The organism is Undibacterium sp. GrIS 1.2 (assembly GCF_040544435.1).
Lineage (GTDB): Bacteria > Pseudomonadota > Gammaproteobacteria > Burkholderiales > Burkholderiaceae_D > Undibacterium.
Genome location: NZ_JBEONP010000027.1, coordinates 1 through 57671, shown reverse-complemented (window position 1 = coordinate 57671; position 57671 = coordinate 1). Strand labels below are relative to the sequence as shown.

The 57671-nt window shown below is 46.6% G+C and carries 57 protein-coding genes (1 of these 57 running past the window's edge); 34 read left to right on the top strand and 23 right to left on the bottom strand.

Annotated elements, in window-relative coordinates:
* From kdsA to ftsB, 3 genes are all read left to right on the top strand, one after another.
* A protein-coding gene (gene kdsA, locus AAKU61_RS13105; protein ID WP_354332871.1) for a 3-deoxy-8-phosphooctulonate synthase crosses the window boundary here: on the top strand, positions 1–366 show its 3' end. The gene continues 489 nt to the left of window position 1, outside the view; only the last 366 of its 855 coding nucleotides appear in the window; its start codon lies beyond the left edge, outside the window; the stop codon is at positions 364–366.
* Positions 367–515: 149 nt separating this feature from the next.
* Positions 516–1799, top strand: a complete 1284-nt coding sequence (gene eno, locus AAKU61_RS13100; RefSeq protein ID WP_354332869.1) for a phosphopyruvate hydratase — start codon at positions 516–518, stop codon at positions 1797–1799.
* A 98-nt stretch (positions 1800–1897) separates the two neighbouring features.
* The gene (gene ftsB, locus AAKU61_RS13095) at positions 1898–2245 is read left to right on the top strand and encodes a cell division protein FtsB (RefSeq protein WP_354332867.1); all 348 of its coding nucleotides are present in this window, start codon (positions 1898–1900) and stop codon (positions 2243–2245) included.
* Between the two features lie 238 nt (positions 2246–2483).
* Here the strand turns inward: ftsB and hslO are convergent, their stop codons facing one another.
* Positions 2484–3410 (bottom strand): Hsp33 family molecular chaperone HslO, encoded by a 927-nt coding sequence (hslO, locus tag AAKU61_RS13090; RefSeq protein ID WP_354332865.1) that lies wholly within the window; start codon positions 3408–3410, stop codon positions 2484–2486.
* A 59-nt stretch (positions 3411–3469) separates the two neighbouring features.
* Positions 3470–3994: a gamma carbonic anhydrase family protein gene (locus tag AAKU61_RS13085; protein ID WP_354332863.1), complete on the bottom strand. Its 525-nt coding sequence runs from the start codon at positions 3992–3994 to the stop codon at positions 3470–3472.
* A gap of 163 nt (positions 3995–4157) precedes the next feature.
* On the opposite strand from AAKU61_RS13085, the gene AAKU61_RS13080 reads away from it, so the two are divergent.
* From AAKU61_RS13080 to AAKU61_RS13065, 4 genes are all read left to right on the top strand, one after another.
* Positions 4158–5057 (top strand): ferritin-like domain-containing protein, encoded by a 900-nt coding sequence (locus AAKU61_RS13080; RefSeq protein WP_354332862.1) that lies wholly within the window; start codon positions 4158–4160, stop codon positions 5055–5057.
* A 69-nt stretch (positions 5058–5126) separates the two neighbouring features.
* The gene (locus AAKU61_RS13075) at positions 5127–5891 is read left to right on the top strand and encodes a flagella assembly protein FlgT middle domain-containing protein (RefSeq protein ID WP_354332860.1); all 765 of its coding nucleotides are present in this window, start codon (positions 5127–5129) and stop codon (positions 5889–5891) included.
* 240 nt (positions 5892–6131) lie between these two features.
* The gene (locus tag AAKU61_RS13070; protein ID WP_354332858.1) at positions 6132–6641 is read left to right on the top strand and encodes a YcxB family protein; all 510 of its coding nucleotides are present in this window, start codon (positions 6132–6134) and stop codon (positions 6639–6641) included.
* 142 nt (positions 6642–6783) lie between these two features.
* The gene (locus AAKU61_RS13065; RefSeq protein ID WP_354332856.1) at positions 6784–7281 is read left to right on the top strand and encodes a DUF3617 domain-containing protein; all 498 of its coding nucleotides are present in this window, start codon (positions 6784–6786) and stop codon (positions 7279–7281) included.
* Positions 7282–7381: 100 nt separating this feature from the next.
* Here the strand turns inward: AAKU61_RS13065 and AAKU61_RS13060 are convergent, their stop codons facing one another.
* Entirely contained in the window at positions 7382–9064 is a 1683-nt protein-coding gene (locus tag AAKU61_RS13060; protein ID WP_354332854.1) for an acetate--CoA ligase, read from the bottom strand.
* A 128-nt stretch (positions 9065–9192) separates the two neighbouring features.
* Between AAKU61_RS13060 and AAKU61_RS13055 the strand changes: the two genes are divergently transcribed.
* The 9 genes from AAKU61_RS13055 (at position 9193) to AAKU61_RS13015 (ending at position 17955) form a co-directional block, all read left to right on the top strand.
* Complete coding sequence (locus AAKU61_RS13055; protein ID WP_354332853.1) at positions 9193–10074, top strand: alpha/beta fold hydrolase; 882 nt, start codon at positions 9193–9195, stop codon at positions 10072–10074.
* A gap of 62 nt (positions 10075–10136) precedes the next feature.
* The gene (locus AAKU61_RS13050; RefSeq protein WP_354332851.1) at positions 10137–10571 is read left to right on the top strand and encodes a hypothetical protein; all 435 of its coding nucleotides are present in this window, start codon (positions 10137–10139) and stop codon (positions 10569–10571) included.
* A 49-nt stretch (positions 10572–10620) separates the two neighbouring features.
* Positions 10621–11178: a hypothetical protein gene (locus AAKU61_RS13045; protein WP_354332849.1), complete on the top strand. Its 558-nt coding sequence runs from the start codon at positions 10621–10623 to the stop codon at positions 11176–11178.
* Between the two features lie 239 nt (positions 11179–11417).
* Complete coding sequence (locus tag AAKU61_RS13040; protein WP_354332847.1) at positions 11418–12659, top strand: cystathionine gamma-synthase family protein; 1242 nt, start codon at positions 11418–11420, stop codon at positions 12657–12659.
* Positions 12660–12810: 151 nt separating this feature from the next.
* Positions 12811–15306, top strand: coding sequence for an ABC transporter permease (locus AAKU61_RS13035; RefSeq protein WP_354332845.1), 2496 nt, complete (start codon positions 12811–12813; stop codon positions 15304–15306).
* A gap of 58 nt (positions 15307–15364) precedes the next feature.
* Complete coding sequence (locus AAKU61_RS13030; RefSeq protein ID WP_354332844.1) at positions 15365–15796, top strand: group II truncated hemoglobin; 432 nt, start codon at positions 15365–15367, stop codon at positions 15794–15796.
* A 112-nt stretch (positions 15797–15908) separates the two neighbouring features.
* Positions 15909–16217, top strand: a complete 309-nt coding sequence (locus AAKU61_RS13025; RefSeq protein WP_354332842.1) for a hypothetical protein — start codon at positions 15909–15911, stop codon at positions 16215–16217.
* 40 nt (positions 16218–16257) lie between these two features.
* Complete coding sequence (locus AAKU61_RS13020; RefSeq protein WP_354332840.1) at positions 16258–17754, top strand: DNA recombination protein RmuC; 1497 nt, start codon at positions 16258–16260, stop codon at positions 17752–17754.
* 66 nt (positions 17755–17820) lie between these two features.
* Positions 17821–17955, top strand: coding sequence for a hypothetical protein (locus AAKU61_RS13015; RefSeq protein WP_354332838.1), 135 nt, complete (start codon positions 17821–17823; stop codon positions 17953–17955).
* Positions 17956–18164: 209 nt separating this feature from the next.
* Here AAKU61_RS13015 and AAKU61_RS13010 read toward each other — a convergent pair whose 3' ends face one another.
* From AAKU61_RS13010 to fdxA, 6 genes are all read right to left on the bottom strand, one after another.
* Positions 18165–19769, bottom strand: coding sequence for a diguanylate cyclase domain-containing protein (locus AAKU61_RS13010; protein ID WP_354332836.1), 1605 nt, complete (start codon positions 19767–19769; stop codon positions 18165–18167).
* Positions 19770–19921: 152 nt separating this feature from the next.
* Entirely contained in the window at positions 19922–20371 is a 450-nt protein-coding gene (locus AAKU61_RS13005) for a hypothetical protein (protein WP_354332834.1), read from the bottom strand.
* Positions 20372–20380: 9 nt separating this feature from the next.
* Complete coding sequence (locus AAKU61_RS13000; protein ID WP_354332832.1) at positions 20381–21637, bottom strand: porin; 1257 nt, start codon at positions 21635–21637, stop codon at positions 20381–20383.
* A gap of 236 nt (positions 21638–21873) precedes the next feature.
* Positions 21874–23109, bottom strand: a complete 1236-nt coding sequence (locus tag AAKU61_RS12995) for a polyhydroxyalkanoate depolymerase (RefSeq protein WP_354332830.1) — start codon at positions 23107–23109, stop codon at positions 21874–21876.
* A 278-nt stretch (positions 23110–23387) separates the two neighbouring features.
* Positions 23388–24458 (bottom strand): NAD(P)/FAD-dependent oxidoreductase, encoded by a 1071-nt coding sequence (locus tag AAKU61_RS12990; RefSeq protein WP_354332829.1) that lies wholly within the window; start codon positions 24456–24458, stop codon positions 23388–23390.
* 100 nt (positions 24459–24558) lie between these two features.
* Positions 24559–24882, bottom strand: a complete 324-nt coding sequence (gene fdxA / locus AAKU61_RS12985) for a ferredoxin FdxA (RefSeq protein ID WP_322118824.1) — start codon at positions 24880–24882, stop codon at positions 24559–24561.
* A gap of 504 nt (positions 24883–25386) precedes the next feature.
* Here fdxA and AAKU61_RS12980 point away from each other — a divergent pair.
* Complete coding sequence (locus AAKU61_RS12980) at positions 25387–26376, top strand: 2-hydroxyacid dehydrogenase (protein ID WP_354332827.1); 990 nt, start codon at positions 25387–25389, stop codon at positions 26374–26376.
* A gap of 92 nt (positions 26377–26468) precedes the next feature.
* Here AAKU61_RS12980 and AAKU61_RS12975 read toward each other — a convergent pair whose 3' ends face one another.
* From AAKU61_RS12975 to AAKU61_RS12965, 3 genes are all read right to left on the bottom strand, one after another.
* Positions 26469–26900, bottom strand: a complete 432-nt coding sequence (locus AAKU61_RS12975; protein WP_354332825.1) for a GNAT family N-acetyltransferase — start codon at positions 26898–26900, stop codon at positions 26469–26471.
* 98 nt (positions 26901–26998) lie between these two features.
* A complete protein-coding gene (locus tag AAKU61_RS12970) occupies positions 26999–27253 on the bottom strand; it encodes an acyl-CoA-binding protein (RefSeq protein WP_354332824.1) in 255 nt (84 codons plus the stop codon).
* A gap of 123 nt (positions 27254–27376) precedes the next feature.
* Positions 27377–28075 (bottom strand): UPF0149 family protein, encoded by a 699-nt coding sequence (locus AAKU61_RS12965; RefSeq protein ID WP_354332822.1) that lies wholly within the window; start codon positions 28073–28075, stop codon positions 27377–27379.
* A gap of 48 nt (positions 28076–28123) precedes the next feature.
* On the opposite strand from AAKU61_RS12965, the gene AAKU61_RS12960 reads away from it, so the two are divergent.
* Positions 28124–29260 carry a serine/threonine protein kinase gene (locus AAKU61_RS12960; protein WP_354332820.1) on the top strand — a complete coding sequence of 379 codons (1137 nt, stop codon included), beginning with the start codon at positions 28124–28126 and terminating at the stop codon, positions 29258–29260.
* Between the two features lie 193 nt (positions 29261–29453).
* Positions 29454–30125 carry a ribose-5-phosphate isomerase RpiA gene (gene rpiA / locus AAKU61_RS12955; protein WP_354332818.1) on the top strand — a complete coding sequence of 224 codons (672 nt, stop codon included), beginning with the start codon at positions 29454–29456 and terminating at the stop codon, positions 30123–30125.
* A gap of 249 nt (positions 30126–30374) precedes the next feature.
* Here the strand turns inward: rpiA and cspE are convergent, their stop codons facing one another.
* A complete protein-coding gene (cspE, locus tag AAKU61_RS12950) occupies positions 30375–30578 on the bottom strand; it encodes a transcription antiterminator/RNA stability regulator CspE (RefSeq protein WP_126129050.1) in 204 nt (67 codons plus the stop codon).
* Positions 30579–31132: 554 nt separating this feature from the next.
* Here cspE and clpS point away from each other — a divergent pair.
* The 3 genes from clpS to AAKU61_RS12935 all read left to right on the top strand — a co-directional run bounded on the left by clpS (position 31133) and on the right by AAKU61_RS12935 (position 34147).
* A complete protein-coding gene (clpS, locus tag AAKU61_RS12945; protein ID WP_322118977.1) occupies positions 31133–31441 on the top strand; it encodes an ATP-dependent Clp protease adapter ClpS in 309 nt (102 codons plus the stop codon).
* Positions 31438–33738, top strand: coding sequence for an ATP-dependent Clp protease ATP-binding subunit ClpA (gene clpA, locus AAKU61_RS12940; RefSeq protein ID WP_354332815.1), 2301 nt, complete (start codon positions 31438–31440; stop codon positions 33736–33738). Before clpS ends, clpA begins: the two co-directional genes overlap by 4 nt.
* Before the next feature lie 130 nt (positions 33739–33868).
* Positions 33869–34147 carry a hypothetical protein gene (locus AAKU61_RS12935; protein WP_354332813.1) on the top strand — a complete coding sequence of 93 codons (279 nt, stop codon included), beginning with the start codon at positions 33869–33871 and terminating at the stop codon, positions 34145–34147.
* Positions 34148–34264: 117 nt separating this feature from the next.
* On the opposite strand, the gene AAKU61_RS12930 is transcribed toward AAKU61_RS12935, so the two are convergent.
* The 6 genes from AAKU61_RS12930 to AAKU61_RS12905 all read right to left on the bottom strand — a co-directional run bounded on the left by AAKU61_RS12930 (position 34265) and on the right by AAKU61_RS12905 (position 41021).
* Positions 34265–34627: a GFA family protein gene (locus tag AAKU61_RS12930; protein ID WP_354332812.1), complete on the bottom strand. Its 363-nt coding sequence runs from the start codon at positions 34625–34627 to the stop codon at positions 34265–34267.
* A gap of 12 nt (positions 34628–34639) precedes the next feature.
* A complete protein-coding gene (gene dut, locus AAKU61_RS12925; RefSeq protein ID WP_354332810.1) occupies positions 34640–35089 on the bottom strand; it encodes a dUTP diphosphatase in 450 nt (149 codons plus the stop codon).
* Between the two features lie 67 nt (positions 35090–35156).
* A complete protein-coding gene (coaBC, locus tag AAKU61_RS12920; protein WP_354332808.1) occupies positions 35157–36368 on the bottom strand; it encodes a bifunctional phosphopantothenoylcysteine decarboxylase/phosphopantothenate--cysteine ligase CoaBC in 1212 nt (403 codons plus the stop codon).
* A gap of 9 nt (positions 36369–36377) precedes the next feature.
* A complete protein-coding gene (gene lspA / locus AAKU61_RS12915; protein WP_354332806.1) occupies positions 36378–36896 on the bottom strand; it encodes a signal peptidase II in 519 nt (172 codons plus the stop codon).
* A 173-nt stretch (positions 36897–37069) separates the two neighbouring features.
* Complete coding sequence (ileS, locus tag AAKU61_RS12910; protein WP_354332804.1) at positions 37070–39934, bottom strand: isoleucine--tRNA ligase; 2865 nt, start codon at positions 39932–39934, stop codon at positions 37070–37072.
* Between the two features lie 109 nt (positions 39935–40043).
* The gene (locus tag AAKU61_RS12905; protein ID WP_354332802.1) at positions 40044–41021 is read right to left on the bottom strand and encodes a bifunctional riboflavin kinase/FAD synthetase; all 978 of its coding nucleotides are present in this window, start codon (positions 41019–41021) and stop codon (positions 40044–40046) included.
* A 700-nt stretch (positions 41022–41721) separates the two neighbouring features.
* On the opposite strand from AAKU61_RS12905, the gene AAKU61_RS12900 reads away from it, so the two are divergent.
* Positions 41722–41889, top strand: a complete 168-nt coding sequence (locus tag AAKU61_RS12900; protein WP_354332800.1) for a hypothetical protein — start codon at positions 41722–41724, stop codon at positions 41887–41889.
* 51 nt (positions 41890–41940) lie between these two features.
* Here the strand turns inward: AAKU61_RS12900 and AAKU61_RS12895 are convergent, their stop codons facing one another.
* On the bottom strand, positions 41941–42540 hold the full coding sequence (locus tag AAKU61_RS12895) for a YceI family protein (RefSeq protein WP_354332798.1): 600 nt from the start codon (positions 42538–42540) through the stop codon (positions 41941–41943).
* 191 nt (positions 42541–42731) lie between these two features.
* Between AAKU61_RS12895 and AAKU61_RS12890 the strand changes: the two genes are divergently transcribed.
* The gene (locus tag AAKU61_RS12890; protein ID WP_354332796.1) at positions 42732–43124 is read left to right on the top strand and encodes a GNAT family N-acetyltransferase; all 393 of its coding nucleotides are present in this window, start codon (positions 42732–42734) and stop codon (positions 43122–43124) included.
* A 100-nt stretch (positions 43125–43224) separates the two neighbouring features.
* On the opposite strand, the gene AAKU61_RS12885 is transcribed toward AAKU61_RS12890, so the two are convergent.
* Positions 43225–44373 carry a methyltransferase gene (locus AAKU61_RS12885; RefSeq protein ID WP_354332794.1) on the bottom strand — a complete coding sequence of 383 codons (1149 nt, stop codon included), beginning with the start codon at positions 44371–44373 and terminating at the stop codon, positions 43225–43227.
* A 666-nt stretch (positions 44374–45039) separates the two neighbouring features.
* On the opposite strand from AAKU61_RS12885, the gene AAKU61_RS12880 reads away from it, so the two are divergent.
* Positions 45040–45684: a 2OG-Fe(II) oxygenase gene (locus AAKU61_RS12880; protein WP_354332792.1), complete on the top strand. Its 645-nt coding sequence runs from the start codon at positions 45040–45042 to the stop codon at positions 45682–45684.
* Between the two features lie 137 nt (positions 45685–45821).
* Here the strand turns inward: AAKU61_RS12880 and AAKU61_RS12875 are convergent, their stop codons facing one another.
* Positions 45822–46286: a YidB family protein gene (locus tag AAKU61_RS12875; protein ID WP_354332791.1), complete on the bottom strand. Its 465-nt coding sequence runs from the start codon at positions 46284–46286 to the stop codon at positions 45822–45824.
* Between the two features lie 200 nt (positions 46287–46486).
* Between AAKU61_RS12875 and AAKU61_RS12870 the strand changes: the two genes are divergently transcribed.
* The gene (locus tag AAKU61_RS12870) at positions 46487–47191 is read left to right on the top strand and encodes a DUF3592 domain-containing protein (RefSeq protein ID WP_354332789.1); all 705 of its coding nucleotides are present in this window, start codon (positions 46487–46489) and stop codon (positions 47189–47191) included.
* A complete protein-coding gene (locus AAKU61_RS12865; RefSeq protein ID WP_354332787.1) occupies positions 47079–48485 on the top strand; it encodes an ankyrin repeat domain-containing protein in 1407 nt (468 codons plus the stop codon). The genes AAKU61_RS12870 and AAKU61_RS12865 overlap by 113 nt, the downstream gene beginning before the upstream one ends.
* Before the next feature lie 74 nt (positions 48486–48559).
* Here the strand turns inward: AAKU61_RS12865 and AAKU61_RS12860 are convergent, their stop codons facing one another.
* Positions 48560–49285, bottom strand: coding sequence for a 16S rRNA (uracil(1498)-N(3))-methyltransferase (locus AAKU61_RS12860; protein ID WP_354332785.1), 726 nt, complete (start codon positions 49283–49285; stop codon positions 48560–48562).
* Positions 49286–49917: 632 nt separating this feature from the next.
* Here AAKU61_RS12860 and flhB point away from each other — a divergent pair.
* Genes flhB through motD form a run of 7 tightly spaced genes read left to right on the top strand, consistent with a single transcriptional unit; the run spans position 49918 to position 57543 of the window.
* Positions 49918–51087: a flagellar biosynthesis protein FlhB gene (gene flhB, locus AAKU61_RS12855; protein ID WP_354332783.1), complete on the top strand. Its 1170-nt coding sequence runs from the start codon at positions 49918–49920 to the stop codon at positions 51085–51087.
* The gene (flhA, locus tag AAKU61_RS12850) at positions 51084–53168 is read left to right on the top strand and encodes a flagellar biosynthesis protein FlhA (protein ID WP_354332781.1); all 2085 of its coding nucleotides are present in this window, start codon (positions 51084–51086) and stop codon (positions 53166–53168) included. Before flhB ends, flhA begins: the two co-directional genes overlap by 4 nt.
* Complete coding sequence (gene flhF / locus AAKU61_RS12845; protein WP_354332780.1) at positions 53165–54442, top strand: flagellar biosynthesis GTPase FlhF; 1278 nt, start codon at positions 53165–53167, stop codon at positions 54440–54442. Before flhA ends, flhF begins: the two co-directional genes overlap by 4 nt.
* On the top strand, positions 54435–55289 hold the full coding sequence (locus tag AAKU61_RS12840) for a MinD/ParA family ATP-binding protein (protein WP_322119044.1): 855 nt from the start codon (positions 54435–54437) through the stop codon (positions 55287–55289). The genes flhF and AAKU61_RS12840 overlap by 8 nt, the downstream gene beginning before the upstream one ends.
* Positions 55290–55295: 6 nt before the next feature.
* Positions 55296–56027, top strand: coding sequence for an RNA polymerase sigma factor FliA (locus AAKU61_RS12835; protein WP_322119043.1), 732 nt, complete (start codon positions 55296–55298; stop codon positions 56025–56027).
* Positions 56009–56749, top strand: coding sequence for a flagellar motor protein (locus AAKU61_RS12830; RefSeq protein WP_354332778.1), 741 nt, complete (start codon positions 56009–56011; stop codon positions 56747–56749). Before AAKU61_RS12835 ends, AAKU61_RS12830 begins: the two co-directional genes overlap by 19 nt.
* A gap of 8 nt (positions 56750–56757) precedes the next feature.
* Positions 56758–57543 carry a flagellar motor protein MotD gene (gene motD, locus AAKU61_RS12825; RefSeq protein ID WP_354332776.1) on the top strand — a complete coding sequence of 262 codons (786 nt, stop codon included), beginning with the start codon at positions 56758–56760 and terminating at the stop codon, positions 57541–57543.
* The last annotated feature ends 128 nt before the right edge of the window (positions 57544–57671 follow it).

Genomic DNA, 57671 nt, shown 5'->3' with positions numbered 1-57671 from the left:
TTTATGGCGTGCGAGCGCGGTGTCTCATTCGGCTACAACAATCTTGTGTCTGATATGCGCTCCCTAGCAATCATGCGTGAGACCAATTGTCCGGTGGTATTTGATGCGACGCATTCTGTACAATTGCCAGGTGGTCAGGGTACGACCTCAGGTGGTCAGCGTGAATTTGTGCCAGTACTAGCGCGTTCTGCGGTGGCGGTGGGTATTTCTGGTTTGTTTATGGAAACTCATCCAGATCCGTCCAAAGCAATGTCAGATGGCCCAAATGCGGTACCGCTAGGTCGTATGAAAGAATTGCTGTCTACATTGATCGAGTTAGATCGCGTCGTTAAAAAGAATGGATTCCTTGAGTCTAGTTTTGCTTAGTCCAGACGCTTACTAGCGTATTGGCAAATATTTTTTAACAGGACTTATGCAAAATTATCCCAGCTAGGAGCTACAACGCAGCTAGGGCGGTTTTGCGTAAGTCCGATTTAAATAGTTTGTTCACTATATTGCATGTTTAGGAGAAATGAATGAGTGCTATCGTTGATATTATCGGTCGTGAAATTATTGATTCACGCGGCAATCCAACAGTCGAGTGTGACGTATTGCTGGAATCCGGCGTCATGGGGCGTGCGTCTGTACCGTCCGGCGCATCGACGGGTTCTCGTGAAGCGATAGAGCTGCGTGATGGCGATAAATCTCGTTACCTCGGCAAAGGCGTTTTAAAAGCCTGCGAACATATCAATACCGAAATCGCCGAAGCGATCATGGGTCTGGATGCGAACGAACAAGCCTTCCTTGACCGTACTCTGATTGATCTGGATGGCACAGAAAACAAAGCGCGTTTAGGTGCAAATGCCATGTTGGCAGTTTCAATGGCGGTTGCCAAAGCAGCTGCAGAAGAAGCGGGCCTGCCGCTGTATCGTTACTTCGGCGGTTCTGGCGCAATGCAGTTGCCCGTCCCAATGATGAACGTCATCAATGGCGGTGCGCATGCCGACAACAACCTGGACATCCAGGAATTCATGATTATTCCAATTGGCGCGCCATCCTTCCGCGAAGCGGTGCGTTACGGTGCTGAAGTTTTTCATGCACTGAAAAAAATCTTGCACGACAAAGGTTTGACCACGGCTGTGGGCGACGAAGGTGGTTTTGCACCTTCCGTCGATAACCACGAAGAAGCAATCAAGATGATTATCCAAGCGATTGAGGCGGCTGGCTACGAGCCAGGTACGCAAATCGCGTTGGGTCTGGATTGTGCCGCAAGTGAGTTCTACAAAGATGGTAAATATCATCTTGAAGGCGAAGGTCTGACGTTGTCATCAACTGATTTCACTAATTTACTCGCTACCTGGGTTGATAAATATCCTATCATCTCGATTGAAGACGGTATGGCAGAGGGCGATTGGCACGGTTGGAAGATTCTGACTGAACGCCTGGGCAAAAAAGTACAAATCGTTGGCGATGATTTATTTGTCACCAACACCAAGATTTTGAAAGAAGGCATTCAAAAAGGAATCGCCAATTCTATCCTGATCAAGATCAATCAAATCGGTACTTTGACCGAGACGTTTGCTGCGATTGAAATGGCAAAACGTGCTGGTTATACCGCTGTTATTTCGCATCGTTCTGGCGAAACAGAAGACAGCACTATTGCTGATATCGCTGTTGGTATGAACGCCTTGCAGATTAAAACTGGCTCGATGTCTCGTTCAGATCGTATGGCAAAGTACAATCAATTGCTGCGCATTGAAGAGGATTTAGGCGATATCGCCAGCTACCCTGGTCGTGATGCTTTTTATAATCTGAAATAAGCTGCAAGAAGATGCAAAAAAGGGGAACGGCGTTCCCCTTTTTACTAATCTCGGTTTAATTCAATGTTCGTTTTTTTAATCTATATTTCTAAATACTGATGCGTCTGATCGCGTTATCACTCACAGCGTTGCTGCTGCTCATACAATACCCGCTCTGGTTGGGTAAAGGCGGCTGGTTGCGTGTATGGGAGTTAGATAAACAAGTTATCCAAGCTAAAAAGCATAATGATGAGTTGAAAGAGCGGAACAGCAAGCTCGACTCAGAAGTACAAGATTTAAAAACAGGGACAGGCGCAGTAGAAGAACATGCGCGCTTTGAACTGGGCATGATTAAAAAAGACGAGATCTTCGTACAAATCTTAAACGCAGCGTCATCTGCGCAAACATCGAACCTCAACGATCCAAAACCGCCAAAAGAAAAAACGGCACCATCTATAAATCATTAGCTTGCCGCTAATTTCAACGGTATTCCAGTTACATTCTACTCACGCTTTTTAGGCGAATCCGCCGATAAATTCTATATCCCTGATTTGTCATTGATTTTAATTACTCCCCACTAGTACTTTTAATCGTCCAGGTATTCTTTGGTCAATCGACATGTTTTTGGTAAAAATAGGGGGAGTATATTAAGTCTAGGTTAAATTCACCTGATATTTTGATGAAAAATTGTTTCGGATTAAATAATTAATGCTTGCTGTCGTTCGCTACGCTAGTCGCTTCAGCTAAGGTGTTCGCCACAAATAATTGTGCGCAATCGACCTGATCAAAGCCGTAGTGCTTACCGCAAAAATCGCAATTGATATCGAGTCGTCCCAACTCTGCAATGGCGGTATTAATCTCAGGCTCGCCCAGCATGCGCAGCATATTGCCGACTTTTTCACGGGTGCAGTTGCAGTGGAATTGTGGATGTTGCGGATCAAAAACCCGGATGGTTTCTTCCCAAAATAATCGATGCAATAAAGTTTCGATATCGGTCGTCAGCAATTCATCTTGCTTGAGTGTGCCACCTAAGGAGATAGCGCGATTCCAGGCTTCTGTTTCATCTTCCACTTTGGCTTCTATGCCGCCATGTTTGGGTAGTTTTTGCAGCAACATGCCTCTGGCAATCTTGTCGTCCGCCGCCAGCCAAAGTTTGGTATCTAACTGTTCAGAACGCATCATGTAATTTTCTATGATGCCAGCAATGCTATCGCCATCAATCGGCACGATCCCCTGATATGCCTGTTGACCGGGTAGTTTGTCATTAGGGTCTAGCGTGATGACAAAGCGGCCTTGCCCATTAGCATGTACCAGTTCCGTCAAACTGGCATTATCGGTAATCACCGCGTTTGGTGATAACTTGGCGGTAGCACGGATGCGCAATTCTGCATCGCATTCCACCACCAATAATTTGACGGGACCATCACCATAAATTTGCATGATCATGGTGCCGTTAAACTTGAGATTGGCACACAACAAAGCAGAGGCTGCGGTTAGCTCACCAAGTATGGTTTTGACGGCGGCGGGGTATTCGTGACGCGCCTGGATTTGTTGCCAGGCGTTAGAGATTTCAACTAATTCACCGCGCACGCCAGCGTGTTCGAACATAAATTTTTGTAGGGTATCTTGCATAAGTTTCTTTACTTTGACGACGTTTTTAATCTGCTCTTGAATCGGAAAATGGTTGCTAGTCAACCGATCTTCTTCAATTGAGTTTTATAAGCTTGGGCGCGGCGGACATAATTCAACGTATTGCCGTGCATCCGCAAAATATCTTCTTCATTTAAAGTGCGTACCGCTTTAGCTGGCGAGCCGATAATCAAAGAGTTGTCCGGAAATTCTTTTCCCTCAGTGATCAGGGCGCCAGCGCCGACCAGACAATTTTTACCAATTTTTGCACCGTTCAAAATGACTGCCTGAATTCCAATTAAGGAACCTTCACCGATTGTGCAACCATGCAGCATGGCTTGATGCCCAATCGTCACATTTTTGCCTATCGTCAGAGGATGGCCAGGATCGGTGTGCAAAATACATCCTTCTTGCACGTTGCTGTTTTCACTGACGGTAATCAGCTCATTGTCACCTCGGATGGTGACGTCAAACCAAATGCTGGCGCCTGCTTCGATCTTTACTTTTCCGATGATATTGGCGCTGTCAGTAATGTAAGCGCTGGGATCAATTTCAGGTGCAATGTCGCCTAACTGGTATATGGTCATGATTTTTCCGTAAAATAGGGTGACTGATTTAGGATTTACGCAAAATCGCCCCAACGGTGTTGCAGCGGCTAGCCGCACTGAAGGCTGTCGTCGTCGCTGCACCTTGCTGGGACAATTTTGCGTAAGTCCTATGATTTATTATCGCTATTTTAACGCTCATCTTATGAACCCATCGTTCCCTAATACAAATGCGACTGCAAATCTAGTTGCTAAACCTGCTGATATTGCTGATTTTGCTAATAAGGCCACTTTAGAGGGAGCGGGTTCATTTTCAGATTTGCGCAGAGCGGCGTTAGCTTTGCTGGCAGAACCTGATACCAAGGCCAAAGCAGAAGGTACTGCCAGACTGCGCGCTGCATGGCAACGAGGAGATGTAGCGCTAGATACCGCCGCAGTCTTGCACGCTAATCAATTAATTCCTGGTCGGCCAGCTAAGCCTGTGCTGGTTCCACCGCTGGAAGTTAAGCGGCGCGCAATGAACACAGTAGAAGGACGTGCAGTGCTGATCCATGCGCTGGCGCACATCGAGTTTAATGCGATCAATCTTGCTTTGGATGCGATCTGGCGCTTTGCTGATATGCCTGTGGATTATTACGCGGATTGGTTGCTGGTCGCGCAAGAGGAAGCCTATCATTTTGGCACGCTGGCCGATCATCTGGTTAGCTTGGGATATCAATATGGTGATTTTCCAGCACATCATAGCTTGTGGGAACTGGCAGAAAAAACACAAGAAGATGTGCTCGCAAGAATGGCCTTGGTCCCACGCACGATGGAGGCGCGTGGCCTGGATGCGACGCCTGCCGTGCGAGCCAAACTGGCGCAGGCCAAAGATATTGCTGCGGCAGAGATTCTTGACATTATCTTGCGCGATGAGATCGGTCATGTGATGATCGGAAATCGATGGTTTGGCTATCTTTGTGAGATGCGTGATCTGGAGCCGGTAGCGACCTACGCACAATTAGCGTTGCAATACAAAGCGCCACAAATGCGGGGACCTTTTAATCTGGATGCAAGAAGAGCTGCTGGCTTTAGTGAAGAAGAACTTTTGGTGCTGCAAAGCTAAAGTTGGTTTTTAGATGTAGGTCAAAGTTCGCATGTATTTGATTTTCAACTTCGTTTTTTGAGCGACATGATGAAAAATAATCTGATCCGATTTTGCTTCGCACCTTACTTCATGCTGTTGTTGGCGCTCGTGATTTTCTGCATGTTCTTCAATGATGTAAGCGCACAAACTAGCACAGAAAAAAGCACAAGCAAAACTATACAAAATCTGACTCCTGCAGAAACCGTCCCATCAATGTCAGCGCCAGCGATGGAGGCGCCTGTTCCCGATCCTATCGTAAAGAAAAAAGTTCTGGCGACTGCGTTTGTGGTGAGTAAATCAGCCAAGCTAGAGGACGTTGATGATATCGCACATGGTTTTCCACGCGAGCTGATTAGCAGACTCGCTTTATCCAGAAAATATGTCACTAAAATTTCGCCAGGCTTACTTTCTTTTAACACCGAGGTTGGTGTTCCCTCAGTAAAATTATTGCGGCAATTGGGCACGCAATATGACAGCCAATTTGTCATCTCAGGAGAAGTCCGCGACGATAGCGTAATCACCGACAAAAAATATTTGGGTTTGATCGAAAATAAAAGACGCTTTATCGATTTGGATATTGATTTATATGACACCACAACAGGTGTCTTATTAAGTCATCACACACTGAGTAATATCGCGCAGCAAGACGTCATTATCGGTCGTGATAAAGCGTTTGGCAGCGGTGCATTTTTAAATACCACGTATGGTAAAGCAATCGATGTATTGATTGATCAGGCCGCAAAATTAATCATCCATGATTTAGATGCTTTGCCTGCTGAGACTAAAATGACAGACACGAAATCGGATAGTTAAAGAATCGGTAATCAAACAATCAACATTTAACCTGATTGAATAGCTTGGGGGCGGTTTAGCTCCATTGAGAAAGTACACTTAAAAGTAGTCTGTTTTTTTTGATTATTTAGTATTATCTTAATATGCGGCATATGGCAAAGAAGCATGACCGACCGCGGTTCTAGAAGAACTAATACATCTGGTTAGACTTGTACATAACCTAGATAAAAATTTTATCACTCTAATGAAGTTGTAGTCACTATGGAATATCGTCTTCACTATTCGAATACCATCCCTGAAATGCTTGTATTTCAATGGACTCATGCGGCTCGATCACCTTGGTATTACGTGCTTTTTGTCTTCTGGTCTTATGCTTGGTTTGCTTCAGTTACGGAAGCGTGGACTAGTTCCAGTTGGTCATGCTTGAGCTGCTCCGTTATATATTTCTCAATTATGTTCGCTATTGTATTTATCACGTTTCTCGTACTCGGTTCCGCTCCACAATTATTCCAGTTTTTCTCTAAGGTGCATCGGGCTTCTCTCGCACCGCGTACAATAATCATCAGTGATACAGGCTTAATCGAGGAGACTAGCAATTCGCGTGCTGAGTACAATTGGTCGGCTGTTCAACGCATATTGCAAACAAGATCGCTAGTTGCACTTTATATTTCTCCCTTGGGCGCTCATCTAATTCCAAAGAAAGCATTTGAAAGCCCAGCGCAATGGCAGCAATTCAATGCCTTTGTTGAACAGCACGCTTTAAACAGCTAGCTCTACAATTGATCGAACTTTCGGTAAATAAAGCGATGTTACGCTAACGTGTATCGTAATTTATGCCAAATACTTGGAATTTTGACAAAGACGCGCGCTTTCTATTTTTTATTCGTTTACCCCAACTTCACGCAAGTTAAACATGACACACCTGATACCAAAAACCATCACAATTATCTCGCTCTGTTTCATGCTGACACCGCAAGTTTATGGGCAGTCAATTCCTCGCTCTGGCAACTGGGACACTACTTTCACTGCCTATATGTATATGCACGATAAGAAGATATATGCTCCTTGGATACAGCCCATGGGCGTTCGGTTCATGTCTGAGACCGACCTAAAACAATTACCTTTCAGTCCGGCAGGCTCCAAAGCAAAAACGGAGGAAGATGTTAGTAGTTGCGTAGTGTCGGAGGAAAAGCAGCGCCTTAACGTCCTCACTTGGCGCATGATTTGCAAAGAGTCAGACGGAAGAGAATCTGAAACAAAAACGAAAGTAACGATGACTGAAACCGAAATTCAGTCGTCTTCAGTCATCCGCGATAACTCACCTATCGGTTCATTAGGGCCAGACGGGATGAAAACTGAGTTTTTGATGAAACGGGTTGGTGACTGCGAAAAAATCACTGATGAAAAGTAACTCATGGCGGCTGCTGTCTCTAGCATCTCAGGTTGAAAGTCCAAGTGCAATGCCATGTATAAATCTGCTGCTTTTGCACTTGTCACTGGACTAAAAACAGTTACTTCCTAGCTCGTTCCTCCTCCAACAAACGCAGCACACGCCGCTGCACTTTGCCAGTGGTCGTCATCGGCAGTGCCGCTATAAATTCGATTTCTTTCGGATATTCATAAGGTGCCAGTTTGCCTCGCACATGCGCTTGCAGTTCTGAGATGAGTTCTGCACTGCCGATAAAACCGGCGCTTAATACGACGTATGCTTTGACAATGTTGCCGCGTTCTTTATCGGGTTTGGGGATGACGGCGGTATTGGCGACTGCCGGATGTTTGACCAGACAGTTTTCGATTTCGGATGGTCCAATGCGGTAGCCCGCAGCTTTAAACATATCATCTGCCCGTCCTTGGTACCAAAGATAGCCGTCTTCGTCGCGCAAGGCTAAGTCACCTGTTCTGCACCAGTCGCCGGTGAATTTATTGTTGGTTGCTTCCGGGTTTTTCCAATAGCCGATAAAAAATACCGGATCAGGATCGCCATGAATATCGTAGCGGTGCATGGCGACTTCGCCGACTTGGTTAATCGCAGCTTCATTACCGTCGTCATCAATAATCGCAACGCGATGACCAGGATAAGCGCGTCCCATACTGCCGGGTTTGGCGGGCCATTGCTGGTGGCTATTGCCGACGATGTAGTTCATTTCTGTCTGGCCAAACATTTCATTCGGAATGACACCCAGTGATTGTTGACACCAGTTGAAGACGGCATCACCAACTGCTTCGCCTGCACTCATAATTGCCCTCAGCTTGAGCTTGTATTGCAGTTGCGGTTCTGGGCAAGCCTTCATCATCATTTTTAGCGCAGTCGGGAACAGGAAAGTGTTCGTGACCTGATATTTTTCCAATAAATAAAACGCTGTCTCAGCAGTAAAGCGTCCTTGGTAGCCGACGATAGGTTGACCAAAATACAAGCAGGGCAGCAGCGCATCCATCAAGCCACCAGTCCAGGCCCAATCTGCTGGCGACCAGAACACATCATTGGGCTGAGGAAACCAATTTTGCGAGGCTACAAAACCTGTCAGGTTACCGATGATCGCAGAGTGGGGGATGAGCGCGCCTTTAGGCGCACCAGTCGTGCCGCTGGTATAGATCAAAATGGCGGCGTCGCTTGCGGCTGTTTTGACGGGATCAAACTGATCTGACATGGCCGGGATTGTATTCTCCCAACGCAGACAATCTTCAGCGCCGCACTTCAATGTGATGAGTGTGGTCAGCGCAGGACAACTACCGCGGATTTGCCAATATGCTTCTATCCCGCTTTGATCTACCACCAGCGCAACCGCCTCGCTGTTCTGTAGGCGGTATTCCAGGGCTTCGGGACCAAATAAAAACGATAAAGGCATTGCAATCGCACCCATTTGCAGACATGCCATCACCGTGATGGCAGTCTCTGGACGTTGCGGCAAAATGTAGGCGACGACGTCACCCTGTTTAACACCTTGTTCACGCAATAAATTAGACAGTTGATTTGCTTGCTGCTGTAATCCGGTATAAGTTAAGGTTGCCATGTTGCCTTCGGCATCTTCATAATGGATAGCGATACGCTCGCTATCTTTACTCCAGCGCTGGCAACATACTTGCGCCATATTGAAATCACCCGGTACATCCCAGCGAAAACGCTGATATAACTCTTGATAATGATCTACATTTCCGATTTTCGCGATCTTTGGAATTGCTTTTTGCTTAGTCATTCTGTCTCCGGTTTTTTATAGAACGATCGTGCTATTATCTATCGACTTATAGACCAATCCTAATCCAAAATTTGCATGATTGTCGATGAGAAATGCGATGATATGTGTTCACCCAAAATTTTAATCCCATGATCAAATCTTCCCGCTCCGAATTTATCGCCATCCGTGGACTGCAATATCATGTGCGCCATTGGGGCGATGAATCCGCTCCTAAAATCTTCATGCTGCATGGCTGGATGGATGTGTCTGCCTCTTTTCAATTTGTGGTGGACTGCCTGAAACAAGATTGGCACGTCATCGCCCCCGATTGGCGTGGCTTTGGTTTAACCGATACGCCAAATGCTGATTGTTACTGGTTCCCGGACTACATGGGCGATTTGGATGCGATTTTGCAGCATTATTCCCCAGACGAGGCTGTCAATTTAATTGGACATAGCATGGGGGCAAATGTCGCTGGTATTTTTGCCGGTGTACGACCAGAGCGGATTAAAAAATTTGTCAATCTGGAGGGCTTTGGCATGCCAGTGACCACACCAGGCCAGGCGCCAGGTCGCTATTTAAAATGGCTGGATGAGTTGCGCCAGACACCGGTACTGCGCACTTATGCAAGCCAGGCAGAAGTGGCAGGGCGCTTACAAAAAACCAATCCACGACTATCCGACGAACGCGCTAGATTTTTATCGCAACACTGGGCTAAACAAAATGACGAAGGTCAATGGGAAATCCTCGGCGACCCGGCTCATAAACTCACCAGTCCCTTGCTTTATCATGTAGAAGAAGTGATGGCCTGCTGGGGAAAAATCACCGCGCCAGTATTATGGTTTGAGGCGGATGACACCAACGTCTGGCATTGGATGGGACCAAAATCAGAAGCTCGCATAGAGATTGACCGGCGTCTGGAGCATATCCCCAAGCTACAAAAAGAAATGATAAAAAACGCTGGTCACATGCTGCATCATGATCAGCCAGAAATTTTGGCAGAATTAATCGAGCAATTTTTACTCGTTTAGACAGTGACAGTATTGAATCAACAGCCGAGCCAGATCATTAATCGCTAGAACGGAAAGTAAAAATGAAAATTCTAGTTCCATTACTATTGCTGGCATTCTTGCCGGGCTTGTCCGTCGCCAAAGAGGTGTCACCTTTATCAACACGCTGTCTGTCATCCGATGCCAGCAAAAAAGCGATCAAACTACAGTTCAGCGCGGTAGGTGACGATGCAACTGGCTGGAGCGGTGCCTTTGTCAAATATGGTAAGAATGGAAAACCGATCACGCTGGTAGTCCAAAAGACATCAAGCGAAGAATTGATCGCAGGTCGCCCGGCAGAATTTACGACGATCTGGCTAGAAGTCGTCGGAGACCAAATTACCGGAACGTATGAAGTCGCAACCCAGGGCGCTCTGATCAATAATTTTGTCTATAAAAACAAACGTACCGGAGCGACGATGAGTTTTTCTGAAAGTAGAGATGTTGAATTGAGTGATGATGGTAGTTGTAAGTGGTAATGGATTGACAGAATGACGATGTTTCCAATCTTTCTAAAGTGCGCACAACATGAAACTCTTTTTCCTCTTAGTGATGTTCAGCGCAAGCGCCTGGAGTGCAGAGCCAGTGTCCGGCAATCAAATCAGTGAAATCGAGGGTGTGTATAAGCACCATTTTATGAATGGCACAATCACTCCCGGCAAAGCGCCTGGCGAGGCAGACCAGCCTTATGAATCGGAAGATATTGTTGAGATTGTCCGGTATGACCAGACGCACATCTACTTTCGTGCCGAGCTGCAGTTTTATAACGGGCATACATGTGGCATCTACGGTATTGCAGGCGAAGAGAACGGTGAATTTGTTTATCATGACCCGACAACACCACTCGCAGGAGAACCAGCCTGCACCTTGAGAATATCGACCTTGGCAAATAAATTGCGGATTACCGATAGGGATACGCCGCAAGGAAGTGCGACATGCAGAAACTATTGCGGTGTGCGTGGTAATTTGTCCGATTATTTGATAGCGAAAAATAGCAAAAGAAAAATTCGTTATCTTGATCGCCTGAAAGCTTCCAGGGAATATTCAGAAGCAGTCACCTCATTCAAGGCTTCAGGGAAAAAGTGAGTTAGTGCTCAATAAAGATCGCGCACGATTGTTGTTGTCGAGTATGTGGTCTGTGAACTCCCAACACTTGGCGCCTTAGTCAGAGTCATGTCGCAATGACATCGGCCATGATGGTCGTCTGCTAACGTGTTCACACTAGCCTGTCCTCAAAGAATCTCGGTTAAACTTACAGTATTCCTTACCGCGTTCCCTACACGTTTCTTTTTAACGCAGTCCCTCACTACAGTACCCATTTGATCATGAACGAAAAAGCATCTTACGGCTTCACCACTACTATTCTGCATAACGACCGTCAAAAAGAGATTGAGCACGGCTCTGTGCACAAACCTATCCATACATCCGTGTTGTTCGGTTACAAAGATGCACGTGATCTGGCAGCAGTATTTCAGGGGAAACAATCTGGTTATCGCTACGGTCGTCAAGGTAATCCCACGGTCTCTGCGCTGGAAGACAAACTGACCAAGATGGAAGACGGGCATTCGAGTATTTGTTTTGCTACTGGCATGGCGGCGATTGGCGCCGTGTTTCAGGCTTTATTGCGTCAAGGTGATCATGTCGTCTCATCTTCTTTTTTATTCGGTAACACCAATAGTTTGTGGCAAACCGTGGCTGCGCAGGGTGTTGATGTCAGTTTTGTCGATGCGACTGATGTGAAAAACGTCGCTGCCGTAATCACGCCTGCGACCCGCATTGTCTTTGTCGAGACTATTGCTAATCCGCGTACCCAGATTGCAGATCTCAAGCGTATCGGCGCTTTGTGCAAAGAGCGTGGCATTTTGTTTATCGTGGATAACACGATGACTTCGCCTTACCTGTTCCGCCCCAAAGTCGTTGGCGCTGGCTTAGTCGTGAATTCACTAACTAAGTCAATTGCAGGTCACGGTAATGTTCTCGGTGGTGCTTTGACTGATACTGGCGAGTACGACTGGAGTCAGTTTCCCCATATTGTCCAGAACTTCAAAAAATTCCCAACGCCGCAATGGGGTATGGCCCAAATCCGCGCTAAGGGCTTGCGGGATTTTGGCGCATCCCTGTCGCCTGAGGCGGCACACCAGATCGCCGTCGGTGCCGAGACGATAGCTTTGCGATTAGATCGTACATGTGCCAATGCGATGGCACTGGCAACGATGCTGGAAAACGATCCACGCGTCGCCGTTGTGCATTATCCTGGTTTGCCATCGCATCCGCAGCACGCAATTGCGAGTGAACTATTCCGTGCTTACGGTGCTTTGTTCAGTTTTGAGTTGAAGCCAGAGATCGATTGCTTCGATTATTTAAATCGCCTCAAGCTGGCGATTTCTGCAACCCATCTGGGTGACACACGCACGCTTGTGATTCCGGTAGCACACACCATCTTCTTTGAGATGGGTGCACAGCGCCGTGCCGCCATGGGGATTGCAGATTCGCTGATCCGCGTCTCGGTGGGGATTGAAGATACCCAAGATTTGCTGAATGATTTTCAGCATGCCTTGTCTGCATAGCCGCATCTGACGGTAGTGTGTGCGTAATTATACTGGGTAGGTGTATGAGTTATTTATACTAAGTTGTCCATATAATCATTGGACAATTGACCAACTATTTTAGATACTCCCCATTTTTTTCTATATTGCTGTTTTTAACTGGAAAGTGCCGATGTTACGTCTTTCGCTTCGTATGACCTTACGTGACTGGCGGGCTGGTGAGCTGCGCTTTCTGTTAGTTGCTTTGATGATCGCTGTGGCGTCTTTGTCTTCAGTCGGTTTTTTTGTGGACCGTATGCGCAACGGACTCAACCGCGACGCACACCAGTTGCTAGGTGCAGATTTGTTGATCAGTGCTGATCAGGCGATCAATCCTGCATGGCGCAGTGAGGCACAAAAACGCGGCTTGACGATGGCCGAGACGGTTGTCTTCCCTAGCATGGCGATTGCAGGTGAGGGCGATAATGTCGCCACCAAGCTGGTGTCGCTCAAAGCAGTTACACCTGGCTACCCTCTGCGAGGCAATCTCAAACTCAGTCAGGCTCAACAAGGTCCAGAAGTCATTACTAAAATTGTGCCGCCAGCCGGTACCGTCTGGATTGACCCTGCGCTGTTGATCAGCTTGAAGCTGAAGATTGGCGATCAACTCAAGCTCGGCGATAAAACTCTCAGCATCACACAACTGATTGCAAATGAGCCAGATCGCGGCGCCGGTTTTATGAACTTTGCGCCACGCGTGATGGTGAATATGGCGGATCTCACCGCGACCAACTTGATCCAAAATGGCTCGCGTGTCACTTATCGATTATTACTGGCCGGGCCAGCGGCTGCGATTACACAATTCCAAAAATGGCTGCAAGAGGGAATCGAGCGCAATCAGACCAAAGGTGTACGCCTAGAATCTTTGGAATCAGGCCGGCCAGAAATGCGCGCCACGCTAGACAGGGCAGAACAGTTTTTATCCTTGGTCGGTTTGTTATCTGCCATGTTAGCCGCCGTTGCAGTGGCAATGGCAGCGCGGCGATTTATGCTACGTCATCTGGACGCTTGTGCAATGCTGCGCTGTCTTGGGCAAACACAGAATCAGGTCACGGGCATGTACCTGATTGAATTTTTAATGATCGGCATTGTTGGCAGTGCCGCCGGTGTCATCGTCGGTTTTGCAGGGCATTATGTCTTGCTGGAGTGGCTGGGTAAATTAGTCTCGAACGATTTGCCGTCCGCCACTTGGCAACCGGCGTTACAAGGGATTGCAACGGGTTTGCTGTTGTTAGTCGGGTTCGCGTTACCACCGATTTTGCAACTGCGCAATGTGCCGCATAACCGCGTCATCCGTCGCGAGCAAGATGCACCACAAGCGCTGACTTTGGTAACCTATTTGCTGGGACTGGGCATGTTTGTCGGACTGTTATTGTGGCAAGCAGGCGATGTCAAACTGGGCTTGCTGACTGCGGGCGGTTTCCTGATCGGCTTATTGGTATTCGCCTTAGTCTCGTGGCTGGGCGTGGCCTCGCTCAAGCGTCTGCGTGGCTTGAGCAGTAACACCGCCTGGCGCTTTGCTGTCACTGCCTTACAACGCCGTCCTGGTGCTACCGTAATTCAGGTCGTGTCGCTTGCCTTGGGCTTGATGGCGCTCTTACTGCTCACAGTTGTTCGGGGTGATCTGATCACCGCCTGGAAAAGCGCTACCCCGGCCGACGCGCCTAATCAATTTGTGATCAACATCCAGCCAGATCAAAAGAACGACATCGCCACACGCTTAAAGCAAGTTGCCCAGCCTGTGTTGTACCCGATGATACGTGGCAGATTAATTGAAGTGAACAACAAAGCGATCACGGACAGTACTTATCCTGACGACCGCGCCAAACGCTTGGTCGACCGAGAATTCAATCTGTCGACGATGACCGATATGCCAGCAAGTAATACGCTGATCGCTGGCAAATGGTACCAAGATACCCAGCCAGAGGCCTCGGTAGAAGAGGGCATTGCCAAAACTTTGGGATTAAAGTTAGGCGACAAGCTCACCTTTGATGTTGCAGGTCAAAAAATTACCGCGCCAATTACCAGTTTGCGTAAGCTGGACTGGGGATCAATGCGGGTCAACTTTTTTGTGATCATCAATCCCAAAGCGGTTGTCGATTTACCGCAAACCTGGATAACGGCGTTTCATTTGCCGGAAAGCGATCAGCGCTTCGTCAATCAGCTCACGCTGGATTATCCTAATCTGACGGTGGTCGATGTTGGCGCGATGCTCAAGCAAGTACAAAGCGTGCTCGATCAGGTGATTACGGCGGTAGAATTTTTATTCCTGTTCACCCTCGCGTCAGGTGTGCTGGTGTTGTACGCCGCCCTTGCCGGATCGCAGGACCTGCGCATGCGCGAAGCTGCCTTGCTACGCGCTTTGGGCGCAACCCGCAAACAATTATCGCAAGCACAGTGGATAGAATTTTTGCTGGTCGGCGGATTGGCTGGCGTATTAGCAGCCAGTGGCGCCTCTGCCATTGGCTGGGCACTGGCACATTTTAGCTTTAATTTTGAATGGCAATTCAGTCCGGTAGTCTGGATCGTAGGATTATTTGTTGGCGCAGCTTGCGCGCTGATCGGCGGCTGGCTGGGTTTGCGCAATGTACTGAATCAGCCACCTTTATTGAGTTTGCGTGAAGGCTAAATCGCGTGTACGCAGCACTTAATAATGATCATTCTTCACCTTTAAAAATTCTACAGTAATGACAAACGAATCAAACAATGCGACGCAAGATACTCAACCGGAAGAGGAAGCGTCCAAGCTTTACGAGCTGATCGGCGGTGCTGACAAACTCCGTCAGATGGTAGATCGTTTCTATGATTTGATGGAGCTGGAACCCGAGTTTGCCGGTATCCGCGCTTTGCACCCAACACCGATGGATGGTTCACGCGATAAGTTGTTTTGGTTTTTGTCCGGCTGGATGAGCGGTCCGAATCTTTATATTGAACAATTCGGACATCCACGCCTGCGCGCACGCCATTTGCCCTATGCCATCGCCAGCAGCGAGCGCGATCAATGGTTGCGTTGCATGGCATGGGCAATGCAAGATGTCGGGATCGCAGAGGACTTGCAGCAACATTTGATGCAGTCGTTTTATCAGACTGCGGATTGGATGCGGAATAAGCCAGGCTAATTCGTCATGAAAGTCACCGACTAATCTTTTTTATTCCTTGATTCATAGCGGACTTCATCATTTAAAGTTGGTTACTGGATTGTGGAATGACGTCCAGATTAAATTCGATGGTATGAAAATTTTACTCCCCTATTTTTTGACTCTACTCGGTTGTGTGTGTTCTTGGCAGATAGGTAGAATTTTTAGGCGCAATATCAGAGGTATTCATTATTTCTTTGGATTTGTAGCTTTAATTATTGCGCCGATACTCGCATATTTTTTAGTTAAGTTGGCATTGCTTCTAATAGGAATAATGCATATTCCTTATGCTTTTGAAGAAGGTTGGCAGCCAATTTTTATAATTTTGACTGGTATGCTTTTTTATTGGTTGTTTATGATAATTAGCGCATCCATCAAAAAAAAGACGGATACCGAACTTTAAATTTATATCTCTAATAGTCCTCAAAAAAGAAATTTATAAAATGAATTTAATAGAAATTTTGGTACTCATCACGCTCGCTATTTTGTTAGTGATTAACTTGCTCGTTTTATTACGTAGTCGCGGCAGCGATGTCGGCCCTCAATTGCTTGCATTGCAACAATCACTGCAACAGGGACAACAGCAGCAAACTCAATTGCAGCAGGCGCAGGAGCGTTCCGAGCGGTCTTTGCGTGAGCAAGTACAATCCACTGCACAAGCGACCAGACAAGAATTAGGCGGGAATTTTTCTCAGCTTCAGCAAACATTGGCAGCGCAGTTAACTAGCGTTGCGACTTTGCAAAATAATCAGATTGATGCGTTTTCGCAGCAGTTAATTAAGCTGACGGAATCCAATGCGCAGCAGTTGGAACAGGTGCGGCTGGCGCTGATACAGCAAAGTCAAAACTCGCGCGATGAACAGGCGATCAGCCTCAAACGATTTGGCGATACCTTAAGCCTAAGTCTGGCAACACTGACCGAATCCAATGCCTTGCGCATGGCCGAAGTGCGGGCGACTCTGGAAGAAAAAATTAAACATCTGCAAGATGACAACGCGGCCAAGCTAGAAGAGATGCGTAAGACCGTCGATGAAAAACTGCATGCGACATTGGAGCAGCGTTTGGGCGAATCCTTTAAACAAGTCTCAGACCGTTTAGAAAAAGTGCATCAAGGTCTGGGCGAGATGCAGCAATTAGCCATTGGTGTCGGCGATCTGAAACGGGTACTGACCAATGTAAAAACCCGCGGAACCTGGGGCGAGGTGCAGCTAGAAATGGTGTTGGAACAAATGCTCACACCAGAGCAATACGCCAAGAACGTCGAGACCGTGCCAGGCTCTGGAGAGCGGGTAGAATTTGCAGTGAAATTGCCAGGCAAAGAAGATGGCAGAGCACCAGTCTGGATGCCGATTGATGCCAAGTTCCCTAAAGAGCAGTATGAGCGTTTGATTGACGCTGCCGAGCGCGCAGATGCAGAGGGCGTCGCGCAGGCAGGTAAAGAATTAGAACGCGCAATCCGTGGCGAAGCCAAGACCATTGCAGAGAAATATCTGTCGCCGCCACTAACCACCGATTTTGCGATTTTGTTTTTGCCGACCGAAGGTCTGTATGCCGAAGTCATGCGCCGCCCGGGTTTGGCAGATGAATTACAACGCACCTACCGCGTCAGCATCTCTGGCCCATCCACTTTGTCGGCATTGCTGAACAGTTTGCAGATGGGCTTCCGTACCTTGGTATTAGAAAAACGCTCATCAGAAGTCTGGCAAGTATTGGGTGCAGTCAAGACCGAGTTCGGTAAATTTGGCGACGTACTCGCCTCCACCAAAGCTGCCTTAGTCAGAGCCGCAGACAACATTGACAAGGCAGAAGTGCGCACCCGTCAAATGACCAGAAAATTGAAGTCAGTAGAAGCATTACCATCCGATTCTACCCAGAGCCTGTTAGGTGTGGATGGAGATTTGGGTTTGGATGAGCCGGGGGATGCAGACACTGCTGGTTGATATATTAATGTGCTCCGATTCTCACATAAACGGAAAATCATAATTGCAACACCTGTAGGGTGCGCCATGCGCACCAATCTACTTGGGGTAATGGTCGAATTACAAAATGGTACGCATGGCGCACCCTACCCAGAAATTCTAACTTTTATTGATCCAGTCAGCGAGAGAGCAAAGTTTAACTTCAGTAAAAATATAAACTGATAGTCCAATAAAAATGCGCCTTCCGAGCAGTTTTTGGCTTGGGAGGCGCATTTTTATTGGACGTTTATTTTAAAACTTGGACGCAGATTTTAATCTAGATTTTCTATTAGGTCGCTAGTACTTCTTACTAACGCAGACGGCATGTGCCGCTCTAACTGAAAATCTGCTTTCGATCTTAATACCTGATGGTCGTGCCGTTGTGCCGGTAATTAGGATTTATCGTCTGGATCGTACAGACGATAGTTGTTTTTGCCCGATTTTTTGACTGCGTACATAGCGTCATCTGCTTGCCGCATTACGTCATTTTTATCGAAATCGGCGTCACCTACATAAGTGATCCCGATACTGGCACCAATTTCTGTTTGGGTGCCGTCATCTAAATCAATCGGAGCCGAGGTGAGTGTGATGATTTTCCAGGCGATTTCTTTTGCTTTATCGGCGTGTTGTAAGTCTTTTAGCAGCACAACAAATTCATCCCCGCCGAGTCTGGCAACAAAGTCAGATCGTCTGACTATCTTGAATAATATCTGGGTGAAGTGGCAGAGTATTTTGTCACCGGCGTCGTGACCGTGAGTGTCGTTGACGGATTTAAATCCATCCAGATCGATCAGCAATAGGAAAAATCCACTGCCAGTTTTTTGTATCGACCGTTTTAAGCTGGCGATCTCGTTATCAAAACCCAGACGATTAAATGCGCCTGTCAGGTGATCGGTGACGGCCAACTGGTTTGCTGCTTCCTCTCCGATTTTATGGTCGGTAATATCATTGAGCAGGCCTTGTAGCACGCCATCTTCAATCGGGCTCAGCACAATATGCAACCACTTGCGTACAGGCGGTGTACCAATTTCAATCGAAAAGTCTTCCGATAAAATCTGATCTTGATTAGTTGCGGTGTCGATCATCATGTGCAGCCGTAACTCTTGCCCCTCTAGCGCAGACATCAAGCCACTGCTGATATTGTCTGAGGTGGTGTCTGGCGATAGCGCCAGCAAGCGTAAAAAGGCTGTGTTGTAGGAGGTGACTTCGCCCGATGTTTTGAGTAAAAAAATCCCGGTCTCGGCATTATCAAAAATAGTGCGGAATTTTTTCTCGCCAATCTCATGCTTGATGCGCAGATGTCGCTCATCTTCCAGAATATTGACCAGTTTGCCGACGATGGTATTGACGTCGCGCACGAGCTGGCCGATCTCATCTTGCTCATTACCGAGAGGGAGCGACAGTCTTGCTCCTGCTTCCGGGGATAAATCATGCAAGCGATCGGAGATGGTTTTGATCGGTCTGGCGATGATCTTAATCACGACATAGACCAAGGCCAGTGCCATCAAAATGGTTTGTAGTATTAGCAAATAGGTGGTGAAATTCGCCTTGCTATTGACTTGCTTCTGAATGCAGGCCATGTCTGGTACCAGCTCGATCTGGCATACTTTTTCCGAACTGTTAAATGGTGAAAACACATCTCGGGTAATCCGAATATCTGATGATGGCAGCGTAGCTAGTTTTGTTTTAGCCGATTTACTTGCCTGTGCTAATACTGTGGCTGGGGTAAAAATCCGTATGCTGTAAACATCTTCATTCTTGAGTAATCCCCGGCTAACCTCTGCCGCCAAATTGATATCTAACAAGTAGCAGGCAATACTGGTGGTACTTTCTACCGTGCTGAGCAAGTTGCCCATTCTGCTTTTTGCCTGCTCTTGCTCTAAATGCGAAGTCCAGTAATAAGTGAACACCGCAAAAAAACTACCGACTAAGAGCGCAATCCCCAGCACAATAAATGTGCTGCGATAAATAATGCTGGTACGCAGTAGTTTGAGCATAGTCGGTATTTTAAATAGTTAGTTTTGCTTGTATTCGTTTTTTGATATTTACTGGCGCTTACTGGTGTAAGTTCGATATAACTTCGATATAGCTTCGGTGTAACTTATTAACGGTTTGCTTAGGTCTGAGTAAGCTAAGTGCGCTGATTAATTTAAGGCGTAGAGTCAAAAATCACTTTGACCCGTTTATCTAATTTCTTTCTATCAATATACGCGATCGCGCCTTTATTGTTACTAACAATTTCCAGTACTTGTTCTACGCTATCCGCCTGGCGCGGTGGCGAACCTTGTCCGGAAAAAGTCAGACGAGCCCAGTAGGAATTGATCTCTGGCAATTCCTTATTGACCATGCTGGCATAAAATTTAGTCTTTTCTGAGATAGGCGTGTTGAGATCAATCGGCATGGCTTTAATGCCAGACGGCAGTTTGCGATATCTGCCCATGTAAATATTGACGACATCATCTTTGCTCATCCTTTCTATTCCGCTATCGGGGTTGGCAATCACCACAAAATCAGCACAAAAAGCTTGATTGCCGCCAACCGTCATAATTAAGGCGACAGCCAGGCTAGTGAAGGTTGCGCGATGTACTAGGGTTTTCATGTTCTATCCCTAAAATACAAAATTGACTGAGACGCTGAGCAAATTAGCTTTACCATCCCAACCCGGTTGAGCGTTGCGGGTTATTTGGGGACTGGTACTGTCAATATGATCTACTTGTATTTTTAAATCAATTTTATCTCCCAAGTCGTAGCGTGCTCCAAGTGATACGGTACTTTGCTTATTGACTACAGTATTGGCAAGCGCATTTGCGCCAAGAATCAGGATGTCGATATTGGGGTTAACGCCAAATGGTAGACCAGTGTTGCCACTGCTTTGGCGATGTTCTGGCGTGGCGGCGGAGTAGCTAAAGTAGGGCGTCCATTTTTTTATTCTGTAACCTACTGTGAAATATCCCGCCGTGAATCCTGGGTAAGGCAGTATTGCCGACCTAGTCTGGCTTAACATCAGTTGTGCTTGTAAGGGGCCTTCGTCATAGGCGATACCTGCGGAGAGGTAGTTGATGGCTTTATCCTGGAATCCAATATTGCCAGCGACGGTCGCGGCTAGAGGGCTGATCGCGTTAATTGCAGGTGAGCGTAAACCATCAATCAATCCCTGAAAACCAGGAAACTCGTTTTTGAAACGTATCTGGCTATAACCAACCCGATACATCCAACTTTCAGTTTGATATTCAATATGCCCGCCTACAACATCCGAGCCTTTTAATGAGAAATATTGATCCGGCACACCGGTATAGGTTTTTTCTCTGGCTTTGCCAGCAAATGCTTTGAAGCGAGCGATCCCCGGACCGACTGGATATTTGATGACCATGTCTGCACCGTCGATATAAGACACGATCAAGTTACCAAAATAATCGATGGGTGGACGTACCCATAAATAAGAGTAGGCGACATTGCGTGAGTCGGCCAAGAGGTAGACATCAAAACCTAGGCGACCTGCACGCAATTGCAAATTATCGTTCGGGTTATATTTAAGAAACGCCCAGGTAACGTCAGGGTCGAAGCCAGTTTGTGAGCGGCGGCTGACGACTTGGACTGAGGCGTCCAGATTGTCAAGGATGGAGGTGGAGAGTTGCAGACCTAGCAGGGAGTCAACGCCAAAATCAAGTCGATTGGAGTAGCCCACACCTTTAGGCTGCAATAAGTCCCGCACAATATCGACTTGACCAGTGTCGCTATACACAGCACCAAGTGTGCCAAAGCCGCTAATTGTGAAGGGTTTGTCGCCGTCCGCTGCCTGAGCCTGTTGAACACAGAATAGCCAGCAGCAAAGTAAAAAACACCGTCGGGCAATCAGATCCCACATAGGAGCGCATTTTCCGTGTAATAAGTTTAGGGTGTACCGAGCTTTATCTTACACATCTAAAAACTGGCTGACAACTGTTGATTGCTGCCCGATTTTATAGCAAAAACCAGAGTTGTCTGAAGTGCCGCTTAAGTCGCTATTTGATAGGTCTTTAAGATTAATCAAAGATAAAAAAGCCTGGGGTCAATTCAGACTCCAGGCTGTTTGTTTAATCTATTAGTAGCTTATTTCTTAGATCAGGAATGCGCTTTAATGAAATCTGCAATCTTAGGTGCGATCACTTCGCGCCAGCGACGGCCAGCAAAAATACCATAATGACCGCATCCGGGCGCTACAAAGTCTTGTTTCATCTTGGCAGGAATGCCGCTGCACAAATCATGTGCCGCCTGAGTTTGACCCGCGCCGGAGATGTCATCCAATTCACCCTCAACTGTGAACAGTGCAACGGTTTTGATATCTTGCGGGCGAACCAATTTACCTTCTACATCCCAAGTACCTTTTGGCAAATCAAAATCTTGGAAAACAATTTTAATTGTTTCTAAGTAGTATTCAGCAGGCATGTCCAATACAGCGTTGTATTCGTCGTAAAATTTACGGTGCTGTTCTGCTGACTCGTCATCACCTTGCATTAAATGTTGGAAAAAATCCCAGTGGCTTTGTGCATGGCGATCCGGGTTCATTGCGACAAATCCAGCATGCTGCAAAAAGCCCGGGTACACCTTGCGACCATAACCAGGATGATTAGCAGGGACGCTATAAATTACAGTATTTTCAAACCAGGAAAATTTCTTTTCCGTTGCCAGATCATTGACTTGTGTCGGTGATTTGCGCGGATCTATCGGGCCACCCATCATGGTCATGGTTTTTGGCAATTTAGGATCTTTGGCCGTTGCCATCAGAGAGATCGCAGCTAATACCGGGACTGTTGGCTGACAAACTGAGACTACATGCACATCAGGCCCTAATAGACGGATGAAGTCCTGCACGTAATAAATATAGTCATGCAAATGGAAAGCGCCATCGCTTAAAGGTACCATACGCGCATCGATCCAGTCGGTGATATAAACATCATGTTGCCCAAGCAGACCTCGTACGGTGTCGCGCAATAAAGTAGAGTGATGGCCAGAAAGCGGCGCGACCAGTAATACTTTTGCTTGTTTAAGTTTTGCCAGTTCTTTTTCAGGCAGATCTTTTTTGAAATGTAATAACTTACAGAATGGTTTCGTCACCGCAGTCGTTTGTACGATGCCGACAATTTTGTCGTCGATGGTTGTGGACGTGATATCAAACTCTGGCTTTTCGTAATCTTTGCCCAAGCGATAAACCAATTCATAGGCAGCAGAAATACGCTGAGCATATGGCGTATGTGCAAGTGGTGAAATTGGATTAGAAAAAAGCTTGGAAGAAGCTTCTGCCCATTGCGTTAATGGGTTCAGGAACGCGCGATTCAGTTCGTGAAATTGATAAAGCATGATGGTGTCTTTCAGCTAGGTGTATCAACTCAAGATTAGAGAAAGTACTCTACCTTGTTGCAATGCATCATAAACCAGTTTGCCGTATTTGTCGCACGAGTGTGCGTTTCTTGAGCGGTGGCTGGCTAATTATGTCGTCAAACTTCGTAAAATAAGGTTAATTTCATAGCTAAATTACAAAGAAAATAACGTGATTTGTGCACTTATTAATACTTCAGGCAAAGAAAAAAGCGCTGCACATCATGGCAGCGCTTTTTTTATCCAGTACAACGGATTATTTAGTCAAATACTGGTGTTTCAACGCCAAGGATTTTGTGCAGTTTAGGCGAGGTCGTGGTGTATTGCATGTGGATTTTCTTGTCAGGGAAAATATACGGTGCTGCGCCAAACGCTGCCAGTGCCGCTTCGTGGAAGCCAGACAAAATCAATTTCTTTTTGCCTGGATAAGTATTGATATCGCCGACGGCAAAAATACCTGGTACGTTGGTTTCAAATTTCTCTGTATTCACTACTTTGAGTTGTTTGCGCTCAATATCCAGACCCCATTCAGCAATAGGGCCGAGTTTTGGAGACAGTCCGAAGAACACCAGCAAATTGTCCACCGGCATACGACGTGTTACGCCATCCGCACCGGTGACTTTGATCTCTGATAGCAGATCGTCTTTAGTTTCGATACCGGTCACTTGGCCGATCACTAATTGCATCTCGTAGTTATCGCAAAGTTCTTTCATTTTGGCGACTGATGCTGGTGCTGCGCGGAAGTCATCACGGCGATGTAACACCACGACAGATTCTGCTTTACCGACCAGATTCAATGCCCAATCTAAGGCAGAGTCACCACCGCCGCAGATCACCAGATTTTTGCCATGGAATTTACTTGGATCTTTTACGCGGTAAAACACCTGGCTGTTCTCAAAGGCTTCAATACCCTCTACTTTTAAGGTGCGTGGTTGGAAAGAGCCAACACCGGCTGCGATGAAAATAGTTTTTGTGATGAAGCGCGTGCCGGCCGATGTTTCCAGATTGAAGCGACCATCTTCACGACGCTCGACCAGGTTTACTTCTTGTCCCAGATGGAAGGTTGGCTCAAATGGTTCAATTTGTTTGAGTAAATTGTCAGTCAATTCTTGGCCTGTACAAACAGGCACAGCCGGAATATCGTAAATCGGTTTGTCTGGGTACAGTTCTACACATTGGCCGCCAACAACGGCGAGTGAATCGATGACATGTGCTTTGATCTCTAATAAGCCGAGTTCAAATACTTGGAACAGACCGACCGGACCAGCGCCGATAATGACGGCATCTGCTTCGATGACGCCGGTTGCTGGATTTGCTTTATTGTTTTCCATACGACTTGGTATTTCCTGATATTGATTGAGACAGTGCTTGCAGCGCTTACAGTATCCGCACTGATAATCGGTACTGAAGCACGACGGCTAAGAATGCTAATTAGCGCGTCAAAAATTGCAATTTATCTTTGACATCTTTCCAGTCATCTGCATCTGGCAGAGGACTGGTTGTTTTGGTAATTGATGGCCAGGTGCGGATCAGATCTGCATTGATCTTGATGAACTGCTGTTGATCTGCCGGCACGTCTTCTTCTGCATAGATTGCGTTAACTGGGCATTCTGCAACGCATACGGCGCAGTCTATGCATTCATCCGGATCAATCACCAGGAAGTTAGGGCCTGCACGGAAGCAGTCTACTGGGCATACATCAACGCAATCGGTATAGCGGCAGCGGATGCAGGATTCGGTCACAACGTGGGTCATAACAGTCCTTCTTTTCTATTGTGAGAGTGTAAGGCGCAGCCAATAGAGGGCATAGGCTGCAAAGCCTTGCATTTTAAGGCAATTTGAGCTAACTCACAAATCAGGCTTAGATAAATTACGCATAAGCAAATTCGGTATGCGTGATTAGTGATGTGCTTTTTATGGCCTTTTATGTGTTTTTTAATTTCATAAAATGGGCGGAGCAACGCTTGCTACGCTGAAGTCCAATGACTTTGTACCTCAATCGATTAAAGCACTGTTTTGAATGAAATTTTTTGATCCATGTCAAAAGCGGCGTTTTTTGCCATATTCAGCGTTAAACTCGTTTTGATATAAATGACCGATAAGATCGTTAGCTGCTTGTAAGACCTAGAAATCCGAGCGACCAAATAGCCAAATAGCCAAATAGCCAAATAGCCAAATAGCCAAATAGCCAAATAGCCAAATAGCCAAATAGCCAAATAGCCAAATAGCCAAAAAATTATTAAATTATTCAGGATACGAATGAAACCTTCCCTCTTAGTCTCACGAGCAATTTTTCCAGACGTGTTAGATCAGCTATCTACGCATTTTGAGATTGAATCAAATCAGGACGATCATATTTTTTCAGCACAGGAATTGGCTGAAAAGTTAAAGGGAAAGCAAGGCTTGTTATGTACCGGTAGCGCCAAAATTAACGAAGCCTTATTGACTCAATTGCCCGACCTAAAAATGGTGGCGCAAATGGCGGTTGGTTACGACAATATTGATGTTGCTGCTTGCACGGCACATCGCGTTATGGTGAGTAATACGCCGGATGTATTAAACGAAACTACCGCCGATTTTGGCTGGGCATTGTTGATGGCGACAGCTCGTCGCGTGACAGAGGCAGAGCATTGGCTACGCGCTGGCAAATGGACTAAGTGGCGTTACGATGGCTTTTTGGGCGCTGATGTGCACGGCGCTACTCTGGGAATCATTGGCATGGGCAGAATAGGGCAGGCGATCGCTCGGCGTTCCATGGGGTTTGATATGAAGGTGATTTACCATAATCGTTCGCGTCTGAGCCCAGAACAAGAGGCGCATGCAAACAACGCTAGCTATGTCAGTAAAGAGGATTTGTTGAGGACTGCAGATCATGTGATGCTGGTGTTACCTTACTCAGCTGCGTCACATCACACCATCGGTGCCGCCGAGATAGCGATGATGAAGCCAACTGCAACGCTGGTCAACCTGGCGCGTGGCGGGATAGTGGATGATGCGGCCTTGATTGCAGCCTTGCGTAACAAGACGATTGCGGCGGCAGGTTTAGACGTGTTTGAGAATGAGCCGAAATTCAACTCTGACTTTTTAAGTCTTGAGAATGTAGTTCTCACACCGCATATCGCCAGTGCATCAGAAGCCACCAGGAGGGCGATGGCGAATTGTGCGGCGAGTAATTTAGTCGCGGCTTTGAGTAAGCAACGACCACCTAACTTACTGAATCCTGATGCGGTTGCTGGAATGCTTGCCTAAATTATATACTGGTGGGGTGTATGATTGTTTTATGCCAGATTGTCCAGATAAGGTTTGGACAATTAAAAATACTCCCCTTATTTATAATATTATTATTTGTCCACTTGTTGGCTGAGATAGAGATTAGGACGATTAATTTCCATCAACATTTCAGGTTTGGCGGGTGCCTGAAATCCGAATTTTTGATACAGCCCTTGCGCATCACTGCTCGCTAGCATAAATCGACGCAAACCTTGAAGCTCGCTATGTTCTATAACCGCTTGAATCAGCAGTTTGCTATACCCTTTGCCGCGCTGTTCTGGCACAACAAATACATCTACCAGGTAGGCAAAAGTCGCGTGGTCAATGATGACGCGAGCAAAAGCGACTTGTTCACCTTCAAGATAGCCGCCAAAACAAAATGAATGTTGAATCGATCGCTGTACCGTGGCTAGAGGAATCGCCTTGGCCCACGCCGTATGCTGCGACAAAAAATCATGAATCAGGGGAATATTCAGAGCGGATTTGTCGGTGGAAATATGCATTGCAATATCGGATGAATGAAGGGGTTTAGTTCGCTTTAATTAAGTTTAAGTGACATTTAGAAACGAACTTTAAAGCGAACCTTAAACTCAGCGTTGATTTAATCTTTCAGGCCATTGATCAGATCAATATATTGCTGCATCGCGTCTTCTTGTGAGGTGCCTGCCAGTGCTTGCCATGCATCAAATTTGGCACGGCCCACAAAGTCAGTCATACCAGGACGATCACCAGTTGCATCACCTGCGCTGCCTTGTTTGAACAGGCCATAAATTTTTAGCAGCGTCATGTTGTCAGGGCGCTCTGGCAAATTTTTTGAATCGGCTGACGCTTGTAGAAATTGTTCTTGCAGGCTCATTTAGTACTCCGTAATCTTGAATGGAAAGCATCAAAGTAGCATACTTGCCATTCAGTCCATAGCAGTTCACTAGAGTAAATATTCAATCAACTACCTCTTGAAAAAATGGTCAAGCTAGCTAGGTCAATGTATTGTCGGTTCAGCGCCGCAACAAGCTTTGAATTTTTTACCGCTGCCACAAGGGCAGGGATCATTGCGACCTACTTTTGGACTCTCACGCTTGACTGTCGCCACGCCTGATTTTCGTAAAGGCGCCCAGAAGCGGCGGATTTCCGGGATAGCCGCTTCCAGTTCGATGGCGAGCAGGTGACATTTTTGCGGCGTATCCACCAGCTTCACTTCCTCTTCTTCGATCTCTTCTGCGCCGAGTAAATAGATAGGATTGAGCAAGGGCGCGATGGCGGATTCCCAGATCGGTTCCCACTCATCTTCGCGCAGTTGCATGCCTTCCCAAAAGCCCCAGGCCCAGGTTTCGCCATCAATCAGTTCTTTGCCGTCTTGTTCCATGACGCAAAACAGAGGTTCAAACTCTTGCGGCGCGACTTCAAATGTGATCTGGATTTCATTCATAAAACGGGCGATCAGCGTAGTGATGCGTTCCATTTCTTTTGGCGTTTTAAACTTCAGCTCGGCTTGATCCGGCAGACCCCAGACCAGCGGCAACCACTCGGTCATCGGGATCATTTCTGGTCCGATGGCAATGGCGGTCAGGTAGCCGTGCAAGGCATCCATGGTCATTCCGTCGTCGCCTACGCGGTCGGACATCAAAAATTTGTCCAGTTCGTTAAATTCTTTATCGCTGAGAGGTTCATCGAGGTGCATAAGAGTGCTCTTGATTGTTAATGAGTGAAATACCGGAAGTGTAGCGCTTTGTCTCTCGTTCGTGGAGAGTTTGAACGTACAATGCCAGTCATGAGCACATCAATTTCTCCCAATAATTCAATAACCCCTGATCTGGATGACGATGACGATCGCCAGCCTGATTTTTTGCTGGAAGAAGCCTCAGATCATTCCTTATCCTCGGGTGGCGCCACTCATGCTTTCGCCGGACTCACGCCTGAATGTGCGCTGGACGCTTTGCATGCAGCAGGTTTTCAATGCGACGGTCGCTTACTAGCGCTTAACAGCTATGAAAACCGTGTGTATCAGCTAGGAATGGAGGACGGGCCGCCATTAATCGCTAAGTTTTATCGCCCACAACGCTGGACCGATGCCGCGATTTTGGAGGAACATCAGTTTGTTCGTGAATTAGTCGCGCAAGAAATCCCGGTCGTACCTGCCTTGGTGTCTGCGGATGGACAAAGCCTGCATCAGTATCAAGAATTTCGGTTTTCGGTTTTCCCTAGACAAGGAGGGCGGGCGCCGGAGTTGGATCAACCGCAAACGCTGGAGTGGCTTGGGCGGTTTATCGGACGTATCCATGCGGTAGGTGCGCAGCAGACTTATCAGCACCGACCTGGCTTAAACCTCGATACTTTTGGACATGTGCCAAGAGCCTATTTGTTGGAATACGCCGGCATGCCGCGTGATTTATTGGCGGCCTATACCAGCGTCACGCAATTTGTGTTGGACGGCGTAGCGCAGGCATTTGAGAGGGCAGGGGATGTCAGCCATATTCGTTTGCACGGCGATTGCCATATCGGTAACGTCTTGTGGACGGATGCCGGCCCGCATTTTGTGGATTTTGACGATAGCCGCGTGGGGCCGGCGATACAGGATTTGTGGTTATTATTATCAGGCACGCGAGCAGAAATGACCGCACAGCTGAGTGACATCGTATTTGGCTATGAAGATTTTTTTGAATTCCAACCACGTCAGTTGCATCTGGTTGAAGCACTGCGGAGTTTACGTATGCTGCACTATTCCGCCTGGCTGGCACAGCGTTGGGATGATCCGGCATTCAAGCAAGCCTTCCCTTGGTTCAATACCCAGCGTTATTGGCAAGACCGGATTTTAGAATTACGAGAGCAAGTTGCCTTGATGGATGAACCGCCGCTGGTAGTTTGATTGCTGCCAACTGATGTGGCAGCCTACTATGGCAGCTTGAAATTCGTTGCGATAAGGGCGCGAGCAAATATCTAATACAAAGTGCAAATACGTGGTCCTTGTAAACGTATGAAGTGTTTTTGCGGAACCGGTATTGGTGACGCCGGGCTATCCGTTAAAATGCTGCTATTCCTTTACTTTTGAAATGCGCATCATGACTCAAGACGAACTTAAACAAGCCGTAGCCCAAGCCGCTATTCAGTACGTTGTAGAAGATAGTATTGTCGGTGTCGGTACTGGTTCTACTGCCAATTTTTTCATTGATGAATTGGCAAAGATCAAACATAAAATCAAGGGCGCAGTCGCGTCGTCAGAAGCAACCGCAGCCCGTTTACGCAGTCATGGGATTAACGTATTTGATTTGAATGATGTCACCTCCATGCCGGTATACATTGATGGTGCGGATGAAATTACTCCTCAAGGCGCAATGATCAAGGGGGGCGGTGCGGCTCTGACGCGCGAGAAAATTGTTGCCTCAGTTGCGGACAAATTTATCTGTATCGCCGATGGTTCTAAGCTAGTCGATTTGCTGGGTAAATTTCCACTACCAATCGAGGTGATCCCTATGGCGCAAGCCGTCGTTATCCGCAAGCTTAATGCCCTCGGTGGTGAAGCGCGTTTGCGTTTGAAAGATGGCGCGCCTTTGTTGACGGATAACGGCAATATCATCATCGACGTGCATGGCTTACAAATCGCCGATCCGGTAGCGATGGAGGCGGCTATGAATAATATCGTAGGTGTGGTGACTGTAGGTTTGTTTGCACAACAAGGCGCGAATGTCTGTTTGTTGGGCACAGCAGAGGGTGTTAAAACACTGATGTTTTAAAGTCCGCTGCGTTTTAAAGTCAGTTGCGCATCAACTCCCATTGGTTGTGGAGTTGTATCAAGATAAGCAGATACTCCCTCTATTTTTTTAAGAATATGTCCAATTGTCCAATGATTGATTGGACGATTAAAATATACTGGGAGGTAGTGTATGGAATTATTGACTCTTGCACTTATTGGCTCAATACCTGCATGCATAAAAAAAGCCCCGCCGAAGCGGAGCTTTTTACTAAATCTTTAATCGAATAGATTAAGGATTTTGGATGTTGGAAGCTTGCTTGCCTTTAGGGCCTTGCGTGACTTCGAACTGTACTTTTTGACCTTCTTTTAAAGTCTTAAAGCCGTTCATCTGGATTGCGGAAAAGTGGGCGAACAAATCCTCACCGCCGTCATCCGGAGTGATAAAGCCAAAGCCTTTGGAATCATTGAACCACTTGACGGTACCTGTTGCCATAATGCATCTTTCAAATATAAACTAATCACACGAGCCGTAAAAGCAAGAAACCTAGCATAAAGCAGTCTTCCCCTAAACTTGCTCACTTCTATTGACATTTGCTGCACATTTGTTGTCAATAAATACCATTCTTGGCGGAAAAAAAAGTAATGTCAAGATATTTTGTTGCTATATCAGACACTGTTTGCAACACTGTTGTTTTTTTACTTAATGACAATAGACTAGGCTTTTTTGATTTAATACATTTGAGTGAATGTTGTTGCGCTGCCTACCATTTTTAATAATTTATCTTTAAGAATGAAAGTGTGCTTAAACGTTTCGCCTCAAGCGACCATCAACGTGTGATTTGTAAATATATTGAATTATCATTAGCAGGCTTGATGTATTGAATTTGAGCACCATCTGCGAAAAATAAAGAAAACGCGTAACATCACTAAAACGTGATTGATTTGTTGTTGTACGATTCAGTCACTAAGTGTGCATTGATCAAACAAACCTCCTTTTATCCGTTTATTTTTCGACTCTCGACTGAATCAACGTACTAGAATAGACGCATGGGAAACAAGCAAGGAAACGGTACGATATTGGAGCGGCAAGCACAAAAGCTTAAACCTCCATCCATGTACCAAGTGGCGCTGCTCAATGATGACTACACTCCAATGGAGTTTGTAGTGGCCATCATTCAGGAGTATTTTAATAAAGACCGCGAAACCGCGATGCAGATCATGCTTAAGGTACACCGGGACGGCAAAGGCATCTGTGGGGTTTATACCAAAGATGTCGCTTTAACCAAAGTGGAACTGGTGTTGACGCACGCTCGTAAGGCAGGGCACCCCCTGCAATGTGTGATGGAGGAAGTATGATTGCGCAAGAATTGGAAGTTAGCCTGCACATGGCTTTTGTTGAAGCCAGACAGGCTCGTTATGAGTTCATCACGGTCGAGCACTTGTTGCTTGCCTTGCTGGATAATCCTTCAGCTGCCGAGGTAATGCGAGCTTGCGCCGTAAATATTGAAGATTTACGCAAATCTCTCAGTAATTTTATCAGCGACAATACGCCAACTGTGCCCGGCACCAGCGAGGTAGATACGCAACCAACACTTGGTTTTCAGCGTGTGATTCAACGCGCTATCATGCATGTGCAATCTGCATCTAATGGCAAAAAAGAAGTTACTGGTGCGAATGTGCTGGTTGCGATTTTTGGTGAAAAAGATTCACACGCTGTTTATTATCTGCACCAGCAAGGCGTTACCCGCCTAGATGTGGTTAATTTCATCTCTCACGGCGTGCGCAAAGATCAGCAGACCGAGCCACAAAAATCATCTGAAGGTGGAGAGGAACCACAGGCAGAAGGTCAGCAAAAAGAAAATCCTCTCGACCAATTTACTCAAAATTTGAACAAGGCCGCAGCGGAAGGTCGGATCGATCCATTAATTGGACGTGACAGTGAAGTTGAGCGCGTGATTCAAATTTTATGTCGTCGTCGCAAAAATAATCCTTTGCTCGTTGGTGAGGCTGGTGTTGGTAAAACGGCGATTGCTGAGGGATTGGCATGGCGCATTACGCAAAATGACGTACCAGAGATTTTGCAAAACTCCATCGTCTATTCGCTGGACATGGGTGCTTTGTTAGCCGGTACAAAATACCGTGGTGATTTTGAATTACGTCTGAAAGGTGTGCTCAAGCAGCTTAAAGATAATCCTAACGGCATTTTATTTATTGATGAAATCCATACGATCATCGGAGCAGGCTCTGCTTCTGGCGGCACTCTGGATGCCTCTAATCTATTGAAGCCTGCCTTATCTAATGGTCAGCTTAAATGCATCGGTGCGACGACTTACACTGAGTATCGCGGCGTGTTTGAAAAAGATCATGCTTTAGCACGTCGTTTCCAAAAAATTGACGTCAATGAGCCAACGATTGAACAAACGGTGCAAATTTTGCGTGGTCTCAAATCTAAATTTGAAGAACACCATAACGTTAAATATTCTGCTTCTGCATTGACAACCGCAGCTGAATTATCAGCACGTTTCATCAATGATCGTCATCTGCCAGATAAGGCAATTGATGTAATTGATGAAGCCGGTGCTGCGCAACGTGTATTGCCAAAATCGAAGCAAAAGAAAACAATAGGTAAAGCAGATATCGAAGATATTATTGCTAAGATCGCTCGTATTCCGCCACAAACGGTCAACCAAGATGACCGCAGTAAGCTGAAAACAATTGATCGTGATCTGAAAAATGTCGTCTTTGGTCAAGAACCAGCGATTGATGCCTTAGCTGCGTCGATCAAGATGGCACGCGCTGGTTTGGGCAATGCAGACAAACCAATCGGCTCCTTCTTATTCTCGGGTCCAACGGGTGTTGGTAAAACGGAAGTTGCTAAGCAACTGGCATTTACACTCGGTATTGAGCTGATTCGCTTTGATATGTCTGAATACATGGAGCGCCATGCCGTCAGCCGCTTAATCGGCGCGCCACCGGGGTATGTCGGTTTCGATCAAGGTGGCTTGCTGACCGAGGCGATCAACAAGAAACCGCATGCTGTCTTGCTGCTGGATGAGATTGAGAAAGCCCATCCAGATGTATTCAATATCTTGTTGCAAGTCATGGATCATGGCACTCTGACCGATAATAATGGTCGCAAGGCGGATTTCCGTAATGTGATCATTATCATGACAACCAATGCAGGTGCAGAGAGCTTGCAAAAACGTTCTATTGGCTTCAATGACAGCAAAGAAGCAGGCGACGAGATGGCGGATATTAAGCGGATGTTTACGCCGGAGTTCCGTAATCGTCTGGACGCGATAATTAGTTTCCGTGCCTTGGATGAAGAAATTATCTTGCGTGTTGTCGATAAATTCTTAATGCAGTTAGAAGAGCAATTGCATGAGAAAAAAGTCGAAGTTACCTTTACTGAGTCTTTACGTAAATTCCTGGGTAAAAAAGGTTTTGATCCATTGATGGGCGCAAGACCAATGGCGCGCTTGATTCAAGACATGATACGAAAAGCGCTGGCTGACGAACTATTGTTCGGGAAATTAGTTAGTGGTGGTCGTGTCATCGTTGATCTGGATGACAAAGATCAGATTAAGTTAGAATTTTCTGAGGGCGATGCAACACCACCTGAGGCTTCACAAGAAGTAGTAGAAGTTGAGTAAATTTAAGTTGAGTAAATTTATAAAGTAAGTTTGTACAGTAATTTTGGACTGCTGACTCTTTGGTAAAACATAGTTATTTTTGTACTGAGAATTTTAACGACTCTAAAAATATTTTACCAAGGAGGATGACATGGTTGGTTTTACGCTCCCCGTATTTGTACTTGATTACACACTGAAGACGATAGATTCGATACTTTCTCAATCGGGTTTAGAGGGTAAAGAAGTCGAAGTTGATGTTTATGAACGAAGTGATGTGAATAAAAAACACATTGCTTCAGGTCAGAGAATCAAAGGGGAGGACGACCTGTTTAAAGTAACCGTCAATACTGATGCAGGTTTGCATACTGATGAATGGAACTACACTATTTTGCGAGAATCGGCAGGACGTAGTCGAAAACTTAAAAAGTAGTATTTAGTAAAACAAAAAGCCCGGACTCCAGTTCGGGCTTTTTGTTTTGGCTAGTTTATTTTTTCTAAACGTGTGTTGGATTGTGATTTGTTTCTGATTCATTTGGCTGAGTTTTTTTCAGCTCATTTTTGAACCGAAAGTTTGCCGAACTGGAATCGTAGCAGGATCAAAATTATCCAGACAATTCACATTGATGCCAAAATGATCCGGCGTAACGCGCTTGCGATGGAATGGATAAATACCGCAAATTTTGCAGAAAAAATGTCTCGCAGTCATGCTGTTGAATTGATACTCGCTCAGCTGTTCTTCTCCGGCGAATAATTCAAATTGACTCTCGTGCACCTTAACCATTAGCGCATTTTTCTTGCGACAAATTGAGCAGTCGCAAATAGTTAGTTCTGGGAAATCGGTTTGAATCTCAAATCGTATCGCGCCGCAATGACAACTCCCTTGATATTTTTTTACAATTTGATCAGTCATGCGAAATGCGTCCTAGTGTTTGCCAGTACTACCAAATCCACCCTCACCACGCTCACTATTACCAAATTCTTCTACTATATTAAAACCGACTTGCAATACAGGGACAATGATCAGTTGTGCCAAACGCTCCATTGGTTGCAAGGTGAATTCGTTTTGACCACGATTCCATGTAGACACCATCAGTTGACCTTGGTAGTCCGAGTCGATCAAGCCAACAAGGTTACCTAATACAATGCCGTTTTTATGTCCCATACCACTGCGTGGCAAGATCATAGCGGCGTAAGCTGGGTCACCTATGTGTATTGCCAGGCCGGTGGGGATTAAAACAGTCTCACCTGGTTTAATCGTAATTGGCGCATCTATACAAGCCCGCAAATCCAAGCCTGCGCTACCGGGCGTGCCATAGGCTGGCAATTGGTCTTTCATGCGAGTGTCGAGGATTTTCAGATCGATATTTTTCATGCGAATTCTTTGATATACGTACGTGTTGAAATTAGTGAAGAGTTTAGTGCGAATTTTGTGTTGAATTTTATTGGCTTAAACGCTGTGCTATTTCTTGTATCAATTGAATAGCCAGCGTCTGTTTATTTGCTCTTGGTAAAGCTGTATGTCCGTTTGCATCAAATAAAATTAATTCATTTTCGTCTTTGCCAAAAGTATGGTGGCCGATATTGCCAACTAGCAGAGGCACATTTTTCTTTATGCGTTTAGCCGTGCCATATTGCAAAAGATGTTCAGATTCAGCGGCAAATCCAACGCAGTAAGGCGCATTTGGAAGTGCTGTAACGCTAGCGAGGATATCTGGATTTTGCACAAATTCAAGCTGCGGCGTGTTGCTATCGCTAGTTTTTTTAATTTTTTGTGTACTTGTATTCGTTACGCGCCAGTCAGCTACTGCTGCTACTGCAATAAAAATATCTTGCGGTTTTTTTGCGGTAGATGTTAGTTGCGCAATAACAGCATCATGCATTTGCTTTGCGGTCTGCACCGAGATGCGATGCGTGCCATAAGGTGCATCTAATGCAGTAGGTCCAGAGATTAAAGTGACATTGGCTCCAGCTTCCCACGCCGCTTGAGCAATCGCATAACCCATTTTCCCTGATGATAAATTGGTGATCCCACGCACTGGATCGATAGGTTCAAATGTCGGACCTGCTGTAATCAGTACCTCTTTTCCAGCCAGAGATTTAGCCTGAAAAGACGCTATGATTTCTGCCAGTAACTGATCGACCTCTAACATCCGACCCATGCCAACTTCACCGCAGGCTTGCTCACCTGCCGCAGGCCCTAAAATTTGGATACTGTCTTTTTTAATTTCAGCGACGTTACGTTGGGTTGCCGGATTGAGCCACATCTCTACGTTCATTGCAGGTGCTACCAGTAGTGGCACATGATTTGGCCGGGCTACGCACAGAGTTGACAGCAGATCATCGCAAGCACCATGCGCTAGTTTGGAGATGAAATTCGTGCTACAAGGTGCAACTACTATCGCATCGGCATCACGAGTAAGGTCGATATGCGGCATATTGTTGTGGATCCGTGCATCCCACTGATCGGTATAAACAGGATTACCCGACAGTGCTTGCATGGTCACAGGAGTGATGAATTGCGTCGCACTTTGCGTCATCACGACTTGTACTTGCGCACCTGCTTTGCCTAATGCGCGAGTCAGTTCCGCAATCTTATAACAGGCGACACCACCAGTTAAGCCGAGAACAATTTTTTTGCCAGCAAGCCGCATGATGATTCCTTATTTTTTTACCCGACGCAGCTCATCCAAAATAAATAAAGCTGCACCAACACAAATTGCACTATCTGCAATATTAAATGCAGCGAAGTGATACGCATCCTTGTAATGGAAGTCCAGAAAGTCGATAACATGACCGTACATCAAGCGATCCAGCACGTTACCCAGAGCACCCCCCATAATCAAGGCTAGCGCCCAGCAAAACAAGCGCTGTCCTGCATTTTGCTTGATCAGATAAGTAATCACCAGAGCAGCAACTACGCCGATGGCGGTAAATAAATAACGTTGCCAGCCAGATTCTGATGATAAGAAACTGAATGCCGCGCCCTTGTTATACGCCAACACCAGATTGAAGAAAGAGGTGACTGGAAGTGATTCGCCCAGAGTAAATAGTTTGGCGATCGTTATTTTGCTGAGTTGATCTAACAAAATAATAATACCGGCCAAGCCTAGCCAAGGCGCCAGTGAGCTCCCTGAAGATTTAGAGACGGTAGAAAACGAATTGCGTTTTTTAGTTGCCATATAGTGAGAATGAATTTGTTTTAATAAGAAAGATTATCGTGTAAATGATTCTTGGTTAATCTTGATGAAATCGATAATGATTGCATTATTGGGACGCTGATCTCTCATCTCAACCCTCTCCCGCAAATGAGAGAGGGGCTAAAGCCTAAAGCGATAAATTGAGTCAATTTGAATTACGCAAATTGACGCGATTCTCCACTACCAAACAAATTACTGATACAACGACCGCATAAACCGGTGTGTTCTGCATGCGCGCCAACATCAGCGCGATAGTGCCAGCAACGCTCACACTTTTGATAGCTGGATGGGGTAACAATCACAGCTTCTTCCGCTTCCGTCGTCACTTTCTCTATCGCGGCTGCTGATGTGATCAATACAAAACGTAAGTCATCAGCAAAGCTTTGCAGTAAATCAAACTTAGCACCGCTGGCTTTGATGGTCACTTCAGCTTGCAAGGATGCCCCGATGCCGCCAGCTACCCGAACTTCTTCCAATTGCTTAGTAACGTCCGTGCGAATCAAGCGCAACGCAGTGTATTTTTCCATCAGTGCACTGGCGTTGTCGATGACCGGTAAAGCGTAATACAGCTGCGTAAAAATCGTTTCATCGCTTTCTGCATAAGCTTCTTTACTGGCGAAACTGACCCAGGCTTCTTCCGCTGTAAAAGACAATGTTGGTGCCATCAGGCGCAGCAAACTTTGCGTGATATGCCAGATCGCTGTTTGCGCAGAACGACGTGCTGCCGATGTCGTGCCACTTGTATATAAACGGTCTTTCAGGATATCGAGGTAGAAACCACCAAGATCTTCTGAGCAGAAGGATTGTAATTTGGCGACCACCGGATGGAATTCAAACTGCTCATAATGAACGAGGATATCGGCTTGCAACGCTGCCATATTGGCGATCGCGTAACGATCAATTTCCAGCATCTCATCGATTGCCACTGCGTCCGTCGCAGGATTGAAATCTGAGGTATTCGCTAACAGGAAGCGCAAAGTATTGCGAATGCGGCGATAAGACTCCGTCACACGTTTCAATATCTCGTCAGAGATAGATAGCTCGCCGGAGTAATCCGTTGCAGCGACCCACAAACGCAAGATATCTGCACCCAAGGTGTCCGAGATTTTTTGTGGCGCTACGACGTTACCTTTGGACTTAGACATTTTCTTGCCTTCGCCATCGACCACAAAGCCGTGCGTCAGCAAAGCCTTGTAAGGCGCACGACCGTCCAGCATCGATGCAGTCAGTAAAGACGAATGGAACCAGCCTCGATGCTGATCAGAGCCTTCCAGGTACAAGTCGGCAGGGAACTGCGATTGTTCTTTATGTGAACCGCGCAAGACCGTGTAATGTGTGGTACCGGAATCAAACCAGACATCCAGCGTATCGCGGTTTTTGACGTACATATCGGCATCATCACCAAGCAAATCGGCGACTTCGATTTTTTGCCAGGCTTCGATACCTTCTTTCTCAACACGTTGCGCAATTTGCTCTAGAAATTCCGATGTACGTGGATGCAGTTGCCCCGTTTCTTTGTGCAAGAAAAACGCCATCGGTACGCCCCATTGACGCTGACGTGACAATGTCCAGTCTGGGCGATTGGCGATCATGCCATGCAGGCGCGCTTTGCCCCATGCCGGGAAAAATGCGGTCTCGTCAATCGCTTTTAATGCGGTTTGGCGCAGGCTATTGCCACCATCTTTTGGTGTATTGTCCATACTCGCAAACCATTGCGATGTTGCACGGTAGATGATCGGCGTTTTATGACGCCAGCAGTGCATATAGCTGTGATCAAACATCTTTAGCGAGAACAAGGTACCCGCTTCTTTGAGTTTGTCGCAGATCGGTTTGGATGCTTCCCAGATCGTCATACCCGCGAAGAAGGGCAGTGAAGACGCAAACTTTCCGTCGCCCATGACAGGTGCGATGATGGCATCATCCTTCATGCCGTGTGCTTTGCAGGATTGGAAATCTTCGATACCGTAAGCCGGTGCGGAATGGACAATGCCTGTGCCGCTATCCAGCGTCACGTATTCACCCATATAGACGGGAGAAAAACGGTCGTAGCCCGCATCCAATTGTGCCATCGGATGTTTAAAATTGATCTCTGAAAGATCAGCACCGAGGCAGGTCGCGATGACTTTACCTTCTAGACCGTAATTGGTCAGCGACGCCTCTACCAGATCGTTTGCCAGAATCAGCAAGGTCGGTTCGCCCTCACGTACGGTCTCGACCAGTGCGTAAGTGATTTCCGGGTGCATGTTCAATGCTTGATTGGATGGGATGGTCCACGGTGTCGTGGTCCAGATCACGCAATAGCCTTTATCGACAGGCAGCTTGGCGAGTTTAAACGCCGCAGCGATCTTGTCGTGCTCTGCAAACGGGAAGCCGACATCGATTGACGGGTCGCGTTTATTTTCATATTCGACTTCTGCCTCTGCTAATGCAGAGCCGCAATCAAAACACCAGTTGACCGGCTTCAGGCCGCGATACACATAACCTTTTTCAAGCAATTTTCCGAGTGCACGGATTTCATCGGCCTCGTTACCGAAGTTCATGGTTTTGTAGGGATTGTCCCATTCACCCAAGACACCCAGGCGGATAAAATCTACTTTTTGTCGTTCTATCTGCTCGTTTGCATAGGCGCGCGCTTTGGCTTGCACTTCTGCCACCGGCAGATTTTTGCCGTACAGTTTTTCGATCTGGATTTCGATCGGCATGCCGTGGCAATCCCAACCCGGCACATACTGCGCATCAAAGCCCGCCATATTGCGTGCTTTGACGATCATGTCTTTCAGAATTTTGTTAACTGCGTGGCCGATGTGGATGTCGCCGTTGGCGTACGGTGGGCCGTCATGCAGAATAAATTTTGGACGATTGGTAGAGGCCTTGCGGATGCGCTGATAGATTTTTTTATCTTGCCATTGCTTCACCCATTGCGGCTCGCGCTTGGCGAGATCGCCGCGCATCGGGAACGGGGTTTCAGTCATATTGACTGGATACTTGCTGGCGACTTTTGCTGACTTTTCGTTAGACATAATTTTCTTTAAGTGAGTTATTTTTTTTGCGTTCTTTGTAAAGACGACTCAATTTAATTCAATTCAAAAATGCTCGAATATCCTTGAATTAAACAAAGAGAAGTGGTCTTCAAATTCGGTCAGTAGCAGAGATCGCACCCGTGGCACGATTACGAAAATACGCTCTGGCCTGTTCGGCATCGCGCTCAATCGCTTCGGTCAGGGTTGGCAGATCGATGTATTTTTCTTCATCACGCAGCTTCTGTAAAAACTCTATCTGGACCACTTTGCCATAGGCATTGCCGCTGTAATCAAATACATGTGTCTCTAGCAGCACGCGGCCACTATCATCTACCGTTGGTCTTACGCCCAGGCTAGCGACGGCAGGCAAAGCTTGCTCGGATAAACCATGCACTTGTACGATAAAGATGCCTTGCAAAGCAGGACGATGATGCGCGATTTGTAAGTTCAATGTAGGGAAACCGATGGTGCGTCCTAACTTTTGACCATGTACTACATGCCCAGATATGCGATAAGGACGCCCAAGTAAATGTTCGGATTCGACAAAGTTACCTGCCGCCAGCGCAGCACGCACAGCAGATGAGGATATACGCTCGCCTTTGTGTTGCACCGCAGGCAGTGTTTCGACCTCAAAGCCAAATCGTTTGCCAGCTGCGATCAGCATGTCGATATCGCCAGCACGTTTGGCGCCGTAACGAAAATCTTCGCCAACCATTAACCATTTCACGTGCAAGCCTTGCACCAGAATTTTTTCAATAAAATCTTGTGGTGACAGCGCAGCAAAATGCGCATTGAAATGCTCCACGATCACACGGTCGATGCCAGCTTCTTGCAGCGACAGCATATTGTCACGCAGATTGGCAATGCGGCTAGGCGCTTTACCGATATCGCCAGACAATTGCGCAAAAAATGCCCGTGGATGTGGTTCAAACGTCATGACCGCAGCTTCAACGTTCAAGCGTGTAGCGGCGGCGCGCAAGTGGGACAGTAAAACCTGATGTCCAAGATGTACGCCATCAAAGTTGCCTATTGCCAGTGCGCAGGGCGCACGCGAGGCAGCGTTGGGAAGTCCGCGAAATACCTTCATATTTTTTGAGTGACTGCTATGAGTAACTACTGAATGCAAAACCTTCGATTATAAATGCATTCTCATTACGTTTTTGCTTTGGATGAGGGAAAGAAAGACTTTCGTTGATGATAATCCTAGAAACGACAGTTGACCGCTTGTCAGTGTTAATAAGTATTTGATTAAATTGAATCGTTTCAGTATTTTTGCCGTCACCGTTCTGGTCACAGCGCTACGAATCTGATTGCACACTTTTTCGGCTCCCCAGCGGCGTTACTCCTCGTTGCAACGTGAAGGTTGCGCCTCGTCTCGCCTTGCTGGAAAGCCGAAAAAATGCACACTCAGACTCGTCCAACTGACGTTTCTAGGATAATTCGTCTGGGACTATCGATTTTTGAACAATTAAGACTTCAGTGAAAACTTTTACGCTCTCAACTTTACCAGACTGATAATGTTGAAAAGCCATTCTTTGTTGTATTTTTCATCAACAAAATTACAAGCTAAAGCAATATACTCCCCATTATTTTTTGTAAAAATGCTCTATTGTCCAGTAATCATATGGACAACTAAGATATACAGGCTACCAGTATATTATTTGTGGGCGTTGTGTAAATAGTCTGGTGAGTTAGTTTTGATCGGTAACGGCGATCCTTAAACCCAGATTTCCCATTAGACCGCTACTACTTCGCAGAAACGCAGACAGCATGCGGTGTTCAGAGGGATGGCACCAACGCGATTTGATTGGGAGCGCTATAGCGACAATTGCACCTCTGGCGAACTGCCTAGCGTTGTTGCTCCTCCTGGCAAGATGCAGCTTGCGTCGTCGCATCTAGCCAGTCAGTCCGCCAAAGGCACACTTGCCGCTGTTCCAATGGAAAATCTGGGTTAAATTCTATTCCTTGGCCTGCAACTGAGGGACTTCTTATTTACCACACTCCATTTACTCTTTAATCGCCTCAACGCTGAAATACAAAGTTACCTCATCGCTCACAAATGGCACATATCGTCCAACATTAAAATCACTGCGCAGGATTTTGGTGTAGCCATTGGCACCACATGCAGAACGTAAATAGATCACCATAAAGCGGCAATTGAATTGCGTCAGCTCGAACTTAGCAGGCTTAGTGATGCCTTTGATGGTTAAATCACCATCAATGCCGGTGAGTTTTCCAGCATCGTCAAATCGTAAGGCATTTGATTTAAAAGCGATTTTTGGGAATTGCATCGCATCAAAAAAACTAGGTGAGCGTAAGCTGGTGTCGAACAGCGCGGTGCCGGTACTGACCGAAGCAGTGTCGATCTCAAATTGAACCGAGCCAGTTTTATTGGCAGTATCTAGCTCAATCGTGCCGGTATTCTTGTCGAACCGCCCACGTTGCAGAGACAAGCCCCAGTGGTTGTATTCAAATACGGAGAAAGTATGCTCAGGATCGATTTGATAGCGATCAATGGCGTGGGCATTTGGAAGAACAAGCCATAGCAGCAGAAATATTATCGAGACGTAACGGCCAGACAGATGACGCAAAAGCAAAAGCGGCATAATGAACTCCTCAGATTCCCCGAATAATCACACTTTTATTCTACTGAGATGTGTTCTGGCCGTGTTAAATTTTCACGGTTCATTTACGACTACGAAACTCATTTTGAAATGGATTTATGCCGAACAATGTAGTGATAAGAGAAGCGTGCCTGGCTGACCGCCATAGGGTGCATGAGATTGCCAGCGTTGCTATGCGTGAATTTGGTCTGGAGCCAGATTTTGATCATTTAGACCGAGACTTGGGGCAATTTGGCGTGCTTAGCCAAGCGGTTCTCACGCAATTGGTAGCGGAGTTAGATGGAGAAATCGTCGGTTCATTAATACTCTCTCGCAAAAGTGAACGTGTCCTTAAACTCTCTGCCTTTTATGTGGATTCTGCTACCAGAGGGAAGGGCATTGGCAAAATTTTGCTTCAAAACGCAGTCGTGATCGCTAAGCAAACAAGCTATGTCAGCATTTATCTAGAGACATGGACAACGATGTTTGCAGCTGTTCATCTCTATAAATCAATGGGGTGGCAGATCGGGGAAAAGCTTGACCCAAGCACCGGGGCTGAATGGTCTTATGTGCTTGAATTAAATTGAATTAGATTGAGCTTGAGCTTGAATTACGCTGAAGCTTAATTAAGTTAAGAAGTTTTCATCGGATTTTGAGCTTTTGAGCATAGTGCTCACCTCACTTCGCTTACTTCACCCTCAAGCGCCACAAAGAAGTCACTTCTTTTGATCTGGCGCCATGCAAAGGGTCTTCGCTATCGGTCGCTTTGCCATGCCGTGGTTTGATATCCATTTTTCCAACGACTTCTAAACCGCCCGCATCCATCCACGACCATAATTCTGCCGATGTGCGCAAGCCCAGATGTTCTGCCAGATCGGACAGAATAAGCCAGGCCTCGCCTTTGGCTTCTAAATGATCCGCGACGCCGGATAAAAATCCACGCAACATGCGGCTGTCTGGGTCGTAGACTGCATATTCAATTGGCGAGTTGGGGCGGGCAGGAACCCACGGTGGATTGCAGACTATCAGCGGCGCGCGGCCTGCCGGAAATAAATCTGCCTTAATGAGGTCGACTTGCTGGTCGCTCCCTAATCGGTGAATATTCTCACGGGCGCAGCTTAATGCACGCTCATCTTGATCGGTAGCGATAATGCGCTTGATGCCGCGTTGTGCGAGCAAAGCAGCAATGACGCCGGTGCCGGTGCCGATATCAAACGCCAGTTCGGTTGATGGCAATGGCGCTTTAGCGATCAGATCCAAATATTCGCCACGAACAGGTGAGAACACGCCGTAATGTGGGTAAATGCGGTTGTTCAGCGCCGCGATTTCTACGCCGTTTTTACGCCACTCATGCGCGCCGGTCAGTCCTAATAATTCTCTAAGCGACGCGATGAAAGGCGTGCTGTTTGCATCAACGACACCATAAGCCTCAGCGCAGGCTTGGCGCAGATCAGGGGCACGGCGGAGGGGAATGCTGTAGTCGGCATTAAACGGCAATAACAGCATTGCCAACACACGGGCACGCTGTGATTGAGCTTGGCGATGCAGGTGGAAAGCCTCTGTCATCGTCGCCGGAGCTTTCTCAATTTTGCGTGATTTAGCCGGCTTTTTATCGATACGTCTGGCCAATGCTTGTAATAGCTGGCGTGCATTTTGAAAGTCGCCACGCCATAACAAGGCAGTACCTTCGCAAGCGAGACGGTACGCGGTGTCGGCAGTCATGCGGTCATCAGCGATTTGCACACGTTTAGGCGCTGGCGATCCACTTTCAGAATGCCAGCGAGCGGTATGCACTTGGTCGTTTTCGGTCCAGCTAATGACAGGGAGATCGCTCATGGTTTATTCAGTTGCACTAAGTAGCGCCAGGTTGCAGTTTAAGTTGAAGCGCCAGAGTTTAACAAAGATTGCCTGGCGGATTGGGAAAGATCGCTATTGCCTTCCGTTGATAAATAGAATTAGCTATGTATTTGGCGGTCTTCGCATTATTACTGTTTTATTGCTGATAGATGCTGATGTGCGTTGGTATCGCTAGATCTTTTATCCGGGGCGCTAGTATCTTTAAGCTGAGGTGAAAGTGATCTGTGCTGTACGTAGCGGGATTCTAATTTTTTCGTACCACTTTCATAGGCGGTAAAATAATACTCCATATAAGCATATTTAAGTTGTCCATATAATCATTGGTCTATCCGCTATATTTAAGATTTTTACAGGGGAGTATATTGTTTTTTCGAGTGGGTATTAATGGCTTGGGCAGAGAAATACGATTGCTGCAGCTAGCGATATCCGCGCATATTTACAGCGTCGGCTCGTATCGGTATTAAAAATACAATGCCACATCGGTAATCTAACTTTATGTGCGTTTCGTGTTATACAACTTACAGCTATTAAACAAGCGCCACTCACAAATTCCACATATAAGTGCCACATACTAGGTATCGTCATTATTCAATGGCAAGCTTGCACTGCACTCCATCGTATGTTTCTTAAGAAAGTAGCACACTCATGTTTGCCGAATCACCTGGTGATTCATTCGCTGATTTTGTGTGCCTTAGCAATGCGCATCAGATCAACATTGTGGAAGACTTAGTCAAACAAGGCTGGTCACAACAAAACATTTTTTTGTCCGAAAATTTAACCCTGGCTCTGGCGGCGGAATGTCAAGTATTGGCAGATATCGGCGCATTAAAATTAGCCAATGTTGGTCGTGGTGCTGAGCAAGCTATCCGGCCAGAGATTCGCGGTGACCAAATCCAATGGCTAAAAGCAGGACAGTCGCTGGCATGTGATCGCTATTTGCAAATTATGGAAACGGTGCGCATTGCTTTAAACCGGGCCTTGTATTTGGGGCTGGATGAGTATGAGAGTCACTTTGCTTTTTATGCGCCGGGAGCGTCTTATCTCAAACATCTGGACCGGTTTCGTGATGATGATCGCCGGACTGTGTCGGTGGTAATTTATCTGAACTTTCATTGGTTGCCAGAGCAGGGCGGTGCTTTAAGACTGCACCCCATCGGTAAATCTACGGAGGACATTTCTCCACTAGGCAGCCGCATGGTGCTATTTTTATCGGCGGATATGCAACACGAGGTGCTACCCGCAACGCGTGACCGGCTATCGCTCGCAGGTTGGTTTAGACGACGCGCTTGATCTTTAACGTGATCTGAAAACCAAGGTATTTAGGACAAACTTGCCATAAAAAATGCGTAATACCATTTCTATCGCTTAAATCGGTATTACGCATCTTAAAAAAACCAAAAAAATCACGGTGTAAACAAAGCGCTACATCAAGCCTTGCTCAAAAATGAGCTGGAAAATTGCTCTAGCATACTTCCCAACTCACCAAAACCAGAGGTAGCTACTTCACCGTTGGGCGTTAGCTTATCCACTAGGCCGGGCAACATTTCTGCCAAATGTTCTGCTGCACCGTCGTGCGACAAACCTGCTGCTTCTGCCAATTGTGCTAGCTGGCCATTGCCGAGCGCACTTTTGATTTGGTCTGCAGAGATAGGCAAATTATGACCATTGCTTATCCACGAACTGACGATATTGCCGAGGCCGGCGTTTTCAAATGCGCTGACTAAACCAGATAAGCCCGACGAGCCAGTTTGATCACTTTGACCATTTTGTCCGTTAGCAGATTGATTATTGGTAAGCATACCAAGCGCAGCTTGTAGCAACATCGCTTTGGGATCATTACCTTGATCCGAGTTGCCGCCCAACATGCCTAATGCTGAATCCAGAAGTCCCATACGATCCCTTTCTGAGGTGGTTGATGAATTACATTACAACGGAAATGACAATCATATTAATACTAAAAAGTTAATCTGATTGTGAACTTTATATGAATAGTTTCCGCAGGTATTTGTCATCCAAGTTTATTGCTCGCCGAGAGACTATTTTGCAACGCTGTCAGTGGCGCTGCGATTGTGTGCTCTGCTATATTTGCCGCATGAAAAAAATAAAAACAATCGCTTCAAAAATAGGGTTTAGTTTGATTGCTGTGTTATTTGGGGTGAGCTTCACTGCTGCTGGTATGGGGGCAGGTGCGATCCCTTTGGCTAAGCAGATAATTGGTTTGTGGAAAGCACAAAATCTGGTGGCGGTACAGGCGCAGATTGAAAAACTATCCCTGGAAGAGCACGACGGTGAGACCAGAACTTATCAGGTAAAGGCTGAATTTAGTTACAGCTATCAAGCCTTAGGTCACCGCAGCAAGCGCATTAACATCGGCGGCGACAGCAACGATAATATTGGCGACTACCAACGTGATATTTATCGAGAATTGCAACGCGCCAAAGACCAGGAGCAGTCCGTCACGCTCTGGGTCGATCCCGACGATCCTGAGTTTGCCGTCTATGACCGCGCAATTCGCTGGATGCGATTATTGTTTCTGTTGCCGTTTGCATCGCTGTTCCCTGCTGTGGGGATTGGCGCTTGCTGGGCACTCTGGAAAATCTGGCGGCCTTCGGCTGAACCTGTCATTCCTGTTGTTACAGCAGAATTCGCTCAACAACATAAAGTACCACTTTCTAGCCTGATCATTGCCCCCAGAACAAAGCGGTGCGTTGCCAATGGGTGTCTTTGCCGTGTTCTGGAACTTGCTCTCCTGGCCAATCGCTGGGGTGTCATTATTCTCATCTCATATTGGCAATAATCCACTGATCCTTACAGTTTCTATCTTCCCTCTGGTTGGTATTGGGATGATTGTTTTTGCAGTGAAATTATGGTTTGTCAGAAGCTGCATTGGTCAGCCAGTTTTAGTGACCACCAAAGCGCCGGAAATAGGGTTGAATGAATGGAAAGCCAGAATACGTTTTATACCACCGCTCGGTGAAAGTTTGGGTATGTTACGCACACCGCAAGCAAGTTGTCCGGTCAGGATTGAATGCCAGTGTCTTTATGAAGACAGCAGTGGTGAAGATACCAGCACTAAAACCTTGTGGTCGCTCGTCGTGGATGAGGTGCAGCTTGCGCATGGAACTTCGCAGACGAGTTTCATGGTCGATTTTCCAGCACAATTGCCAGCCTCAGGTGCTGCGGATGGTAAGAACAAAAAAATTATTTGGAAATTAGTAGTGAGAGTATTTGATGGCGATTTAGTTTTTCCTTTGTTGGTTGGTTCTGCATTGAACGAGTCTTCAAAGATCCACTGGCAGAGCCTGCTGCACAAATCAAAACCGCTATATCAGCTAGATTTGACAAAGCTAGCGGAGGCTGCGTCTTTGCGTAATGCCGCTGAGCGCAGGAATCCTTGGTTAGGGCGCATCTTTTTATTGTTTTTTGTCACGATTGCAGGATGGAGTTTGATCAAATTTTTGTTATCGGTGTTTGATCCTGCTCGTAACGAGGCGCAGTCAGAAATGGCGCCTGTACAAACCGAGACATATACACAATTACAGGCAAAGCTTGCTGAGGGTGCTGATCCAAATCGGCGTGACAACGATGGACTAACCAGCTTGATGCAGGCTGCGCAAGAAAAAGATTTGGCCAAAGTGCAATTATTATTATCGAGTGGCGCACGTGTTGACGATGTGACGCCAGTTGTCATTAGCGCTGCAGGTTACCGAATGGGAAACCGCAGCGCCTTATTTGATGCGATTAGTAGCGACGCGGTTGAAGTGGTTGGTGTTTTACTTGATGCTGGTGCTGACATGCGATTAGCCAGCAATCAGGTCTGGACGCCCATGCATTACGCTGCCTATGTCGGCGCTGTGCGCAGTATGCGTGTATTGCGAGAGCATGGTGCTGAGATTGATGTGCCGTTTAGCGAAGCACGCGGTTCTACCCCATTGATGGTTGCTGCGCAATATGATCAGTTGCAGTCAATCCAGTTTTTACTGGAATCTGGTGCCGATAAAACGAAATTAGATTTGTACGGAGAAAATGCATGCGGCTATGCACGTTATTTTAAAAAAACAGCGGCTGCAAAAGCGCTTGACTGCGATTAACTTGAGAGATTAGTTCAAGAGAGTAAGTTCAAACAATCATTTCAAACAAAAAATAATCGCAGCACCGCAGTACTTTACATCCCTCCCCACGCCGCATTTAATGTCACAATCGCTGCCAGACCTGCGGTTTCTGTACGTAAGACGCGTGGCCCCATACTCAGGGTCAAGACACCTTGTCTGATCGCCAGCATTTCTTCATCATCAGAAAATCCACCCTCAGGACCGATCATCAGGCTGACTGATTGCGCGGGGTGATGACGTGCCCAGTCGGCAAGCGATTGATCTGCTCTGGGCGATAACAAAATGCGTTTATGCATATCTTGCTGTGCCAGCCATTTAGGCAAATCCATAACTGGAGATAAATGAGCCAGGCGATTACGCCCACATTGCTCCGCCGCAGCGACGATAATGCCTTGCCAGTGAGCGAGCTTTTTTTCAGCACGCTCTGCCGATAATCTCACCACACAACGTTGGGATGACAATGGCTGTATGGTCGTCACGCCAAGCTCAATCGCTTTTTCAATAATCCAATCCATCTTGGATGCTTCCGGCAAAGCCTGCGCCAAAGTCAAGGCAAATGGTAGTTCGCATTCTTCCGGTAAAAATACTTTGACTTCTGCGGTAACACTTTTTTTTGTAACGGACACCAAGGTGGCGACATAACTGGCGCCTTCGCCATTAAATAGAGAAATGTTCTCGCCAGCAGAAAGTCGTAAGACAAATATATGGTGAGCGACATCTGTAGGCAGATCAATCGAGGCGCCGATGGTAAGCGGTAAAGGGCAAAAGAAGCGAGGCATGTTCTATTTGTATAAAAGAGTATTCGTGTGACGGTATCGAAAAACGCCATATCATGGAAAAAGATTATACGGCAGGCTTTACTAATTTCGATTTGTGCAAGGAGTGATACTGGGAAGCTGACGGTGCAAATTTCTTATAAAGGAAGATTTTGCGGATAGTCCGTTCTAGGGACGCGGCTAAGCACTATATGTATTGCTACTAAATCATTGCGGTTCGCGCTTTGTTTGTTTTCTTATCGGATTTAAATTTATACTCCTAATTAGTATATTTAAGTGTCCATGTATTCATTGGTCTATAGGGTATTGGCGTTTAATTCAACTATTTGAACGATAGATAAAAGCCATCGTTCTATCTCTGATTTCGCTCTTCAATATTGCTTGTTCTAATCACGCCATCGCCATTGCGCGTGCAGATCAAGAGTGCTTCGTCGCTTTTAAAAAAGCTGTCTTTTCTGAAAATCTAAGTTTACGTCTCATCTCACTTGCTCTGATTTTTTGGGTTTACTGAAATAGGGGGTAAATCGTCACTTGTTCGGCGCATCTACAGAATGCAACATCGCCAATAATCACACTTGTATAAATGTGTAATAGCAGCGTTTTGCTTGCTTCTTAGAAATAGATGGGAGTCGGTAATGGCCGAAGATAGCGATCTCGAAAGAACCGAACCGGCGTCGCCCAAGCGCTTAGAGCAGGCGCGTGAAGAGGGCGATGTCCCGCGCTCAAGAGAGTTGTCTACTTGCACGATCTTGCTTGCCGCGGGCGCTGGCTTATGGATGTCTGGCGGTTCTTTAATCAGGCAGTTGAATCATATGCTCATCGATGGATTATCGATGGAGCGTACTTTAGCGTTTGATCACGATATGTTGTTTTCGCACATCGGCATGATCTTGATGGATGTGTTGCTCGCTTTTGCTCCGCTCGGTGGTTTGTTGATGCTGGTTGCAATTGGATCTCCGTTATTAATCGGTGGCTGGCTTTTTAGTGCTAAAGCCTTGCAACCTAATTTTAGTCGTATGAATCCTTTGTCTGGTCTGACGAATATGATTTCGTCCAAGGCCGGTGTGGAGTTAGTTAAGGCAATTCTCAAAGCGCTGATTGTCGGAACGGTTGCTTGGATCGTCGTAATGAATCAAAAAGATGCCATCTTCGGCCTTGCTTCCGAGCCTTTGGCCGCTGGCAGCGCACACATGGCAACCATGCTTGCGATCTGTTTTTTATCGATCGTCGGTGCCTTGGTATTGATTGCCGGAATTGATGTTCCATACCAAATGTGGAGTTATGCCAACAAGCTCAAAATGACCCATCAAGAAGTGATACAAGAATCAAAAGAAGCCAACGGTAATCCCCAGATTAAAGCCAAAATCCGCGCGCAACAGCGCGAAATGGCGCGTCGCCGGATGATGTCAGAAGTACCGACAGCCGATGTCGTAGTCACCAATCCAACGCATTACGCGGTCGCTTTGAAATATAAAGATGGTAGCAACGGTGCGCCGAGAGTGGTTGCCAAAGGTGCTGATGCCGTCGCTGCAAAAATTCGTGAACTGGCTGCAGAAAATAATATTCCCTTGCTAGAGGCGCCTCCCTTGGCACGTGCTTTGTTTAAGCACACTGAGTTAGGTGACGAAATTCCAGAGACACTTTACGCGGCCGTTGCAGAAGTTCTGGCTTACGTCTTCCAGTTAAAAACATTCCGTCAGCATGGCGGCCTCAGGCCATCTGTGCCTTTCGATTTAGCAGTTCCTGCTGAACTTGATCCAAACAACGCTCCTCAACCAGCGAATACCGCCGGAGCTAATCCATGAATGGTTTGAAATTACCCGCCTGGATGAGCATATTTAGTAACAAGGCCATTGCTGCGCCGATACTCATCATCATGATGTTGGCGATGATGATATTGCCGCTGCCCGCCTTTGTACTCGATGTCTTTTTTAGCTTCAATATTGCGCTAGCAATCATTGTTTTACTGACCAGCTTATACACCATCAAGCCACTTGATTTTATGGTGTTTCCAACCGTGTTATTGGTCAGCACGATGTTGCGCTTATCACTCAACGTGGCATCAACCCGGGTAGTGTTGACCGAGGGGCATACCGGTCCAGATGCTGCCGGTAAAGTGATTGAGGCCTTTGGACATTTTCTGATTGGCGGTAACTATACGGTTGGTATTGTAGTCTTTGTTATTTTGACGATTATTAACTTTACCGTCGTGACCAAAGGTGCAGGTCGTATTGCGGAGGTCGGTGCCAGGTTTGCATTGGATGCGATGCCTGGTAAGCAAATGGCGATTGATGCGGATTTAAATGCGGGCCTGATTGCGGAACAAGAAGCACGTCGTCGCCGTACCGAAGTCGCGCAAGAAGCTGAGTTTTATGGTGCGATGGATGGTGCTAGTAAGTATGTTCGTGGTGATGCAGTGGCGGGCATTATGGTCACCATCATCAATATTGTTGGTGGCTTAATTGTAGGTATGGTGCAGCATGATCTGGATTTTGCAACAGCCCTAAAAAACTATACTTTGCTGGCAATCGGTGATGGTCTGGTTGCGCAGATCCCGTCACTGATTATTTCAACAGCGGCAGGTATCGTAGTATCTCGGGTTGCCAGTGATCAGGATATTGGCGGTCAACTGATTGGCCAATTATTTGCTAAACCACAGGTGCTGTTCATTACAGGTGGCATCGTTGGTGGCATGGGTCTGATTCCAGGCATGCCACATGTAGCTTTTTTATTGTTAGCTTTACTTCTGATCGGTGGCGGTTACTTATTAACCAAAAAATCGGATGTCGTCCCCACGCCCGAAGAGCAAGTTGCAGCGCCAGTTCCGCCGTCTGAAATGGAAGAAGCAACATGGCAAGATATCCTGCCAGTAGATACTTTAGGTTTAGAAGTTGGCTATCGCCTCATTCCTTTGGTTGACAAAGGGCAGGGAGGGGAGCTGCTTAGACGAATTAAAGGAATCCGCAAGAAGTTTGCGCAAGAGGTAGGTTTCTTATCGCCCCCTGTGCACATCAGAGACAACTTAGAGCTTAAGCCATCGGCGTACAAGATCACGCTAAAAGGCGTTGAGGTCGGCGTCGGTGAGGCGATTACCGGGCAATATCTGGCAATTAATCCCGGCATGGTATCTGGCACTTTGCCTGGCCCGATTACGACAGACCCAGCGTTCGGATTGCCTGCAACCTGGATTGACGCTGCCATGCGGGAGCAAGCCCAGACTATGGGTTATACCGTAGTGGATGCCGGTACTGTCATTGCCACTCATCTCAACCATTTAATTACATCGCATGCGGCTGAGCTGCTGGGTCGTCATGAAGTTCAGCAATTGATGGACCACCTCGCAAAAGACACGCCAAAGTTAGTCGAGGAATTGGTGCCTAAACTATTGCCACTGTCTATTTTGCAGAAGGTATTACAAAACCTATTGATCGAGGGTGTGCATATCCGCGACATGCGCACCATTATCGAAACCTTATCTGAGCATGGCATGCATACCCAAGACGCAAACGAGCTGACGACTTACGTTCGCATTGCATTAGGTCGGGCAATTGTGCAGCAGATATTCCCGTCCACCAATGAGTTGACGGTGATGACATTAGATAACCGGCTCGAACGTTTGCTGATGCAAGCATTGCAAACGAGTGGCTCTGATGGCGCAGGTATTGAACCAGGATTGGCAGATACCTTGGCAACTCAGACAGAGGCAGCAGCAAAACATCAAGAGCAGATGGGTTTAGCGCCGGTTCTGTTAGTGCCGGGTCCTTTAAGAGCGTTGTTGTCGCGTTTCTTGAGGCGTACTTTGCCGCAGTTAAAAGTGTTATCGCAAGCAGAATTACCAGAAACAAAAACAATTAGAGTTACCAGCCTGGTTGGAGGGCAATTATGAACGTGAAGAAATTTTCAGCGAATACATCGCGCGAGGCAATTCGTATGGTGAGGGATGCACTCGGTTCGGATGCAGTCATTCTCTCTAATCGGAACGTCGATGGAAAAGTAGAAATACTAGCGATGACAGATGAGACGATGAGTTCAATTGCGACATCATCGGATCAGCGTGCGATCCCGGAGACGGCCAAATTTCCACCGCGGTTGCAGCAGACTGAACAGGGATGGCAAGCCAGCGAATCGCCTCTGCTCTCAAAATCTCAGCCACACGTGCTAGATAACATAGTCAGCGCCGGTGAGTTAGCCGACGTGATGACTGAAATCCGGTCTATGCGCGGTATGCTGGAAGCGCAATTGGCAGAGATATCCTGGACGAACACCCAAAAGCGTCAACCTCAAAAGGCAGAAGTAATGCGAGAGATGCTGGCAACGGGTTTCAGCGCAAGCTTATCCCGTTATCTAGTCGATAAAATGCCAGAATCTGAAACCGTCGCTAGTAGTATGGATTGGATTAAAGCGATTTTAAATCGCAATTTATCCACTATCAATAATGAGAATGAAATTTTAGAAAAAGGCGGCGTTTATGCTTTGGTTGGCCCTACAGGCGTAGGCAAAACCACCACCACAGCAAAACTCGCTGCCCGTTGCGTGATGCGCCATGGCCCTGCCAAACTAGCATTGATTACGACGGATGGTTATCGTATTGGTGGCTACGAACAATTGCGTATTTACGGCAAAATATTAGGTGTGATGGTGCATTCGGTTAAAGATGAATCTGATTTACGGATTGCTTTGTCTGAACTAAAAAATAAACATACCGTATTAATCGACACGGTCGGCGTCAGCCAACGCGACAAAATGGTGACAGAGCAGGTTGCTATGTTGTCTGGTGCAGATGCCAATGTAAAACGCTTATTGTGTTTAAACGCGACCTCTACAGGCGAGACACTTAGTGAGGTCGTTCGGGCTTATCAGGGTAGCGGGTTGGCGGGATGTATTTTGACTAAGCTTGATGAGGCCGCGACTATCGGCGGCGTGTTAGATATCGCGATTCGTCAAAAGCTTCATATCTATTATCTCGCCAGTGGCCAGCGTGTGCCTGAGGATTTGCACATCGCAAACAAGCAGTACCTGGTTGATCGCGCATTCAAATTAAAACGAGAGACATCTGCCTATCGATTGCAAGATGAAGAGCTACCGATGGTGATGGCAAATGCGGCTATGGCTTCCGCCGCGAATACCAATAATGGTTTGCGGGAGGTGTCTTTTGGCTAGTTTTGATCAGGCAGAAGGCTTGCGCCGGATGTTAGAGGCGCCAAGACCGCGTGTGCTCACGTTTTTATCCGCTTTGCGTGACGAAGAAAAAAGTGGCATGCTTATTAATTTAGGTGCTTCTCTTGCGAGAAAAGGGCAGCAAGTCTTGATGGTTGATGCCAGATCTTCGGCCAATAGTATTGGCGCTTGGCTCAATGCAAATACCGAGCAGACCTTGTTGGACGTTGCAAGACAACGGCGTACAATGCAAGAGGCAGTAAAAATTGTATCAGCAGGCTTATCTGTGACGATGCTCTCAAAATATGCGACTGCGTTGGCGCGATTGCCCGCCGAAAATACTAAGCGTTTATCCCGTGTTTTTGATGTTGCTGCAAACAGTGCGGACTTGGTCATTGTGGACAGCGAAATTGATGGCGATGATGCGTTCCCGCTAGCTTCATTTGAAGAGAGCGAAGTCGTAATACAAGTATCTGCCAATGCGGCCACGATTAAAGATGCTTATGGTTTGATTAAACGTGTCAATAACCGTGTAGGCCGTCGTTCTTATGGTATTTTAGTATCGGGTGTAACAGAACCGGAAGCACGATTGGTTTATACCAATATGGCACAAGCGGCTAGTCGATATTTAGCAGTACCTTTGCATTTTGTTGGCTACGTGCCAGAGGACGATCACATGAAAAAAGCAGCGCATTTAGGTCGTTCGGTGATTGATGCATTCCCATTGGCGGGTGCCTCTATTGCGTTTTCTCAATTAGCTGAGCGGCTTGCCTTGACCGCAAGATCAACAGCCCGCTCAACATTAGGTTTACATGGATTGCCAGAGTTAGGTATTCGTCTCGGAATTTGATTGATTATGTACACCGCTAGCGGAAAATCAGATAAAAATTCCCTACTTACGGAGCATGCTCCACTAGTGAAGCGACTCGCTTATCAATTAAAAGCGAGATTGCCCCCCAGCGTCGAAGTTGATGACTTAGTGCAGGCCGGTATGATAGGTCTGCTAGATGCCGTTAACCGTTATGAAGATAATCACGGCGCACAATTTGAAACCTATGCAGTGCAACGCATACGCGGTGCAATGCTGGATGAATTGCGCAGCAGTGATTGGCTGCCGCGTGGTGTGCGCCAAAACATGCGCAAAATTGAAAACGCAATGAACGCATTGCAGCAAAAATTGGGACGTCCACCGCTAGAAACGGAAGTTGCTAAGTTGCTGAAATTGAGTCTGGCCGAATACCAGGATTTGCTGGGTGAGAGTGGTGGACATCAACTCGTGTATTACGAAGATTTTCATGATGCAGATACCAAAGAGCATTTCCTCGATCATTACTGTAACGATCGTTCAGGCGATCCTTTAGAAGATCTTTTGCATGGCGATTTTCGTGATGCTGTGATCTTCGCGATTGATAGTTTGCCCGAGCGAGAAAAGCTACTCATGGGTTTGTATTACGAACAAGAGCTCAATTTAAAAGAGATAGGCGCCGTCATGGGCGTATCCGAATCCCGGATATCGCAACTTCATAGCCAGGCAGTAGCCCGACTCAGGGCTTCTTTAAGGGAGAAAGCGTGGACTGGGCTAGCCTAATTGGATTTATCTTAGTAGTTGTCGGCATCTTTTCAGGCCAACTGATTGAGGGCGGACGCTTATCCTCCTTAGTGCAGCCTGCTGCATTTGTCATCGTTGTTGTCGGCACGATCGGCGCTGTATTGTTGCAAAGCCGGATGCCCACGTTTATCCGTGGTGTCAGGATGCTGAAATGGATTGTTTCCATGCCAGTCGATACCAGTAAAAAAACTATACAAGAGGCATTGATCTGGAGCGTAGTTGCTCGCCGCGAAGGTTTTTTGAGCCTTGAACGTTACATGGAATCCAGCAAAGATCCTTTTATAAGCAAAGGTTTACGCCTTGTTATTGACGGTATTGATCCTGCCCGCATAAAAGATATTCTCGAAGTTGACGTGTCGTTATACGAAATGGAGCAACGGCAAGCCATCAAGATTTGGGAAGCGGCTGGCGGCTATTCGCCAACTATCGGGATTTTAGGCGCGGTACTCGGCCTGATCCATGTGATGGAAAATCTGAGTGATCCCAGTAAGCTCGGTAGCGGGATTGCAGTCGCTTTTGTAGCGACAATTTACGGTGTAGGCCTGGCAAATTTGTTGTTCCTACCTATCAGTAACAAGCTGAAAGAAATTGTCCATCGTGAGGTAGTAAGGCGCGAAATGTTATCGGATATTTTTTACAGCATCGCATTTGGCGATAGTCCTCGAGTGGTGGAAGAGCGCCTGGCAAACCATAAAAACTGATATTAGCCATGGCCAGAAAGAAATATCATGAAGAGAGTGACAACCATGACAGATGGTTAGTTTCTTACGCCGATTTCATTACCTTGTTATTTGCTTTTTTTGTCGTCATGTATGCTATCTCATCGGTCAACGAAGGCAAGTACCGTGTGCTGTCTAATTCGCTTACAGGGGCGTTTGGTAAAGAGGTATTAGTTAAGCCGACTAAAAAAGATACCGACTTAGAGCCTGCGATTAAGTTAGATCCTCTTCCCATCATCAAACCCAGAAATACAGAGCCCTTACGCAAAGAGCGTGAGCAAATGACCGGGATCGCACGCGATATTCTGGCTGTTTTAGAGCCCTTGGTCAGAGAGGGTAAAGTAAGAGTCACACAGACAAGTCGTGGCGTTACGATAGAAATTAATGCAAGTGTGCTTTTTGCCCCGGGCGAGGCAAAGCTGAACGAAGATTCAAATCAGGCATTGAAGGCGATTGCATCGGTGTTAAAGCTGGACAATCACGCCATTCAGGTGGAGGGGCACACCGATAATCTACCTATTAAAAATACTAATTTTCCATCTAACTGGGAATTGTCCGCCGTGCGTGCCAGTACTGTCGTCCGATTATTCACGGAAAACGGCGTTGATGAAAATCGCATGACTGCCGTTGGACAAGGACCGAAAATGCCAGTCGGATCAAATGATACCGCGGATGGCAGGGCCAGAAATCGACGCGTAACGGTCACTATTCTGGCTATTTTGCCAGAATCGGGTGTTGACGTTCCGGTAACATCTGCCGATAAAAGAGCCAATTGAAGCTGGGATCTGCATGTAATATACAGGTGGAATGGTAATCCCCCCATTTTTAATGCGGCCGATAAGTAGAGGCTAAGCGGCAAGTGCTAGCTTTTGTTTCGGGGTAATGCCGCCGATCCCAGTATTGG

Bases quoted from the DNA above. Each gene is read 5' to 3' on its own strand.
- eno (WP_354332869.1), top strand. From the start codon at position 516: ATGAGTGCTATCGTTGATATTATCGGTCGTGAAATTATTGATTCACGC.
- ftsB (WP_354332867.1), top strand. From the start codon at position 1,898: ATGCGTCTGATCGCGTTATCACTCACAGCGTTGCTGCTGCTCATACAA.
- hslO (WP_354332865.1), bottom strand. From the start codon at position 3,410: ATGCAAGATACCCTACAAAAATTTATGTTCGAACACGCTGGCGTGCGC.
- AAKU61_RS13085 (WP_354332863.1), bottom strand. From the start codon at position 3,994: ATGACCATATACCAGTTAGGCGACATTGCACCTGAAATTGATCCCAGC.
- AAKU61_RS13080 (WP_354332862.1), top strand. From the start codon at position 4,158: ATGAACCCATCGTTCCCTAATACAAATGCGACTGCAAATCTAGTTGCT.
- AAKU61_RS13075 (WP_354332860.1), top strand. From the start codon at position 5,127: ATGAAAAATAATCTGATCCGATTTTGCTTCGCACCTTACTTCATGCTG.
- AAKU61_RS13070 (WP_354332858.1), top strand. From the start codon at position 6,132: ATGGAATATCGTCTTCACTATTCGAATACCATCCCTGAAATGCTTGTA.
- AAKU61_RS13065 (WP_354332856.1), top strand. From the start codon at position 6,784: ATGACACACCTGATACCAAAAACCATCACAATTATCTCGCTCTGTTTC.
- AAKU61_RS13060 (WP_354332854.1), bottom strand. From the start codon at position 9,064: ATGACTAAGCAAAAAGCAATTCCAAAGATCGCGAAAATCGGAAATGTA.
- AAKU61_RS13055 (WP_354332853.1), top strand. From the start codon at position 9,193: ATGATCAAATCTTCCCGCTCCGAATTTATCGCCATCCGTGGACTGCAA.
- AAKU61_RS13050 (WP_354332851.1), top strand. From the start codon at position 10,137: ATGAAAATTCTAGTTCCATTACTATTGCTGGCATTCTTGCCGGGCTTG.
- AAKU61_RS13045 (WP_354332849.1), top strand. From the start codon at position 10,621: ATGAAACTCTTTTTCCTCTTAGTGATGTTCAGCGCAAGCGCCTGGAGT.
- AAKU61_RS13040 (WP_354332847.1), top strand. From the start codon at position 11,418: ATGAACGAAAAAGCATCTTACGGCTTCACCACTACTATTCTGCATAAC.
- AAKU61_RS13035 (WP_354332845.1), top strand. From the start codon at position 12,811: ATGTTACGTCTTTCGCTTCGTATGACCTTACGTGACTGGCGGGCTGGT.
- AAKU61_RS13030 (WP_354332844.1), top strand. From the start codon at position 15,365: ATGACAAACGAATCAAACAATGCGACGCAAGATACTCAACCGGAAGAG.
- AAKU61_RS13025 (WP_354332842.1), top strand. From the start codon at position 15,909: ATGAAAATTTTACTCCCCTATTTTTTGACTCTACTCGGTTGTGTGTGT.
- AAKU61_RS13020 (WP_354332840.1), top strand. From the start codon at position 16,258: ATGAATTTAATAGAAATTTTGGTACTCATCACGCTCGCTATTTTGTTA.
- AAKU61_RS13015 (WP_354332838.1), top strand. From the start codon at position 17,821: ATGCGCACCAATCTACTTGGGGTAATGGTCGAATTACAAAATGGTACG.
- AAKU61_RS13010 (WP_354332836.1), bottom strand. From the start codon at position 19,769: ATGCTCAAACTACTGCGTACCAGCATTATTTATCGCAGCACATTTATT.
- AAKU61_RS13005 (WP_354332834.1), bottom strand. From the start codon at position 20,371: ATGAAAACCCTAGTACATCGCGCAACCTTCACTAGCCTGGCTGTCGCC.
- AAKU61_RS13000 (WP_354332832.1), bottom strand. From the start codon at position 21,637: ATGTGGGATCTGATTGCCCGACGGTGTTTTTTACTTTGCTGCTGGCTA.
- AAKU61_RS12995 (WP_354332830.1), bottom strand. From the start codon at position 23,109: ATGCTTTATCAATTTCACGAACTGAATCGCGCGTTCCTGAACCCATTA.
- AAKU61_RS12990 (WP_354332829.1), bottom strand. From the start codon at position 24,458: ATGGAAAACAATAAAGCAAATCCAGCAACCGGCGTCATCGAAGCAGAT.
- fdxA (WP_322118824.1), bottom strand. From the start codon at position 24,882: ATGACCCACGTTGTGACCGAATCCTGCATCCGCTGCCGCTATACCGAT.
- AAKU61_RS12980 (WP_354332827.1), top strand. From the start codon at position 25,387: ATGAAACCTTCCCTCTTAGTCTCACGAGCAATTTTTCCAGACGTGTTA.
- AAKU61_RS12975 (WP_354332825.1), bottom strand. From the start codon at position 26,900: ATGCATATTTCCACCGACAAATCCGCTCTGAATATTCCCCTGATTCAT.
- AAKU61_RS12970 (WP_354332824.1), bottom strand. From the start codon at position 27,253: ATGAGCCTGCAAGAACAATTTCTACAAGCGTCAGCCGATTCAAAAAAT.
- AAKU61_RS12965 (WP_354332822.1), bottom strand. From the start codon at position 28,075: ATGCACCTCGATGAACCTCTCAGCGATAAAGAATTTAACGAACTGGAC.
- rpiA (WP_354332818.1), top strand. From the start codon at position 29,454: ATGACTCAAGACGAACTTAAACAAGCCGTAGCCCAAGCCGCTATTCAG.
- cspE (WP_126129050.1), bottom strand. From the start codon at position 30,578: ATGGCAACAGGTACCGTCAAGTGGTTCAATGATTCCAAAGGCTTTGGC.
- clpS (WP_322118977.1), top strand. From the start codon at position 31,133: ATGGGAAACAAGCAAGGAAACGGTACGATATTGGAGCGGCAAGCACAA.
- clpA (WP_354332815.1), top strand. From the start codon at position 31,438: ATGATTGCGCAAGAATTGGAAGTTAGCCTGCACATGGCTTTTGTTGAA.
- AAKU61_RS12935 (WP_354332813.1), top strand. From the start codon at position 33,869: ATGGTTGGTTTTACGCTCCCCGTATTTGTACTTGATTACACACTGAAG.
- AAKU61_RS12930 (WP_354332812.1), bottom strand. From the start codon at position 34,627: ATGACTGATCAAATTGTAAAAAAATATCAAGGGAGTTGTCATTGCGGC.
- dut (WP_354332810.1), bottom strand. From the start codon at position 35,089: ATGAAAAATATCGATCTGAAAATCCTCGACACTCGCATGAAAGACCAA.
- coaBC (WP_354332808.1), bottom strand. From the start codon at position 36,368: ATGCGGCTTGCTGGCAAAAAAATTGTTCTCGGCTTAACTGGTGGTGTC.
- lspA (WP_354332806.1), bottom strand. From the start codon at position 36,896: ATGGCAACTAAAAAACGCAATTCGTTTTCTACCGTCTCTAAATCTTCA.
- ileS (WP_354332804.1), bottom strand. From the start codon at position 39,934: ATGTCTAACGAAAAGTCAGCAAAAGTCGCCAGCAAGTATCCAGTCAAT.
- AAKU61_RS12905 (WP_354332802.1), bottom strand. From the start codon at position 41,021: ATGAAGGTATTTCGCGGACTTCCCAACGCTGCCTCGCGTGCGCCCTGC.
- AAKU61_RS12900 (WP_354332800.1), top strand. From the start codon at position 41,722: ATGGCACCAACGCGATTTGATTGGGAGCGCTATAGCGACAATTGCACC.
- AAKU61_RS12895 (WP_354332798.1), bottom strand. From the start codon at position 42,540: ATGCCGCTTTTGCTTTTGCGTCATCTGTCTGGCCGTTACGTCTCGATA.
- AAKU61_RS12890 (WP_354332796.1), top strand. From the start codon at position 42,732: ATGCGTGAATTTGGTCTGGAGCCAGATTTTGATCATTTAGACCGAGAC.
- AAKU61_RS12885 (WP_354332794.1), bottom strand. From the start codon at position 44,373: ATGAGCGATCTCCCTGTCATTAGCTGGACCGAAAACGACCAAGTGCAT.
- AAKU61_RS12880 (WP_354332792.1), top strand. From the start codon at position 45,040: ATGTTTGCCGAATCACCTGGTGATTCATTCGCTGATTTTGTGTGCCTT.
- AAKU61_RS12875 (WP_354332791.1), bottom strand. From the start codon at position 46,286: ATGGGACTTCTGGATTCAGCATTAGGCATGTTGGGCGGCAACTCGGAT.
- AAKU61_RS12870 (WP_354332789.1), top strand. From the start codon at position 46,487: ATGAAAAAAATAAAAACAATCGCTTCAAAAATAGGGTTTAGTTTGATT.
- AAKU61_RS12860 (WP_354332785.1), bottom strand. From the start codon at position 49,285: ATGCCTCGCTTCTTTTGCCCTTTACCGCTTACCATCGGCGCCTCGATT.
- flhB (WP_354332783.1), top strand. From the start codon at position 49,918: ATGGCCGAAGATAGCGATCTCGAAAGAACCGAACCGGCGTCGCCCAAG.
- flhA (WP_354332781.1), top strand. From the start codon at position 51,084: ATGAATGGTTTGAAATTACCCGCCTGGATGAGCATATTTAGTAACAAG.
- flhF (WP_354332780.1), top strand. From the start codon at position 53,165: ATGAACGTGAAGAAATTTTCAGCGAATACATCGCGCGAGGCAATTCGT.
- AAKU61_RS12835 (WP_322119043.1), top strand. From the start codon at position 55,296: ATGTACACCGCTAGCGGAAAATCAGATAAAAATTCCCTACTTACGGAG.
- motD (WP_354332776.1), top strand. From the start codon at position 56,758: ATGGCCAGAAAGAAATATCATGAAGAGAGTGACAACCATGACAGATGG.